Raw genomic sequence first — 57033 nt, 5'->3', positions numbered from 1 at the left:
AAAGAAAGCCAGCGATTAAACCAAGCAGAAGTAATGCAACCGAGGTCGCACCAATTACATCTGCTTCCACTATTGCTTTTATTCTCATCGAGTTTACGCCGTTCCACCCACCGTCAACCCATCGATCCGCAGCGTCGGCTGGCCCACACCGACCGGCACACTCTGCCCTTCCTTGCCGCAGGTCCCTACGCCCGAATCCATCTCCATGTCGTTGCCGATCATGCTCACACGCGTCAGCACCTCGGGCCCGTTGCCGATCAAGGTCGCGCCTTTCACCGGGTAGGTGATCTTGCCGTCCTCGATCATGTAGGCCTCGGCGGCGGAGAAGACGAACTTGCCGCTGGTGATGTCGACCTGGCCGCCGCCGAAGTTGACGGCGTAGAGGCCGTTCTTCACGGAGGCGATGATTTCGTGGGGATTCTTGTCGCCGCCGAGCATGAGAGTGTTGGTCATGCGCGGCATGGTGAGGTGCGCATACGATTCGCGTCGCGCGTTGCCGGTGACCGGCATGCCCATCAATCTCGCGTTCATCATGTCCTGCATGTAGCCGGTGAGGATGCCGTCTTCGATCAACACGGTGCGCTGGGTCGGGTTGCCTTCGTCGTCGACGTTCAAGGAACCGCGGCGTAGCGGGATGGTGCCGTCGTCGATGACCGTGACGCCTGGCGCGGCCACTCTTTCACCAATGCGACCAGAGAACGCCGAGCTGCCCTTGCGGTTGAAGTCGCCTTCCAACCCATGACCGATCGCTTCGTGCAGCAGGATGCCGGGCCAGCCGGCGCCGAGGACGACGGTCATGCTGCCGGCGGGCGCGGGGCGGGCGTCGAGGTTGACCATGGCCTGGTGCACGGCCTGGCGCGCGTATTTTTCGAGGATGTCGTCGGTGAAGTAGCTGTAGTCGAAGCGGCCGCCGCCGCCGCCGGAGCCCTGCTCGCGGCGGCCGTCCTGTTCGGCGATGACCTGCAGCGACAGGCGCACCAGCGGGCGCACGTCGGCGGCCAGATGGCCGTCTGAACGCGCGATGAAGATGACTTCGTATTCGGAGGCGAGGCTCGCCATCACCTGGATGACGCGCGGATCCATGGCGCGCGCCTTCTTCTCCAGCCGCTCCAGCAGTGCGACCTTGTCGGCGTCGGCCAGCGAGACCAGCGGATCGACGGCGTTATACAACACGCGGCCTTCGCCGCGCTGCACCATGCCGAAGCTTCGGTTCTGCCCAGCACGCGCAATCGCACGGGTAGCATCGGCGGCGGCGCCGAGCGCATCGAGGCTGATGTCGTCGGAATAGGCGAACGCGGTCTTCTCGCCCGAGATTGCGCGCACGCCGACGCCCTGGTCGATGTTGAAGCTGCCGGATTTGACCTGGCCTTCTTCCAGGCTCCAGCCTTCGGAACGCGAGTACTGGAAATACAGGTCGGCGTAGTCGACGTCGTGCGTCAGCAGGCGTCCGAATACCGGGGCGAGCTTGTCGGCGTCGAGTCCGTTCGGCGTCAGCAGCGTGGCCTCGGCGGAATGGAACAGCTGCTCGGCGGTCTGGAGGGGTACGAAGGCGTCGGTTGGGTTCATGGCGATGTCCTGAATTATTTGACGGCGGTCTCGCCCCCGGTCGGGGACACGCGCTTGGCCGGCACCCGGCGTTCCACCACATCGACTTCGATTTGCTGACACTGGATGAAGCGGTGTTTGAGCGCGGGCAGGCTCTTGCGCAGACTGGCCTGGTAAGCCGGGTTGAGGTTGGCGATGACGACGCCCGAACCGCGCGGCAGACGGTCGAGCACCACGCCCCACGGGTCGACGATCATGCTGTCGCCGTGGGTTTCACGGCCCGACAGGTGGTAGCCGCCCTGCGCCGGCGCGATCACGTAGGCGAGGTTCTCGATCGCGCGTGCGCGGATCAGGGTCTCGAAGTGCGCGCGGCCGGTGGTGGCGGTGAACGCCGACGGCACCACGATGATGTCGACGTCCGGCATGGCGCGATACAGCTCGGGGAAGCGCAGGTCGTAGCAGACCGACAGGCCGATGCGGCCGAACGGACTGTTGATGACGACGACCTTGTCGCCCGGCTCGATCAGCTTGGCTTCCTGGTAGTGCTCGTTGCCGAGGTCGAGGCCGAACAGGTGGATCTTGTCGTAGCGCGCCACCAGCTTGCCACGCTCGTCGTACACCAGGCAGCTGTTGCGCACCTTGTTCGCCGTGCTGGCCTCCAGCGGCACCGAACCGCCGATCAGCCAGATATGGTGTTTCTTCGCCGTGCGCGCGAGGAATGCCTGGATCGGGCCGTGGCCTTCGACCTCGCGTACCTTCACCACATCGGCGTCCTTCATCCCCATGATGCAGAAAAACTCCGGCAGCACGATCATGCGCGCGCCCGCCTCGACTGCCAGCTCGATGAGACGTTCGGCTTCGGCCAGGTTGGCAGGCACATTCGGGCCCGACGCCATCTGGATGGCCGCCACGCGCACGGTGCCCGCCTGCGGGGCCGGCTTCTTGACTTGCGCCCCACGGGAGCGGGCAACGGCGGTTTTAACGGGTTTTTTTGTTGGCATGGTCGGATTCCACAATCAGGGTTCGGTCACTTGATTATCAGGTTTGGCCTTCGCTTTGGACAGCCGCTGGACATCGGGGGCCTGCCACACGCCGGTCACCATGTATTCCTGGCTGATGACTTCCTCGATCGGATCGCGCAGCAGTTTCTGCGCGGCCAGCGCCCCCACCCCGGCCAATGGTCCGCCGAGCAGGGCACCGGCCACGGCCACGCCTTCGGACAGCTTCGGAATCACTTTCACCCGCAACTGCACGGTTTCCTGGTTGAGGTCGGCCAGGCCGGACATGTTGACCTTGGCGGCCGGCCCGCGCATCTTGAAGTCGTCGCTGTAGACGACGCCGCGCGCAATGCGCAGCGTGGCGCCGATGTCGTCGAAGGCATAGCCTTCATTGAAGATATCACGGAAATCGAAGTTCAGCCGGCGCGGCAGCGATTGCAGGCTCAGCACGCCAAGCAGTTTCCCGGCGCCGGGATCGATCTTGAGGAACTGCCCGCCCTTGGCCTTGAAGTCGAGCTGTCCGGCCAGCGTGGCCAGCGCGAAATCCGCCGGCGAGCCTTCCCAGGTGGCGCTGCCCTGGATCTCCGCGGTCCCGCGTTTGAGCGTATCGGGATAACCGAAGCGCGCCAGCATCTTGCCCGCATCGAACACGTTCAGGCTCAGGTCGGCTCGGGTTTCGCCCGGGCCGCTGTCGCGCCACAGGCCGTTCATGCGGAACACGCTGTCGGGGTGCGTCAGTTGCAGATTGTCGATCACCAGCCCTTGCGGCGTACCGTGCGCCATGGCTTCCAGCCGCCCCAGCGCATGGTCCTGCAAACGGAAATCCTCCACCGTCAGATCCAGCACCGGGAAGTCCGACGCCTTCATGTTGCTGCCGGTTTCCGGCCCGCCAGCCGGTAGCCGGGCCGGAATGGTCAACTGCCTGAACTGCGCCGAGACCCGCGCGGGTTGATTGCCCGCCGGACGGTAGATCAGTACGCCGTTCAGGCCGGCGCCGCTCACCTGGGCGCGCAACAAACCGCCGCGATTGCGCCCCTGCAGGCGGACCTCCTGGTAACGCCGCCCCATCAGGTCGAGCGCGTCGAAACTCAGATCGATCGCCGACAACGACAAGGATTCGCCACTTTCGCCACCGGGCAGCAGATCCATCCAGCCCGAAATATCCAGGCCGCGTCCGCTGCCCGCCAGGCGCAGTCCCGGCTCGCCGGGCATCACGGCACGTCCGCCGAAGCGGATCTCGCCCCGGTCGAATTGTCCTTCGGCGGTGCTGCGCCAGGCCGCCCCCACGATCCTGCCAAGCTGCACCTCGCGCAATTGGCCGCTGGCTTGCGGCTGGCTGGTCACCACCAGCGGCAGCGGTTGCGCAGCCGTTTTTTCCAGCGGCGCCGGCAGGCTGCTGCCCAACCCCGTCAGGTCGGACTCGATGCGAACGCGCTCGCCCGTCGGCTCCAGGTCGATCTGCCCACGCCAGGCTGTCTGCCCCGACACCTGATCCTTCCAGGCCGTGCCCAGCCACGATGTCAGGCCCGCTGCAGTGGCGCGCCCCTGCGCCAGGATCTGGACCTGGCCGGATCGGGTTTGCGTGTCGATGCGCAGCGGGCCGCCGAGAAACTGCGCGGTGATGTTCTTGGCGGCCAGGCTGTCCCCGGTGAAATCGATATCGCCGCGCGTCTGGTCGAGCCGCGGCAGGCCCGGCGGCAACAGCGTATCGCCCAGAAACGACAAACGGCCGACCAGCGTCGTATCGTGGCTGCGGCGGAGCGGCACCTGCAGGCTCAGGGCGAGTTTCATCGGCCCGCTGCCGTCCAGTGCGGCCGTGAAACCGTGCAACCGCCCGCCGACCGGACTGGTATTGGCAAAGCGGATGAAATCCTGGATCGGCCCGCTGGCCTGGCCATCGATGTGCAATTGCTCGTCGTGATGCAGCAGGTCCGGGATCACGGCCTTCACCGGCGCCAGGGCCACGCCGTATATCCGCGCCTGGCTGGAGGTGACCTCCATGGTCCGGCCCTGAAACAGCAACCGCCCCTGGATGCCTTCGATGCGCGGCCAGCCCGGCACGTAATCAATGACCGCATCCTTCACCTGTGCGTCGACCCGGAACACGCCATCGCCCGAGTCGAAGGGGAAATGCGTCAGGTCGCCTTTCAGGTTCAACTGCACGTCATCCGAACGCCCGGCCACGACGCCCCGCTTCACCCATTCGACCGTATGGTCGCCGATGTGCTTTGGCAGGTAGCGGTACACCGCCGTACCGTCTGCACGACTCAGATGCACCGTCAGGTCGACGAGGCCGCGCTGGCCGGGGATCAGTTCGTAGTAGCCCTTCGCCGTCCCCGCCATGTCCGGATTGGCGAAGGCCATGTCGGTCAAGGTCAGGCGGCGGCCGTGTGGCGTCTTTTGCCACTTGCCGCGCGCATGCACGCTGTCGATCGCGAACGAGGGTTCGCGGAAGAGGTCGGGCAGTCCCAACGTCATCTGCTGCGAATCGATCTCGAACACGCCTGCGCGCGCATCGCCCTCGATGCGCCCGCTCAGATTGGACAGGCCCGGCTGGTTGTCGACCGCGGCCACGCCCAGGCCGCTGAAACGGGCCGTCATGCTGAAATTGTCCAGCCCTGGCTGCGCGCCGGTCCAGCCAAACCGCAACAGGTCGAAGCGGCCTTGCGGCTGCAGGGCTTGGAGACGCGCGCGCAGGCCCGCATCCATCGGCAGGCTTGGCAGCAGCGATTGCCAGCCGCCCAGGCTGAACGCCTGGGCCGTGATTTCGTGCGACGTGCCGCCCCACGACAGGCCCGCATTGAACGGCGCACCGAGGACGGCACCCGGGCGTGCCACGCGCAGTTTGTCGAAGGCCACGCGATATCCGTCGGGACCGTGCTGCCACTGGGCTTGGCCGCGCACCTGTGCCAGCCGCACCGGCGGCAGATCATCGCCCAGCTTCGCCTCGATGTCATGCAGTTCGAGTCCGGCCGTCACGCCGGCCAGCGCACCGCGCGCCACTTCGAACTGCATGTTCAGCGCGCCCCGGCCCTGTTGCGGTTGGTACGGCAGCGCCAGCCAGGCGGCAAGGCGCGGAAATGACACGCCCGCCACGTTCGCATCAACAGTGCCGTTCCAGCTCTTGAGATCGTCCACCTGGCGCGCGCGCAGTTTCGCCACGATCTGTACCGGCCGCGCCAGGCTGGCCGGGGGAATGGCGCGCAATTGCAGGCGATGCGCCCAGCGCACATTGGTCAGCGTGAAGTCGACCGCCGTCAGGGTGAGTGGCGGCGCTTCGCGGACCTCGTCGATCCAGGTGAGCGTGGCGCTGCCGGCATGGACCTGTCCCTGCCGCAGCAGCCAGCTGGAAAATCCGCTGTCGGGTGCGGCCGGATTGATCGGGATGCCGCCAACGTAGAAATGGCCGTCGCGTGCACGCCGCACCCCGAGTACAAGACCTTGCAGTTCGATGCGCGTGAAACGCGGCTCCAGGAACAGCAGCGAACGCCAGGCAAATGCGGCTTCGAGTTCAGGCAGGTAGAGCGCCGGATGGCCTTGCCGGTCGTACAGGCGCACACCGTGCAGACGGAATTCCGGGCGTGCCTGCTGCCATACGCCCGACACTTCTTCCAGCGTCACCCGCTGCCCCAGCGCACGCGACATGAGGTCGGCGACCGTATCGCGATGCGCTGCAATATTCGGCAACACCCAGAAGAACATCAAGGCCACTGCCGTTGCAAAGCCCACGGCGGCCAGCGCCGTCAGCGCTGCCAGCCAGCGCGAAGCGCGGCGCAGGAACAGGGACAAGGCGGGGGAAACGGTCATAAAAATACAGTTCTCGGACCCGCTGATTCTATGCGCTTAGCCGTGTTTTGCGGCGGCAACATCCCGGTAAATTCCGGGTTTCATTCGTCCGTGAAACGATGAATCTGCCGCCGGTCGCGCTTGGTGGGCCGTCCCTTGATGGTGGCGGCCGGATTGGTCGCCAGCTTGCGGTCGCTGGCCTGCTGCTGACGGCGCGCCTGGCTGGCGGGGTCCTCCTGGTACAGCGCCTGCGCCACCGGCGCCGGGCCGCGTTGCATGGCCAGCGCCCGAACCGTCAGCGTCCAGTCGATCTCGCCGAGATGGATATCCAGCCGGTCGCCGGGTTTGACGTCGCGTGCGGGCTTGACCCGCTCGCCGTTCAATTTCACCCGCCCGTTGTCGATCGCCTGGGTGGCCAGGCTGCGGGTCTTGAAGAAACGCGCGGCCCACAGCCATTTGTCGAGCCGCATCCTGTCGAGCGGCACCTTCTCAGTCGGCATCGACCACTCCCGCGAATACCTCGGGCTTCGCCAGCGCCCGCATGAACCAGTCGAGCGCCCGCCCGGCCTCGCCGCTGCGCCAGGCCAGATGCAGGGTCTCGCGCGGATTGCCGCCCTCCCACTCGCAACGCACCAGGCGGCCGGCCGCCACCTCGCGCTCGGCCAGCCAGCGCGGCAGCGAGCCCACGCCCAGCCCGGCCTGCTGGGCGGCCAGCTTGCCCGGCAGATCGGCCATGGTCAGACGCGACTGCTGCGCCAGCCAGCCCGCGCTGCGCAGCGGCAGATTGCGCGCGGTGTCGGCGATCACCACCGCGCGATGCGCCGCGATGTCAGTTTGTGTCAACGGTTTTCCGAGGCCCGCAAGCGGATGCTGCGGCGCCACGCAGAACACGAATTCGATGCTGCCCAGCGGACGGCTGCGGATGCCGCTGCCGGCAGGCGCATCGCCGCCCGCGATCGCCAGGTCGGCACAGCCGGATGCCAGCGCATCCCAGCTGCCTGCCAGCACTTCGTGGCGCAGCCTGATCTCGGTCGACCGGCCCTGGCGATAAAACGCATCCAGCACCGGCAGCAGCGGGGCGACGGGGAGAATGCCTTCCACCGCCAGGGTGAACTGCGGCTCCCAGCCGCCCGCCACCTGCCGCGTCTTGTTCTCCAGTGCATGGGCCGCACCCAGCAGCGCCCGGCCTTCTTCCAGCAAGAGGCGTCCCGCCGGCGTGAAGCGCGCGCGATGGCCGGAACGGTCGAACAGCAGCGCATCGAGCTCGGCCTCGATCTGCTGCACGGCATACGTCAGCGAGGACGGCGCCCGTCCCAGTTCCTCGGCCGCGCGTGCGAACGAACCTTTGCGATCGATGGCGTCGAGGATGGACAGCGCCTCCAGGGTCAGCGGCATGTTCGAACCATTCGAATGAGTTGATCGAATTGTGCCGGTTTTACTCGCGGAAAACCACGCCTATAGTCACGCCATCGCCTGAACATCAACCCAACTGACAGGAGCGCGCATCATGCTGACCGTACGCAAATCATCCGAACGCGGCCACGCCAATCATGGCTGGCTCGACAGCTTTCACACCTTCTCGTTTTCGAACTATCGCGATCCCAACTGGATGGGCTTCGGTCCGCTGCGCGTGATCAACGACGACCGCATCGCGCCCGGCGCGGGTTTCCCGACGCACAGCCACCAGGACATGGAAATCGTCACCTGGGTCTTGGCGGGCGCACTCGAACACAAGGACTCGCTCGGCAACGGCGGCGTGATCCGCCCCGGCGAATTGCAGCGCATGCGCGCCGGACACGGCATCGCCCACAGCGAATACAACGCGTCGGCCAGCGAACCGGTGCATCTGCTGCAAATCTGGATCGAGCCGGACGCCTACGGCCTGGAGCCGGGCTACGAACAGATCGCCTTTGCCCCCGAAAGCCTGCAGGGCCAGCTCCGCCTGATCGCCTCGAACGATGGCCGCGACGGCTCGGTGACGATCCATCAGGACGCTGCCCTTCATGCAGGCCGGCTGGCGACGGGCGATCGCGTCACCTTGAATGTGGCGGCGGGGCGGCAAGCCTGGCTGCATATCGCAACCGGTCGGGTCAAGGTGCAGGGTTATCCGCTGGAAGCCGGGGATGCGGTGGCGATCCGCTTCGAATCCGCGGTCGACATCGAGGCGCTGGAACCCAGCGAACTGATCAGCTTCGATCTTCCCTGACCCCCTCGGGGCTTCGACCACCTGGCCGGCCCCGATACAATCACTCACTTTTTGATGCAAGGACATGTCATGCCCAAGATTCTCGCTTTTTCCGGCAGCATCCGCCGCGAGTCCTGGAACCGGAAACTCATCCGGGTTGCGGTGGACGCGACCCGTGCCGCGGGCGGCGACGTCACCCTGATCGACCTGGCCGATTATCCGCTGCCGCTCTATAACGGCGACCTTGAGGAACGCGACGGCCTGCCAGACAATGCACAGCGCTTGAAGGCCTTGTTCAAGGAACACGATGCCCTGCTGATCGCCAGCCCGGAATACAACAGCTCGATGCCGCCGCTGCTGAAAAACACGCTCGACTGGGTGTCGCGCGAATGGCAGGGCGAATCGGGCCTGGTGCCCTACCAGAACAAGGTCGCCGCCATCCTTGCTGCCACGCCCGGCACCTTCGGCGGCATGCGCATGCTGCCGCACCTGCGCCAGGTCCTCAATACACTGGGCGTGCTGGTGCTGCCCGGCCAGTTCTCGCTGGCCCACGCCGACGCCGCATTCGACCCTGAGAACGGGGCGCTGAAATCGCCTGCACGACTGCACACGCTGGTGGTGGAACTGGTGAAGACCACGACGGCGCTCGCGCGCACGGCAGACCGGCCATAAAAAAGCGCCCCGAAGGGCGCTGGCTTCTGCAGAGCAAAGCGTATGGCCCGGTCAGCCTCCGGCGATCGGGCCGGCCGGATGGCCGAGGGCGAGTACGGCGCCGGAACCCCCCGCCTGGAGTGCGTGGATCGGCGCGGCATGGCTGAATCCGGCATAGCATGAGAGGGCGGCCGCCACAGCCAGGCACAGGACGAATCCCGGTGCACTGCCTGTTCGGTAGCAACGGCGATTGTCGGTGGAGCGGACGGGGAACGGGCATTGATGCGACATAGGACCTCCTGGTTCAACACTGCACCTGAATCGGGCAACGCCGCATGCCATCAACTTGAAATCTGGCAGCCCCGCTATCTTGACCCGGATGCAGCCCGAACCAGACCGGAGGCTTTGCGTCCCCGCCTCGCGACGGGTTTGCCCTTGTACGACTTATCTACAGTAACGACGAAATATCGGCAGACTTTAGGACGAGCGCCTAAAATAATTCCCCTATTTATCAGCCGGTTGAGAAAAACAGTCACCCACAGCCTGGCCCATGAACGACGAAGCCCCCTTTCGGGGGCCCGGTAACGGTGCAGTAAACAGCTTTCCGACAGCCTTATTGCGACAGCATCCTGTCTTTTGCCACAAAGTACTTGCGGGCAAAGGCCACGAGTTGGCCATCGCCGGGATGATCGACGGTTTCGACTCCCACAACTTTTTGCACGACGTCATGATCGTGCGCATGGATGTGCTTGATGAGTTCGAGCTTGGCATGCCCCGGCCCGACGATCAGGATTTCCGCGGCGCCGCTCAAGGCCTCCACGACATCGTGGTAGTACTGCTGGTCCTCGGGCTGGCGGCTGCCGCTGACCGAGCCACGCTTGCGCTGCAGATGGCGCGGCGGGTTGACGGGATGGATCACCGATTTCTCGACATCGTCCGGGCTGACGTGCATGACACGCGCCTCGTTGTGATCGAGCCAGACAACTGCATGATAGTGCGACATGACATTCCTTTCAGGTTAATCGAATGGACAAATCCTTAATTAAAAAATAGGCCAAGGCTGTGCGACTGCAACCGGCCGGCCCTGCCGACGCGGTGGCCGGCGCCCGTCTACCTGACCGCTTCCTTCAGCTGATCCAGGATCGCCGGGTTCTCCAGGGTGGAGACGTCCTGGGTGATTTCCTCGCCCTTGGCGATCGCACGCAGCAGGCGGCGCATGATCTTGCCGGAACTGGTCTTGGGCAGGTTGTCGCCGAAGCGGATTTCGTCGGGCTTGGCGATCGGGCCGATTTCCTTGCCCACCCAGTCGCGCAGTTCGGCGGCAATCTTCTTCGCTTCCTCACCGACCGGCCGCGTGCCCTTCAACACCACATACGCCACCACCGCTTCGCCCTTGATGTCGTGCGGGCGCCCCACCACGGCAGCCTCGGCGACGCGCAGATTGGAGACCAGCGCGGATTCGATTTCCATGGTACCGAGACGGTGCCCGGACACGTTCAGCACGTCGTCGATGCGGCCCATGATCCAGAAATAGCCGTTGGCGTCGCGGTGCGCCGAGTCGCCGGCAAGATAGGTCTTGCCGCCGAGTTCCTCCGGGAAATAGGTCTTGACGAAGCGGTCCGGATCGCCCCATAGGGTGCGCAGCTGCGACGGGAAGGGGCGCTGGATCACCAGGTAGCCGCCCTGCCCTTTCCCGACCGGATGGCCGTGTTCGTCGGTGATCGCGGCCATGATGCCGGGCAGCGGCAGGGTGCAGGAACCCGGCTTGGTCGGCACCGCGCCGGGCAACGGCGAAATCATATGGGAGCCGGTCTCGGTCTGCCACCAGGTGTCGACGATGGGGCAGCGGCCGCCGCCGATGACCTGGTGGTACCACATCCAGGCTTCCGGGTTGATCGGCTCGCCAACCGTTCCCAGCAGGCGCAGCGAAGAGAGATCGTACTGTGCCGGCAGGTCGGACCCGAGCTTGATCAGGCTGCGGATCGCGGTGGGCGCGGTGTAGAAAGTGGTGACCTTGTGCTTGGCGACGGTCTCCCAGAAGCGCCCGGCATGCGGGAAGGTGGGAATACCCTCGAAGATCACTTCGGTCATGCCCAGTGCCAGCGGGCCGTAGGCGACGTAGGTGTGGCCGGTGATCCAGCCGACGTCTGCAGTGCACCAGTAGACGTCGTTTTCTGGCTTGGCGTCGAACACCCACAGCATCGACAGGATGCCGCCAAGCAGATAGCCGCCGGTGGAATGCTGCACGCCCTTGGGCTTGCCGGTCGAGCCGGAGGTATAGAGGATGAACAGCGGATGCTCGGCCGACACCCACACCGGCTCGCAGGTCTCGGCCTGGGTCTGGGCCAGTTCATGCCACCACAGGTCGCGCGTGCCCCAGTTGACTGCGCCGCCGGAACGGCGATACACCACCACGCGCTCGACGCAGGAAGTGTCGCCCATCGCCAGCGCCTCGTCGACCGCACGCTTCAGCGGCACGGCCTTGCCGCCGCGCAGCGATTCGTCGGCAGTCACGATCAGCTTGGCCTTGGCGTCCTCGATGCGCTCGAACAGGCTCTTGGCGGAAAAGCCGCCGAACACCACCGAATGGATCGCCCCGATGCGCGCGCACGCCTGCATCGCCACCACCGCTTCGATGCTCATCGGCATGTAGACGATCACACGGTCGCCCTTTTCCACGCCGAGCGACTTCAGGCCGTTGGCGAACTGGCACACACGGGCATGCAGCTCTGTGTAGGTGACCTTCGTCACGCTGCCGTCGTCGGCCTCGAAAATCAACGCAGTCTTGCCGCCTCGGGTCGCCAGATGGCGATCGAGGCAGTTGTAGGACACGTTCAGTTCGCCGTCGTCGAACCATTTGTAGAACGGTGCCTTCGATTCGTCGAGCACGTGGGTGAACGGCGTTTTCCAGGCAATATGCTGGCGCGCCAGATCGGCCCAGAACCCCTCGTAGTCGGTTTCTGCCTGGCGGCACAACGCCTCGTAGGCGGCCATGCCGGATATATTCGCCTGCTTGACGAACGCATCCGCTGGCGGGAAAACACGGGTTTCGGTCAAAATCGACTCGATGGCTGCCATACAGTCTCTCCACTGATAAAGTGTTGCGATAACCCCAGATTCTAATCCAAGCCATGAGCCATCCCGCACTTGAACGCGTTGCCCGCTGTTCACGTTATGGCCGTCGCCTGATGACGGCGCAACCGAACCTGGCAGAAACCGCGGCCGGCCAGCTGGGCCAGGCCTTCGGCCGGGCGGCCATGCAGGCCTTTCTCGCCGAGCCCGCCTGTACCGACGAGGCCGCCCTGCACCAGCGCGTGCGGCAATTGCGCCAGCGGGTATGGCTGATCGTCACCGCGCGCGATCTGGCGGGTCAAGCCGATCTGGCCGAGGTGATGGCCACCTACAGTACGCTGGCCGAGGTTTGCATTGCCGCCGCGCTCAACTTCCATCACGCCGAACTGGCCGCGCGCCACGGCGAGCCGCGCGACGAAAACGGTTCGCCACAGCGGATGGTCGTGGTCGGCATGGGCAAGCTCGGCGGCGGCGAACTCAACGTGTCGTCGGACATCGACCTCATCTACCTCTATCCCGAGGAAGGCGAGACGGCGGCCGACGATCCGTCCGCCTCGATCCGTCCGCTTTCCAACCACGAATTCTTCATCCGCCTGGGGCGCAAGCTCGCCGCTGCGCTGGGGGAGAACACCGCTGACGGCTACGTCTTCCGCGTCGACCTGCGGCTGCGCCCGTGGGGTGAATCCGGCCCCTTCGCGATGGGGTACGCGATGCTGGAGGACTATCTGGTCGCGCAGGGACGGCCGTGGGAACGCTACGCCTGGATCAAGGCGCGTCCGCTCACCGGGACCCGACACGGCGAACTGATGCAGATCGTGCGCCCCTTCGTGTTCCGCAAATATCTCGATTTCGGCGCCTTCGCCGCGATCCGCGACCTGCACGTGCAGATCCGCCGCGAAGTCGCGCGCCGCGAGATGGCGCACAACGTCAAGCTGGGGCCAGGCGGCATCCGCGAGATCGAATTCACCGCGCAGGTGTTCCAGCTCATCCGCGGCGGCCAGATCGCCGCCCTGCAGCAGCAACCGACATTGGTGGTGCTGGACGCGCTGGTGAAAACCGGCCTCATGACTGCCGACGCGCAGCAGGAACTCGCCGCCGCCTACGATTTCCTGCGCCGGCTGGAACACCGCATCCAGTACCTGGACGACGCGCAGACCCAGCTGTTGCCGGACGACGCCGAATCGCAGGCGATGCTCGCCGAAGCGATGGGTTTTGTCGATTACGCAGCCCTGCTGACAGCGCTCGACCGCCATCGGAATAAAGTCACGCGCCATTTCGAGCAGGTGTTCGCCGCGCCGCAGACCGACCAGAACAGCCATCCACTGACCGCCGTGTGCTGTGGAACCGCAGACGCCGACGCCACCCAGGCGCTGCTGGAAAACGCCGGCTATGACGACCCGCCGCGCGTACTGGCGACGCTCGACGCCTTGCGTCAGCATGGCGCACGCCTCCCCGAATCGACGCAGCTCCGGCTCAACGCACTGCTGCCGCCTGCGCTCGAAGTCATCGGCGGCCAGACCGACCCGGCGGTCACGCTGGAGCGCTTCGCCGCGCTCATCCAGTCCGTTTCCCGGCGCGCCACCTATCTCGCGCTGCTGGCCGAATATCCCGCAGCGCTGCGCCAACTGGTACGCCTGCTGGCGGCAAGCCCATGGGCCGCGCAGATGATCACACGGCAGCCGCAACTGCTGGACGAACTGATCGCGCCGCAACACCTGATGAGTACGCCCGACTGGACGCAGCTCGCCGCCCAGCTGCACGAGGAACTGGATGCCCACCCTGGCGACACCGAGGCGCAGATGGATGCGCTGCGCCGCTTCAAGCAGGTGCAGACGCTGCACTTGCTTGCGCAGGATGTGGCGGGACGGTTGACGCTGGAAGCCCTGTCCGACCACCTCTCCTATCTTGCCGACACACTGTTGAACGAAACCCTGGCACGCTGCTGGGCCGGCCTGAAGACGCGCCACCGCGACACGCCGCGCTTCGCCATCGTCGGCTACGGCAAGCTCGGCGGCAAGGAACTCGGCTACGCCTCCGACCTCGACCTGGTGTTCCTCTATGACGACGCCGACGAACGCGCGCAGGAAATCTACGCGCGGCTGGCGCAACGCATCAACACCTGGCTCGGCACGCTCACTTCGACCGGGATGCTGTATGAAACCGACCTGCGCCTGCGCCCGGACGGCGCCTCCGGCCTGCTGGTCAGCTCGACCGAGGCCTTCCGCGACTACCAGTTGCACCACGCCTGGGTGTGGGAACACCAGGCGCTGACGCGCGCCCGTTTCGTGTGCGGCGACGCGGCGATCGGCGCAAGCTTCGAGGCCCTGCGCCGCGAAGTGCTGAGCGCCCCGCGCGATGCCGCCAAACTGCGCGAGGACGTGCTGTCCATGCGCGAGAAAATGCGCGCCGGCCACGTCAACGACACCGACCTGTTCGACCTCAAGCACGACCGCGGCGGCATCGTCGACGTCGAATTCTGCGTGCAGTATCTGGTGCTGCGGCATTGCGCCGGCCACCCCGAGCTCGCCGACAACGTCGGCAATATCGCGTTGCTGCAGCGTGCGGGAACGGCCGGCCTGCTCCCCTCCGACCTTGCCCAGGCCGCCGCCGACGCCTACCGTGAATTGCGCCGCCAGCAGCATGTGATCAAGCTCAGCGGGGCGGAATACGCCCGCGTGCCGCCCCAGGCACTGGAAAGCGTACGCAATGCGGTCAACGCCTTATGGACGCAGGTCATGGATACGGCCGCCTGACATTCCTGCCATGATTATCATTTTTCCGTACCCGGAGATCGTATCTTGAACCCCAACGCCCTCGCCGCCAGGGAAGCCCTGCGCCAGTTCCGCGTGATTTTCGGCGCCGTGCGCCAGCATTTCCAGGCGGTTGAAAAAGCCTGCGGCGTCAGCGGAGCACAGATATGGGCCATGGCCGCGCTGCGCCAGACGCCCGGCATGAAGGTGTCCGAACTGGCGCAGACCTTGTCGATCCATGCTTCTACTGCCAGCAATCTGCTCGACAAGATCGAGAAATCAGGATTGATCCGGCGCGAACGCAATAGTGTGGACCAGCGCGTAGTGCGCCTGTATCTCACCGATGCCGGGGAAAAAGCGCTGGGGAAGGCGCCGCAGCCGCTGACCGGCATCCTGACGCACGCCCTGGGACAGTTGCCGGATGAAGCCTTGTCCCGCCTCAATCAGGATCTGGCAACGCTGATCGCGCACATGGGCGAAGTCAACACGCAATACGCGCAAAAGCCCTTGTCGGAACTCTGAGCCCTGGATTACGGGCTGACGTACAACCAGCCACGCCGCACCAGCGCCTTCTCGATCTCCACTCCGACGAACACCACCGATGACAGGGCCAGGCACGCGGCCAGCTCGCCCAGGCCCAGCGGCTCGGTCTTGAAGATGGGATTGAGCCAGGGCACATAGAGCACGGCCATCTGCAGGGCGAGCGTCAGCAGCAGGGCACCGGTCAGCGCCGCGTTGGACAGGACGCCTTGGGTAAACAGCGATTCGCGCTCGGACCGGATCGCCAGCACATGGCCCAACTGCGACAGCGTGAGCACGGTGAACACCATGCTCTGCCAGTGCGCCGTGCCGACATGGATCGCCCACGCCTGTGTCAGCAGCGACACACCGCCCATCAGCAGGCCCACCCACAGGATGTGCTGCCACATGCCATGCGCGAAGATGCTTTCCTTCGGCGGGCGCGGCGGCCGTTGCATGACGTTGCGCTCGGCGCGCTCGTTGGCGAGCGCCAGCCCCGGCAGGCCGTCGGTGACGAGGTTGATCCACAGGATGTGGATCGGCAGCAGCGGAATCGGCAGGCCGAGGAAGGGCGCGAGGAAGATGGTCCAGATCTCGCCCGAGTTGCTCGTCATGGTGTATTTGACGAACTTGCGGATGTTGTCGAAGATGCGACGCCCTTCGCTCACCGCATGGACGATGGTGGCGAAGTTGTCGTCCAGCAGCGTCATGTGGGCCGCCTCGCGCGCCACGTCGGTGCCGCCCTTGCCCATGGCGACGCCGATGTCGGCCTGCTTGAGCGCCGGTGCGTCATTGACGCCATCGCCGGTCATGGCGACGAACTCGCCCTTGTCCTGCAACGCCTGCACGATCTTGATCTTCTGTTCCGGATTGATGCGCGCGTAGACCCGCACCGATTCCACCTCGCGCTCGAATTCCGCCAGCGACAACTGCGCCAGCTTGCTGCCGGTGAGCACCTTGCCACCGTCGCCGACGATGCCGAGCCTGCTTGCAATGGCGCGTGCGGTGGCCGGATGGTCGCCGGTGATCATCACCGGGATGATGCCCGCGGCCTTGCAGGCGGCCACCGCATCGGCCGCTTCCGGTCGCGGCGGGTCGATCAGGCCGGCCAGTCCGATGAAAGTGAGATCGGTTTCCAGCGTGGCCGCGTCGAGCGCATCCGGCACGCGCGGCAGCCGTTTCAGGGCGAAGGCCAGTACGCGCAGGCCCTGCGCAGCCAGTTGTTCGGCTTCGTTGTGCAGCGCGATCCGATCAAGGGCCGTCGTTCCGTTTCCGCCCAGCTGATCGCCGCACAGCGCCAGCACGCGCTCGGGCGCGCCCTTCACCAGCATGAGTACGGTATCGCCCTCGCGATGCAGCGTGCTCATGCGCGCGCGCTCGGAATCGAAGGGAAGCTCGGCCAGTCGCGGCCAGGTTCTCTGCAACTCGCCAGGGTTGAATCCAGCCGCCTGCGCGGCTTCGAGCAGCGCTGTCTCGGTGGGGTCGCCGCTCAGCTTTCCGTCGGCATCGTCCACGGCATCGTTGCACAGGGCCATCGCAAGGCCCAGTTCGCGCCAGGGTGCAGCGTCGTCACCTAGCAGGCCAGGACGGGTTTCATCGGCGGCCCATATGCAATCGACCTGCATACGGTTCTGCGTCAGCGTGCCGGTCTTGTCGGAGCAGATGTAGGTGACCGAGCCGAGCGTCTCCACCGCGGGAAGCCGGCGGATCAGCGCGTTCTGCCGGACCATGCGCGCCGCCCCCAGCGCGAGCGAAATGGTGACCACAGCCGGCAGCGCCTCCGGAATGGCGGCAACCGCCAGGCTGACGGCTGTGAGCAGCATCGTCAGCGGCGCTTCGCCGCGCAGCCAGCCGGCCACGAAGATGATGGCGCAGATCGCCAGCACCACCCATGCCAGATGCTGGCCGAAACGTGCCAGGCGTTTTTGCAGCGGCGTCTTGCCGGATTCGCCAGACAACAACGCGGCGATTTTCCCCAGTTCGGTCTGCATGCCGGTGGCCACCACCAGACCGCGGGCGCGGCCGTAGGTGGCGATCGTGCCCTTGTACCCCAGATTGAGGCGATCGCCGAGCGGCAGCCCGGTTTCATGCAGCGGTACGAGTCGTTTGTCGACCGGCTGCGACTCGCCGGTGAGCGCGGACTCGTCGACCTTGAACGAGGCCAATTCGGTCAGGCGCAGGTCGGCAGGCAGGATGTTGCCGGCCTCCAGTTCCACCAGATCGCCGGGCACCAGTTCCGTCGCATCAATCAGCGCAGGGCGCCCATCGCGGATCACGCGAGCCTGCGGACTGGCCATTTTCTTCAGCGCTGCCATGGCACGTTCGGCGCGGTATTCCTGGACGAAGCCGATGATGCCGTTGAGGAACACGATGACTACGATAGCGATAGCATCCTGCGGCTCGCCGATGACGCCGGCGATGACCGCGGCGGCAATCAGCACCAAAATCATGAAATCGGTGAACTGCGACGCCAGCATGGCAAGCGGATGGCGGCGGCCGGTCTCGTGCAGGGTGTTGGGGCCTACCAGGCCAAGCCGCGATGCGGCGGCTTCGGGAGTCAATCCTGTGTCAAGGTCGCTGTCGAGATGTGCGGCGACAGCCTTGCTGTCGAGGCAATGCCAGTGCCGGACCGGTTTGCTGCGATCAGTCGCCATGCAAATAGAGGAAGAGCGTGTTCAACAGATAAATGGCCAGCAACAGCAGGCTGATCCAGCTGACCGCGTGGAACACGCGCGAGGCGGGCCGCAACACCAGCCCGACCCCGGCCAGTCCGCTCACCATCATGGCGGAGAAGGCCGAGGCGGCGTGGGTGAGGGATACATCGGCCAGCAGCGAGCCTGGCAGGCAGGCCAGATCGATCGCACCGATGCGTAACGCAGCGACCGCGACCACGACCTCGGGCGCGGAGGTGATGACCGCAACGAACAGCGTCCCCACGAAACGCTGTTCCCAGGCCATGGCCGCAGCCAGATCCTTCGCGATGAACGGCAGCCAGATGCCTGCTGCCACCGCCGCAACCGAAGACAGGCCGGTCACCAGTTTCGGCAGCGAAGTGACCGTGGCCAGCTGGGTCAGGCCCACCCAGCCGCGGCTGAGCCCGCTCTGCTCGGCGATGATGTCGCCATAGCGCGAAAGCCAGACGCCCGCCACGTCGATCACGGCGAGACAGGCGAACAGCGAAGCCCAGATGAATGCGATTTTCTGCATAGCGTTTTTGATGCAGCCTCGAGTCTGGCGACACCTCGAAACGAATACTCCGATTGCCTAGCGGTAACGGGCCGTGGCAATACCGGATATCCCGTGCCGCAACATACCTGCTACCGAATCGGCAGGACATAGGACGCTTACAGCCGAAGGGTAACATGCAGGTTACCTGCCATCGTCGATACATCGGGCATCGCCCGACACACCGCGCAATATGGGCTACCATTGCCGGAAGCGAAGGAAGGATTCACGCTTGCGGAACGGCTTGCCTCGAAGATCATACGACCGGCCCCGATACCTTGCTTGCACGGCCTGCATTGCTTCCATCACAAACCGTTTCCTACCAAGGAGTCGCCATGACCCAGGCCCGTACCCTGCTGGCCCCACCGACTTTTCCGCCCCCGCACGCCATGCGCTGGAACGTGCCGCACAGCTTGTGCAAACGCATCCCGGTGCCGGTCTCATCCTCGCGCATATCGTCAACGGATCGGCGCTCGACGCGCTGCGCCGAATGCTGCCCGGCGAAGCCGTCACCCTCGAAACGCAGCTGTTCGCCCAGGCGGGGAAAACCCTGGACGAACTGGCAACCCATCTGGCGGCGCACCCTGCCTGCAGCATCGACACCGTCGTGGCACAGGGTTCCGCGCCCGCCGCCCTGGTCGACCTCGTCGAGACGCGCCAGGCCGACCTGCTGGTGATGGGCGCACGGGGCACACATTTCGTGGTGGAGATGCTGCTCGGCTCCACTACCGAACGCGTCCTGCGCAAATCCCGCCACCCGTTGCTGGCAGTCAAGCGGCGCCCGCTGGCGCCTTATCGGCGCATCCTTGCGCCTGTCGATTTTTCCGATCACGCTGCCGCTGCCATCCATGTCGCCCACGCCTGGCTGCCCGACGCCGACATCGTGCTGCTGCATGCGTTCGAGGCGGAATGGGAGAGCACATTCCAGTTCGCCGGAATCGATGACCAGCAGATTCATGAATACCGGATTCAGGCGCGCGACACCGCGCAGAAAGCGATGGAGGCTTTCATCGGTACGCTGCGGGTGCCAGCCCGGCAGCTGACACGTCAATTCGTGCACGGCACCGCCACGCTACGCATTCTGGAACACGAGCAGACGATGGATGCCGACCTGATCGTGATGGGCAAACATGGGCAATCGGTGATGGAGGAACTGCTGCTCGGCAATGTCACCAAACACGTGCTGGCGCATTCCAGCAGCGACGTGCTGATTGCAGGCCATACCGGCTAGGCAAAACCACACGGCGGCCCGTTTCGCCTCAGGACGTTGCCTCCGACACTTCCTGCAGCAGACGCAGCGGCGGCGCACTGCCGTCCTTGTTCTGTCCGGCATACACGGTGAGATGCGGGAAAGGAATCTCGACACCCGCAGCGTCGAACGCCTTTTTCAGCCGGTACAGGAATTCGCGCCGCACGCCCCACTGCTCCAGCGGCATCACCTTGAAGCGGCAGCGGATCACGACGGCCGAATCCCCCCATTGGTCGACACCGGCAATTTCAAGGTCGTCGACAATCTTGCCGCCCAGTATCGGATCGGCGCGCAAGCCGGCCGCCACCTTGCGCATCAGGTCATAAACCTCGTCGACATTCTCGCGGTAGGCGACGCCGACGTCGATAACGGCATAGGCGAACCCGCGGCTGCGGTTGGTCACGGTATCGACGTGGCCATTCGGGATGTAGTGCACGCTGCCCTCGTAATCGCGCAGGCGGATGTAGCGCAGGGTCATCTCCTCGACCAGCCCGCCCTTGCCGGCCACTTCCACCACGTCGCCCTGGCGTATCTGGTTTTCCAGCAGCAGGAACAGGCCGGTGAAATAATCCTTGACCAGGCTTTGCGCGCCAAAGCCGATGGCGATGCCCAGCACGCCGGCGGCGGCCAGGATGGGCGCGATCGAGATGCCGACCTCGCTCAGGACCAGCATGGCGGCGACCAGGGTGACGACCACCAGGATGATGTAGCGAAACACCTGCTCCAGCGTATTGAGCCGCTTGATCCGCTCGGGGTCGTCGACATCGTGCTGCATGTGCCGTCGCAACCGCGCCACGGCCTTGCGCGCAACGCACAAGACCAGCCATGACAGCCCCAGGATAAGGAGGACATGCAGGGCGGTCACGACCAGTTCGCGCCATTCCCCGAGATAGCCTACTGCCGTACTCAGATAATCCGTGGGCATGAAATTCAGTTCTTTCCTACTGCGCGCGCCAACGGCCGAAACTGCAGATGGCGGAACAGTTGCAGATAGCGGCTGACTTCCCCGCGTTCCAGATTGCTGACGAATTTCCAGAAACCGTAGATGCGCGACAGCGTCATCATGCGTTCGGCGTACAACTGCCAGGTGTAGCGGGCGGCCACGCGCGCCAGGGAACCGGTTGAAATACGCTGCCAGCGCGTCGGATCGGCCGCACATTGCTGCAGAAAATCGGCGATCGCCTCCGCAGCGGCCGCGCCCTCGTTGGGGTCGATATGGAAACCCGACACGCCGTGCTGGATGATCTCGAGCGGCCCGCCGTAGCGCGTGGCGAATACTGGCAGGCCGGAGGCCATCGCCTCGATCAGGGTGAGGCCGAAGGCTTCGAACAATGCGGGCTGGACGAATACGCCGCGCCGGTCGGCGACATGGCGATAGAGTTCGCCAGCCAGGTTCTTGTCGAGGCGGGTGCCCAGCCAGCGCATCCGGCCATCCAGCCGGTACTGGTCCATCAGCGCATGCATGCGCGCGATCTCGGCCTTCTCCTCCTCGTCGGTCGAGGCTGCCGCATCGATGTAGCCGCCGACCACCACCAGATTGGCGGCTTCGGCCAGGCGCTCGCAGGCGCCGAACCACTCGGTCAGCCCGGTCAGGTTCTTGATGCGATCGAGCCGCGCCATGGTGAAGATCAGGGGCTTGTCGGGGTCGGCGAACTGGCCACGATACGGCACCCCGGGGTCGGATGCATAGAGCAGGCGCTCGATCTCGGGCATCAGCGAATGCAGGCGCCGCGACGTGTCGGTGTAAGGGAAATAGATGTCGGCATCGGCACCCGGCGACACGATGTTGAACTTGGGATCAAACAGGTCGATGCCGTTGACCACGCGGTACAGCCCCGGCAGGGTATACGCGCGATAGCTTTCGTACTGCCCGATGCTGTGCGCCGTGCCGGCAATTTCCTGGTAGGTGCTGGTGATGATGAAGTCGGCGTGATTCATGCCGATCAGGTCCGCCGTGTACTGGCAGGCAAAGTGATAGGCCGCGTCGTTGGCTTCCCAGTACAGCGCCGAGTGCAGGTACTTGGTCTGTTCCAGCGCATGGGCGATATTGCATTGGGTCACGCCGAGGCGCTCCGACAGCAGGCTGGCGACCAGGTTGCCGTCGGAGTAGTTGCCGATGATGAGATCCGGGCGTCCGCCGAGCTGCGCGAGCGCTTCGCGTTCGACATGGATCGAAAAGGCTTCCAGGTACGGCCAGATTTCGAAGCGCGACACCCATTGCCGCACGATCTCGCCGTTGGGATGATGGAACGGTACCCGCACGATCCAGGCATGGTCCGTGCCCTGGATCTTTTCCAGCGGCATGTTGCAGGTGGTGCCGTCCGATTCGGGAATCAGACGGGTCACGACGACGATCTTCGGATCGACCTGCACGCCCTGGATCGCCATGCGGTCGCGCATCTCGTGTTCGAGCGCGCGCACCTGGTCGAGGATGTAGACCACCTGGCCGCCGGTGTCGGGGCGTCCCAGCACGTTGTCCTGGCCAAAGTAGCCATGCGGCGACAGGATCAGCAGACGCGAGATCATCGGGATGCGCGCCAGAAATGCTTCCAGCGCGGTGGGCGATGGGGCCTCCAGAATGTCGACCAGCAGGCCCATGGTTTCGCTCGTCCGCGCCGCCGTGGCGCCCCAGCCCGGTTCGAATCCCAGACGGCCGAGCACGGCCGCCAGATCGGTCCACGGCGTGTCGGGGTCGCGCGCTTCGAGCTGTTGCAAGGCAGCACGCAAGGCAGCACGCAAGGCAGCCACGTCGCCGAGGTGGGGCGCCAGCATCAGCTGCTGGCCGTCGATCGAGTGCATGCGCAGGAAATTCAGCATCCGGGCGTGCCCCACTTCGGGCCGGGTGAACATCGCGCTCGCCAGATGCCGGTTGAGATGCAGCACGCCCTGCCCGATCGAACGCGTTTCCTGCAGCCGCGGCACATGGCGGCCAAAGGGTTCAAAATCGATTTCCAGCACGCTGTCGCCGTCGTTCGGCGGTTTCACGAACAGTTCCTTGGACGCGAGGAATTCGCTCACCGACACGCTTTCCGGCACCAGCTGTTCCTGATGCATGCGCAGGTAACGCCAGCGCCCGGCCCCTTCGCGCAAGGCAAAATAGGCCCAGGGATGCTGGAACACGCCTTCCTGGAAATGGCGCACGGCCTGTTGCAGCGGCGTGCCGTCGAGCGAACTGGCGGATTCCGTCGCCAGGGTGTCGAGCACGTGGCACAGGTCGCTTTGCAGCAGCAGGACGCGGTTCTCGGCAAAGCAGCGGCGCAGGAAGGCATCCACCGGATCGCGGTGATCCGTCGTCCAGGTTTTCAATGCGTCGATCATGCCGCCTCCTGCTGTAAAGTCGGCGCCGGGTTGCAGGCAAACCCGTAATGCGCCATGCCTTCGAGAATGCCGGATGCACTGGGCGTTTCGGCGAAATAGATCTGTTCCAGCCCGCGCAGCTTTTCCAGTTCGGAACTGTGGTTGGACACCACCACGGCCTGCGTGTCCCCGACCAGCATTTCCAGATCGTTGCCGGAGTCGCCCGCCACCAGGAAGGCGCGCAGCGGCAATCCCCATTTATAGGCCAGATAGCGGATAGCCTGCCCCTTGGATGCGCGGACCGGCAACACGTCGAGGAAGACGTCGTGCGAATGGATCAGGTTGGCATGCAGCCCTGCCTGGCGTAGCAGCGCCTTGAGTTCGCGCAATGTCGGTGCCGTGTCCGGGTCGGCGTTGAAGCTCAGTTTGAAATCGCTTTGCTGATCGTCGGATTGCAGTGTCAGCCCAGGCAGGCCCGTGAACAGCGAAGCCACGGCATCGCGCCGCCACAGATGCTGGATGTGGCGGCGCCAGCCGCTATCGGGGCGGATCTCGGGACCGTAATGGATTTCGCTGCCGACCGCGGTGATCAGCACATCGGGCAGCGGGACACGCGACTGCCGCAATACCTCGACCGCGCTCGACAGGTGACGCCCGGTCGCCACGCCGAAACCAAAGCCGCGCGGCTGTGTGCGGAGTATGCGAATCAGGGCGTCGAGGCCGGCACGGTCGCCCAGCAATGTGTTATCGATGTCGCTCACCAGCATGCGCCGCACGTAGGGCATGAGCCGGGCCGACGGACGGTGAACTGCGCGTTCGCGCCGCACCTGTTTGCGGCTGCGGCGGATCACCCGGTCGACCGCCTTGAGGTATTTCTCGACATGGGCATCCCAGGTGTAGTGACGGGCCACGCCGCTGATGCCACGCCGCGCATAGCGCTGCCAGGTACGGGTATCCGACACCATTTCGAGCAGGCCGCGCGCGATGTCCGTACTGTCGAGGGGATCGACCAGCACGCCGTTTTCGCAATGCGCAATGATGTCGGACGGGCCGCCGTCTCGGGTGGCGACCACCGGCAGGCCACTCGCTGCCGCTTCGATCAGGGTCAGGCCGAAGGGCTCGGTCAACGCCGGGTTGACGAACACACCCCGGCGTTGTGCCGCCAACCGGTAAAGCGCGGGGATATCGTCCGGCTGATGCCGCTTGGGCAACGCCACGCAGCCCCAAAGATCGTAGCGGTCGACGTCGAGCAGCAAATCCTGCAACACGTCCGCCTGGGCCTCGTCCAGGCTGCGGATGTCGTCACGGTTGCCGGCCACGATGGCGAGATTGGCACGGGCGCGCAACTCGGGCGATTCGCCATAAGCCGCTACCAGCCGCTGCAGGTTCTTGCGCATTTCGGGCCGGCAGATGGCGAGGATGAGCGGTTTCTTCGGCTGCGTGAAGAAACGGTCGACCAGCGCCGGCACATGCGAGGGAATCGGCTCGCGGCCGGGCGGTGCGAAACGCGACGTATCGGTGCCGGGCGGAATCACTGCCATCCGTGCCGGCTGGTGGTTTTCATACAACCCATACTGCTCGCCGCTTTCCTGCGTAGTACTGGTGACCACCAGGGCGGCGTGTTCGAGCACCTCCTCTTCCGCAGTGATGCGGCGGCTGAAGTTGAACTGACGGTCGATCGCTTGCGCCTTGCGGCCATGGTCGAGCAGGCGCTGGCGCTTGCAGCGCCCGAGCGAGTGTCCGGTATGCACCAGCGGGACGCCCAGCAACTGCGACAGATGCACGCCGACGTAGCCGGCGTCGGCGTAATGGCTGTGGATGACGTCGGGCAGTCGCGGTTGCTGGCGCAGATAGCTGAGGGTGCGGTCGACGAGCTGATCGAGGTGGTTCCACAGGCTTTCCTTGCGCAGATAGCGTCTCGGGCCGCAGGGCAGTCGCACCAGCCGCGCACGCTCTCCCAGAGCTTCATCCGGCGTGGCATAGTCCGGCGACACCGCAGCATCGTCGACCAGGCGCGTGACCACGTCGACCTGTTCGATCCGGGGATGGCGCCCCAGCGCCCGCGCCAGCTCGATCACGTACAGGGTCTGGCCGCCGGTATCGGCGTCGCGCCCCAGTTCCAGGTCATGCCCGCGCATCAACCCATGCACGCTCAGCATCAGGACATACAGATCACGCACGCATCACCTCCGTTTGAATTTTCCAGTCGCGTATGAACGGACGGTAGAAATCCTGCGAGGCCGGCACCGCGCCACGTATGCCGCACAAGGCGCGGGCGAAGGCATCGGCGCGCGCCAGCTGGTCGGCCAGTGACCAACCCCGCAGCATGCCCAACATGAGCACGGCGGAAAATCCATCACCCGCCCCGACGGTGTCGACGATCTGATCCAGCGGCATCCCGTCCACCGATTCGATGCGCCCGGCCGCGTCGAGCGTCCAAGCGCCCGCCGAACCGCGCGTCACCACCACCCGCTGCAGGTCGAAGCCCGACAGCAGTACGGCGGCCCGGGCCTGCGGCGTGGCGCCGTCGAGCGCGAAGAGATCGCCGATGCGATCCAACTCGTCCTCGTTGAGTTTGGCCACACGGGCGTGCTGCAGCGACCAGCGCAAGATATCGGCGTCTACCCAGGGATCGCGCAGATTGACGTCCAGAAATGCGCACGCGTCCACCGTGTCGAGCAATTCGCGCAACGCGCGACGCGAATCGCCTCGCTGCGATAGTGTGCCGAAGTAGACCATCTGCGGATGTAAGGACAGTCCTACCATCCGTGCCGGACGGGCATGGATGTGGTCGTAGGCCTGGTCGGACAGAATGTCGAACGCATGGCCGCGAGCAGTTTCGGTCACCTTGACGCGTCCGGTCGGACGCGATGGATCGCGCTGCACGCCGCGCAGATCGAGGCCGCGTTCGCTCATCGCCTGCAACAGCTGGTCGCCCAGCGCGTCCTTGCCGGCTCGCGTCACCAGAACCGGATGCGCGCCCAGCGCGCCGAGATGACACGCCACGTTGAATGGCGCGCCGCCCAGCACGTTTCGGTCGCGAAACTGGTCGACCAGGGTTTCGCCAAAGGCAATCACAGTCTGGTTGTCCGACTGGACCGCGGCGTGGGGCGCAATCGCATCATTCGGCGTCGTCATGTTGAACACCCATATAAAACATATTGCACAATAGTTTTTGTTGGCGCTCACGCCAACCGGAGACTCTTCAGGCTAGATCGTGTAATCCAGTTTGAAAAGCAAGACCGTATCGCCCAAGGTGGTGGACGTGAACAGGCGGCCTGCCACCACAATTTTCCAGTCGTGTTTCAACGTATTCTTTTCCCAGGCCAAATCGATGAATTCAGCCATATCGGCAGAGAACACTCGAACCGGATAACTGCAAGGAAGATCGGGGGCGCGGCTGTCGGCAAACCGGGCTGGGCTGCAGGATGATGCGCGTGTCGCCTGACGCCCGTGGCCAGAAACCGGGCAGCAGGCAACTGTCTTTTTATATTTCCACAAAATTATTTACATGTGCAAGCCCAATTCACCCTTCACCTGCCATGCACGTTAAGATAAATGTGCTGCGCGTCGCCCTGCGTCCCCACAACAACAAACCTGGCGCCAGTTGTAACCCTTAGCCGACAGGATATCCCCATGGAACTCCACCAATTCTTCCTATATCTCGCCGTCATCCTGATCGCCGCGCGGCTGTTTTCCGAGATCGCAGGACGCCACGGCATCCCGTCGGTGATCGGAGAACTGCTGGCCGGTCTGTTGATTGGTCCATCGCTGCTGGGCTGGATCTCGCCCGACGACACCATGAAGCTGTTGGCAGAGATCGGCATCATCCTGTTGCTGTTCGAGGTCGGCATGGATACCGACCTGTTCCGCCTGGCCAAGTCCGGCATCAAGCCCATCGTGGTGGCGATCATCGGCTTCGTCCTGCCCTTCGCGCTCGGCTATGCCGTCTGCCGCTGGGGCTTCGGTCTCGACAATCTGGTGGCACTCTTCATCGGCGGCACCCTTACCGCAACCAGCATCGGCATTACCGTGCGGGTGCTCGACGACCTCGGCAAACGCCATTCGGACGAGGCGCAGATCGTCATCGGTGCGGCGGTGCTGGACGATATTCTCGGCGTGCTGGCGCTGGCCTTCCTCTACCAGTTCGCGGTGCAGCAGGAAGTCTCGCTCGCCGCCACCGGCACCGTCGCGCTCTACATCGTGCTGTTCATGCTGCTCTCTCCGCTGGTCGCCAAGCTGGCGGGCGGCCTCATCGACCACTACGACCGGTGCGCCGCCACGCCGGGACTACTCATCACCATGGCGCTGGCGCTGATCCTGCTGTTTTCCTGGCTGGCACACGCGGTCGGCGCGCCGCTCATCATGGGCGGCTTCGCCGCGGGCATCGCGCTGTCGCAACACTTCCGTTTCGACGTGATGAGCCGCTTCGGCCTGCCCGCGCTCGACCGCTGGTTCACCCCCAGCCCGCAACTGGCTCACCGGCTGGAAGAACAGATGCGGCCGCTGATCCACACCTTCGCCCCGCTGTTTTTCGTGATGGTCGGCGTATCGCTCAACCTCAACACGGTGGACTGGAGCTCGCCCCGCGTCTGGCAACTGGGCGGCGCGCTGATCGTAGTGGCGTTCCTCGGCAAGCTTGCCGCCGGGTTCTTCATCCGCGAATCGCGCTTTCGCCAGATCGCCATCGGCCTGGCCATGATCCCGCGCGGCGAAGTCGGCCTGATCTTCGCGCAACTGGGCCTGAACCAGGGCATCCTCGACGCCGAGACCTACGCCGCCCTGCTGATCGTCATCGCGCTCACCACCGTCGCCCCGCCCTTCCTCCTGAAGGCTTATTATTCCCGCCCTGCCCGTATCTGACCTTGCCATGCCGCTGCTGAACATTCCCGTCGAATTCTTCCTGTTCGCCTTCACCCTGCTGGGGGTGGCAATCTTTCACACGCGCAACCTCGAGGTCGCAGTGGCCGGCCTCGTCGCCATCACGCTCTACAAGGGGCTGGTGGCGCAGGACATGGACCTGATCGCCCACTTCCTGCACGAGGAAAGGCTGGTGCTGAACCTGCTGGGGCTGCTGCTGGGCTTCGCCATCCTGGCACGGCATTTCGAGCTGTCCCGGGTGCCGGACTGGCTGCCGCGCTTCCTGCCGGACGACTGGAAGGGCGGCTTCGTGCTGCTGGTGCTCGTGGCGGTCATTTCTACCTTCCTCGACAACATCGCAGCGGCCATCATCGGCGGCGTGGTGGCGGGGCATGTCTACAAGCACAAGGTCAGCGTCGGCTATCTGGCGGGCATCGTCGCCGCCAGCAACGCCGGCGGCGCCGGCTCAGTAGTCGGCGACACCACTACGACCATGATGTGGATCGCGGGCGTGCCGGCGATCCATGTGGCGGACGCCTTCATCGCGTCCATCGTGGCCGTGACCTTCTCAGGTATCGTCGCGGCCAAGGCGCAGCAGCGCTACCACCCCGTCATGAAGAATCCGCCCACGGACCTGCAGCTGGACTGGGGCCAGCTGGTGATCGTCGCGCTCATCATCGGCGGTGCGATCGCCGCCAATATCGGGCTGGATTTCCCTGCCGCCGGCGTGTGGGCGGCGATCGTACTTGGCGGCTTCATCCGCCCGACGCCCTGGGGCGAAGTAAGCAAGTCGGTGAAGGGTGCGCTGTTCCTGATTGCGCTGGTGTTGTCTGCCAGCCTGATGCCGGTGAAGGCGCTACCGCTGCCGTCGGCGCACACGACCTTCGGCCTCGGCTTCGTCTCCGCCGTATTCGACAATATTCCGCTCACCGCGCTGGCCCTGTACCAGGGCGGCTATGACTGGGGGCTGCTGGCCTTCGCGGTCGGCTTCGGCGGCTCCATGATCTGGTTCGGATCCAGCGCGGGCGTAGCGATGTCGAATCTGTATCCCGAGGCAAAAAACACGCTCACCTGGCTGCGCGAGGGCTGGCATGTGCCCGTGGCCTATGTGCTGGGATTTGCCGCGCTGTATCTCCTACTGGGCTGGCATCCCGACGCGGTTCCCGTGACATAGCCCGTAATAAATCCTACCCGCCTCTTCAATCCGCGGCTGTGCGACGCCGGCCCGCACCAACGACTTTCAGGATTACGTCTACAGTGGGGTGATGAACCCGCTTCACACTCTGATGCGCTTCGCGCTGTGTATATTTCTAGTTCTGCTGCCTTTTACCGCCAATGCCACCAGCGTGCAGGTGTTGACGATACAGGGTGCGATCAGCCCGGCCAGCGCGGACTACCTGGTGCGCGGCCTGGACAAGGCGATCAAAGACCAGGTTCAACTGGTCGTGATCGAACTGGACACGCCGGGCGGGCTGGACACCTCGATGCGCGACATCATCAAGGCCATCCTCGCCTCGCCGGTGCCCGTGGCTACCTATGTCTCGCCCCAGGGGGCACGCGCCGCCAGCGCAGGCACCTATATCCTCTATGCCAGCCACATCGCGGCGATGGCGCCCGGCACCAACCTGGGTGCCGCGACCCCGCTCGAGCTGGCGCCGGCCGGCAACGAACCCGCCACATCCGACAAACCCGGCGCACCGCCGGGCGATGCCAGGATGCGCAAGGTGGTGCATGATGCCGCGGCCTACATCCGCAGCCTCGCCGAGTTGCGCGGGCGCAATGCCGAGTGGGCCGAGCGCGCCGTGCGCGAAGCGGTCAGCCTGTCTGCGTCGGAAGCGCTGAAGCTGAAGGTAGTCGACGTGGTGGCAACGGATCTGGACGACCTGCTGCGGCAACTAAACGGACGCAGCATCAAGCTGAACGACCGGACAGTCACCCTAGACACCATGCACGCCACGATCGAGCGCGTCATGCCCGACTGGCGCAGCCGCCTGCTGGCCGTGATCGGCGACCCCGGTATTGCCTACATCCTGATGCTGCTCGGCATCTACGGGCTGATCTACGAATTCGCCAGCCCCGGCATGCTGTTCCCCGGCGTGGTCGGCGGCATCTGTCTGCTGCTCGGGCTGTTTGCAATGCAGGTCATGCCGATCAGCTATGCGGGGCTGGCGCTGATGCTGCTGGGCATCGTGCTGATGATTTCGGAGGCGTTCGTGCCCAGCTTCGGCGCACTCGGACTGGGCGGCATCGCTGCCTTCATCATTGGTTCGGTCATGCTGATCGACACCGACCTGCCCGGTTATGGACTGCCATGGATGCTGATCGTTCCGGTGGCGGGGGCCAGCGCACTGTTCAGCTTCTTCGTGGCAAGCCTGGCTCTGCGCGCGCGCCGGCGACCGGTGGTGACCGGCGCCGAGGAACTGGTAGGCGCGACGGGGGTCGCCCTGGAGGACTTCGAACACGAAGGCTGGGCGCGCATACACAGCGAGCGCTGGCGTGTACGCAGCAAGACCCCCATCCCGCGCGGCAGCACGATTCGGGTGCGCGCACGCCACGACCTGGTACTCGATGTCGAACCCTGGCAAGGAGAAGAGCATGTTTGAAATCAGCGGCCTCACCCTCGTAATTGCCGTCGTAGTGCTGTTGATCGCCAGCCTGCGCATCCTGCGCGAATACGAGCGCGGCGTGGTGTTCATGCTTGGGCGCTTCTGGAAGGTAAAAGGGCCGGGGCTGGTGGTCATCCTCCCCGGCATCCAGCAGATGGTGCGGGTGGACCTGCGCACCGTCGTGTTCGACGTGCCCAGCCAGGACGTGATCTCGCGCGACAACGTCTCGGTCAAGGTCAATGCGGTGGTGTATTTCCGCGTCATCGATCCGGCCAGGGCCATTCTGCAAGTGGAGGATTTCCTCAACGCCACCAGCCAACTGGCGCAGACCACGCTGCGCGCGGTGCTGGGCAAGCACGAGCTCGACGAGATGCTGGCCGAGCGCGAACGCCTCAACCAGGATCTCCAGCAGCTGCTGGACGCTCAGACCGACGCCTGGGGCATCAAGGTGTCCAACGTCGAGATCAAGCATGTCGACATCGACGAGTCGATGGTGCGCGCGATCGCCAAGCAGGCCGAGGCCGAGCGCGAGCGGCGCGCCAAGGTGATCCATGCCGAAGGCGAATTGCAGGCCTCGGAAAAGCTGCTGGCCGCCGCCGAGATCCTCGCCGGCAAGCCGCAGGCGATGCAGCTGCGTTATCTTCAGACGCTCGCCAACATCGCCGGCGACAGGACCAATACCATCGTCTTCCCGATGCCGGTCGAGTTGATGAATCTGCTTCAACGCCCTGCGAAACCGGGCGAATGACGCCTTTTGAAGCCCTGCCCGCTCGCATATGGGTGGTCACCCGTCCCGCATCGCGGTATGCTGCACCCAAGTCCCGGCCGTCCATGGGAACTCGTACCGCCTGATCGACTCAGAGTGAGTACATTGTTTCGAAATACGTAGAGGAGCTTAGATGAACCCGCAAGTCACTACCCTGGATCGCAGCCAGTCTGCTGCAGTATCGGCCACCAGCAAGGTCGTCAAGAACACCTACATGCTGCTGGCGATGACGCTGGCGTTTTCCGCGGCAACCGCAGGCGCGGCGATGGCGCTGAACCTGCCGCATCCCGGCATCATCCTCACGTTGGTCGGCTACTACGGCCTGCTGTTCCTCACCACCAAGTTCCGCGACAGCGGACTCGGCATCGCCTTCGTGTTCGGCCTTACCGGCTTCATGGGTTACACGCTCGGCCCCATCCTCAGCGCCTATCTGGCCATGCCGAACGGCGCGCAGGTCGTGATGATGGCGATGGGCGGCACCGCGGCGATCTTCCTTGCCCTGTCAGCCTACGTGATGACCACCCGCAAGGACTTCAGCTTCATGGGCGGCTTCCTCATGGTCGGCATCCTGGTTGCCTTCCTCGCCGGCCTGGGGGCGATCTTCTTCCACCTGCCCGGTCTGTCGCTGGCGGTATCCGCAATGTTCGTGCTGCTGATGTCCGGTCTCATCCTGTACGAGACCAGCAACATCATCCATGGCGGCGAAACCAACTACATCATGGCAACCGTCACGCTGTTCGTCGCCATCTTCAACCTCTTCACCAGCCTGCTGAGCCTGCTGGGCTTCGCCAACAACGACTGAACGTGAACGGCTTCGCAAAAACGGCACCTGTTACGGTGCCGTTTTTCATTGACACCCATTGCCATCTCGATGCGGCCGAATTCGACGCCGATCGCGACGCCGAGTATGCGCGCGCCGTTGCTGCCGGGGTCGGCATCCAGGTCGTTCCGGCCGTCAGCCGCGACAACTTCGCCGCGGTGGACGCCGTCAGCGCGCGCTATCCTGGCTGCCTGCCGGCATGGGGGCTGCATCCCATGTACATCGGCGTCCACCGCCCGGAACACCTGGCCGATCTGCGTACGCAAATCGAGGCGCGGCGCCCGGTGGCAATCGGCGAAATCGGGCTCGATTTATTTGTCAGGGGCCTCGACTATGCGACGCAGGAGTTCTTCTATATCGAACAGCTGAAAATCGCACGTGACTACGACCTGCCCGTGCTGCTGCACTGCCGCAAGGCCAACGACGAACTGCTGAAGCACTTGCGCAGGATCAAAGTACGCGGCGGCATCGCACACGCCTTCAATGGCAGCCCGCAGCAGGCGGACGAATTCATCAAGCTGGGGTTCAAGCTCGGCTTCGGCGGCGCCTTCACCTGGCCTCGCGCCAACAACCTGCGGCGACTGGCGGTCAACCTGCCGCTCGACGCCATCGTGCTGGAAACCGACAGTCCCGACATCCCGCCGGCATGGATCGGACGCGGACGCAATGCGCCTGGCGAGCTGCCGCGCATCGCGCAAACCCTGGCCGAACTGCGCGGGCTGGATATCGAGACGGTAGCCCGAGCCACCACCCGCAACGCGCGGACGCTCTTCGGCCTGGAGGAAGACCCGGTTTAGGCCCGCCGGGCAGCCAGCCTGATTTCGCTCGACAGCGTAGTCAGCACGATCTGGTTCTTGCCGTCCTTCTTGGCCGCATACATATTGAGGTCGGCCTCGTGAAGGATCCGTTCGGCGCCCAGGCGATCCGCATCCAGGCCGCTCGCCACCACCATCCCGACGGAGGCGGTCACATGGACCGGATTGCCGTCGACCGTCTCGATGGAGGCGATGGATTGCCGGATTCTCTCCGCGACCCTGCGGGCCCGCTTGCCGGAATCATGGACCCGCAGCAGTACGACGAATTCATCCCCGCCCAGGCGGGCCAGAACGTCCTCGCCCCGCAGCACGGCGTTCGCGCAGTTGGCCGCTTCCTTGAGCAGCATGTCGCCCTGCGCATGCCCGAGCCTGTCGTTGACCTGCTTGAACCCGTCCAGATCGAAGTAGAGCACGGCGATGGCCGAGCCCGTACGCCGGGCGTGGGCGCTTGCCTTCTCGAATTCATCGAACAGTGCTGCACGGTTGGGCAAGCCGGTCAGGCCATCCTTCAGGGCCATCCTCTCCATGTGATCGGCGTATTGGGCAAGCCTGGCCTGGCCGTCGTGAAAACCGCGGATCAGACTCGCCACATAGGCCGGGATCGCCGCATTGAGCAATACCAGGCTGATGATCCAGATGGGGCGCTGGCTCCAGTAGTCCGACACCACGCTCAGGACGATCAGGCCGGTGGTGGCGAGAGTGGCGGACAAGGCCATCCATTTCACGCCGAAGCGGATTCCGTTGCCCAGGGATATCCAGAGATTCAAGAAGACGATGACCGTCCCCAGTTCCCGGGTAAGCAACATTCCGATGAAGCAGCCCAGCTGGTCCATCACGATCGCCGCGACCCGGCGCTGGGGATAGATGCCTGGATAGCGTTTCACGTGGGCCCAATGCGCCAGCGCGAAGGCGTAGAACACGCACAAGCCTGCCAAGCCGGTATTGGCCTCAGTACTGCGTGCCTGCATATACCAGAACAGGTACCAGCCGATCAGGATGGGGAGCGCGACGAATACCCGGATGTGGCATTGCGCCAATTCGAGGTGGGCGGATGGTGAAGCGTCGTCGACCTTATTCATACCGGCGGGCCTGGGTATGCCTTGGGCCCGTTGTAGCCCAAACAATCGGTTGTTCGTCTGGCCGGAACATCATCTGGAAAGCGTCACGCGCATATGCAGTTCATATTGAGACAACGGTATCGGTCCGGGACACGCAAACTTTAAGTGACGGGCCCGGCGCTGGCCAGGGTGTTTCCTGCCGGTCTCCGCAACCTGACGCCGCAGGCCCGCGGAAAACCGTTAGCTGGCGTAGCCGAATTCGCCGACCCACTGGCCCCGCCGGTAGTCGATCGCCAGCCAGTTGGGCACGTAGGGACGCGGATTTTCGAGCGGGAACCGCTCGGATGGAGGCGCCGCGCCGCCTTCGGCCACGCTGCAGCGCCGGGTCATGATGGGCTTGAATCGCACCGAGAGGCGATCGTTGACAGGGGTAGACTGCTCCGGCGATTCGCCAAAGTACACACGCTTGCGCAGCAGACAGGAAAACAGCAGTTCCATCTCGGCCACCAGCGGCCGGTCGCGCCGTGCGAGCGCCTTTTGCGCCGCCGCGGTGAGACGGATCTCCAGCGATTTGTCATGCAGGGTAATGTTCATGGCAAGACTCCTGTGGGCATGGTCCGTACCGATCGTTAACGGCCATGCCCGGGTCTTGCTGTAGTCCGGGCGGCAGGCCCGGCTCGGCAGATCAGAAGTCGCGCTCGACCTTGAAGCCGTTGATGAGGATGTCGCCCGCCACCATGCGTGCCCCATGGTTCGCCGCATCCAGGATATCGCTGTCGGACCAGCCGGCGTCGCGCGCGGCCTGCAGGTCGGCAGACGTCACGCTGCTGGAATCGCGCGTCATTTTCAGCACCAGGCCCAGCAGCGTCTTCTCCGCGGCACTCAGCGGGCTGTCGTTGAAGTCGGCACGCGTGGCCGCGACCTGGTCCGGCGTCCAGCCGGCCACATTGATCAGCATGCCGGCATTCATGTCGATGCAATAGGTGCAATGGCCGGCCTGCGACACCAGCATCCGGATACAGGCTGTCAGCGGCATGGACAACGTGGGATGCTGCATGACGTTGCCGTAATACTCCCACTGGTGCTTCAGCAGGAAGGGGTTGGCACTGAACACCTGGATGGCGGTGGGAACATGCCCCCACGCGTTCTGGATCTGGGCATAGATTTCGGCGACTTCGCCGGTTGCGGATTCGGGTGTGACGGTGCTCAGAATACTCATGACAGACTCCTGGTGCGGTTAGATCCAACGCCTGACGCGGGTTGTGTAGTCCCGGTAGACATCGCCGAATTTCGCTTCGAGATGGGCTTCTTCGTGCCGGATCACGCCGAAGCGAATCGTGATCCAGATCAGGGGCGCGAACACGAGCGGCCAGACCGTGCCCAGCAGAAGCGACACGCCGGCCAGGATGAACCAGTCGCCCAGATAGATCGGATTGCGGCTGTAACGGAACGGCCCGCCCATGCACAAGGCCGATGCCCCGCCATAGGGGTTGACCGTGGTGCGGTGCCGCGCAAAGGTCCAAAGCGTCCACACGAACAATGCCAGCCCCAGGCCGACCGCAAGCCAGCCCAGCGGGCGCGTTGCGGCGCCCAGGTCCAGTGGCAGCGAAAGTTGGTTGCGATCCAGCCACCAGCCGCCCAGCACGGCGACCGCATAGGGTGCGGGCGGCAGGATCAGGGTACGCGGGCGCAATGCGGGGTTCCGACTGGCCATCAGGTAGGTGTAGCCGCTATGGGTGGCGCCCATTTCAGGTCGAATTTCATCGTCTAGTCCTCACCAAGATTTTGTACCCGGGCGTCAGCATTTCAGCGTATCCAGATAGCGGCCGAGCTGCGCGAGGCAACCGCGAAACGCCGTGACGGATTGCGTGTTCTTGCTCATGCCGATGCATCCCTCCAACGCCGAGACGATGAAGAAGGCCGTGGCTTCGGGGTCCACATCGTGCCGCACCTCGCCTGCCGCCTTGCCGCGCTCCAGCGCCGCCACCACCACCCCGATCCAGTCCCGGAACACGGCATTCAGTTGCAGGCGAAAGCCCTCGTCCACCGGACTCATCTCCTGCATCAGGTTGTTGAGCGGGCACCCCAGCGTCACCACCATCGGGTCGTCCTCGGCCGCCTTGGTCGCCAGCAGCGCCTGCAGGGCGGCCAGCGGCTGCCGTGTGTCTGCCAGCGGGGCGAACATCACCGCAGCCAGTCCGGGCCGGACGACTTCTTCGATGACCGCCAGACCGAGCGCTTTCTTGTCGGGGAAATGGTGATACAAGGCGCCCTTGGTGAGCCCGGTATCGGCCAGGATCTGTGTGAGAGACGCAGCCTGGAAACCGTTGCGATGAATTTCGGCAAATGCAGCCTCCAGCAGTTTTTGCCGGGTGAGGTCGGGGGCTTTGGTATGCACGTTCATGGCCGCATCATACATACCGGTTGGTATGTGTCAAGCCTGAATCAATAATCGGCACGGTGGGGATGCCAGCTTATGGCATTCGCCGATCTTGCCCTCGGCACGACGCGCCATTGCATCCAGCACTCGTCCGTGCGCAGCGGGCGACACCCCCGTGCCCCGCGTTCGATACGATAAACGGCACCAGACCAGCCAGCCGATTCTGCACGACAGAGGCTCAAAACAGCGGCGCCGTCGCCCCGCCATCGTTCAACGCAACTCCCGCTGCGCAACGGCGCGCAGGAACTCGTTGCGTTCCTGGTCGCTGTGGCGGAAGCTGCCGCTGAAGGCCTGCGTGACGACGCGCTCATCGCCGCGCCGGTCTTCGCCCAGCAACAGACACAGCTGCTCGGCCTCGACGATGCACGCCGCGCCCTGGGCCCGGCCATGCGTCACCAGCGCTTCGGCGATGTCGCGCGTCATCCATTCCTGATAGGTGAAGCGATGGCCGATGGCGTCGACCATGCGTGCAATGCGGCCGAAGCCGTGCAGCCGTCCGCCCGGGATATAGGCCACGTGCGCAACCCCGCGAAACGGCACCAGATGATGCGGACATACGCCGTGCACCGCGATGCCGCGCACCACCACCATGTCGTCGCCTTCGTCGGCAAAGCCCTCGCCCAGCGCCTCGGCGGGCGAAATCGCGTAACCGCCCAGCAGGCGTTTCTGCCACAGTTCGCGTACCCGTTCGGCAGTGCGTCCGGTGTGCACCGAATCCGGCGCCACGCCGCAGGCGACGAGCATGTCGTTCACCGCACGCTCGAACGCCGCGGGGTCGAATGCCCCAACCTGCGGAATGCCGAGGCTGCCGCTGGCATGGGGCGCGTGGCAGTCCTCGTGGTCGCAGGCGTCAGTCATTGTTGAGGGTGGCCCGCAGGAACTCAAGCGTCCGCGTCCAGGAATCCTTGTCCGCCGCCGGATCGTATTTCAACGGCAGGCCGAACTGCGCGGCATAGCTGTCTGCCTCGCGGTTGGTGAAGGTATGCTTGGCACCCGGATAGCTCACCACCATGTAGTCGGCCTTGGCGTTGTCCATTTCCGCCCTGAACGCCTCGACCTGCTCGGGCGGTACGAGAGGATCGGCCTCGCCGGTGAAGATGCGCAGTTTGGTCTTGATGCTGCCCGGCTTCACCGATACGTCGGTCGCCAGGATGCCGTGATAGGTGATCGCCGCTTTCAGGGGTTCGCCGACCCGCACCATGTTGAGTACCACGCCTCCGCCGAAGCAGTAGCCCAGCGCGGCGATCTCGCCTTTCTTCACATTGGGCTGCTTGGCGAGGAAGTGTTCCGCCGCCTGGAAACGGCTCAGGGCCAGCGGCGGATTCTTGTTGACGTTACCGGCCAGCGCACCGGCATCCTGTGGATTGTCGGCAACCTGGCCATTGCCATACATGTCGACGACCAGCGCCACATACCCTTCGGTCGCAAGCATGCGCGCCCGCTTGCGCGCGTAATCGTTTGCACCCCACCATTCCGGCACCACCAGCACGCCGGCACGCTTGGCCTTGACGGCATCGTCATACGCCAGGAAGCCTTTCATGACGGTGTCGCCCGCCTTGTAGCTGACATCCTTGCCGATCACGGCAGCAAGGGCGGATGAAGTGAAAAACAACAATGACAGGGCAAGTGCGGTTTTCATCGGGCGTCTCCAGTTTGATCGATCGCGCTAGGCAACCGGGTTGTGCGGCCCAAAAGCATACCCTGCACAGCGCGGCAATAACAACCGCGCCGGGGTAGATGCCTTGTGCCGGCTGTCGAAGGCGCAGACATGGCGGTAAACTCGCGTCCTCTCTCCGACCCTGCCGCCATGACCGACTCCATCCGCCTCGCCAAACGTGTCGCCGAACTGCGCGGCTGCTCGCGCCGCGAAGCCGAACTCTTCATTACCGGCGGCTGGGTGCGGGTGGACGGCGTGGTGGTCGAGGAACCGCAGTTCCGCGTCGCCGAACAGCGCATCGAGATCGATCCCAGGGCCGATCTCACGCAGGCCGAACCCGTCACGCTGCTGCTGCACCAACCGTCCGGCCATCACGCGGCGGCAGGCGACCCGCCCGCGGCGCACCTGCTCACGCCCACCACCTTGTGGGCCGAGGATACCTCCGGTATCCGGCCGCTGAAAAAACATTTCGCCCAACTGACCCTGTGCGCTCCACTGGAGACGGACGCCAGCGGCCTCGTCGTCTTCACGCAGGACTGGCGCATCGTACGCAAGCTGACCGCCGACGCCGCCAGCGTGGAGCACGAAGTCATCGTCGAAGTCGCCGGCGAGCTGGCCCCCGACGGGCTCAAGCGGTTGAACCGGGGCATCCCCTTCAACGGCCGCGCGCCCTCCGCGATCAAGGTCAGCTGGCAAAGCGAAACCCGCTTGCGGGTAGCACTGAAAGGCGCCCTGCCGGGGCAGATTGCCCATATGTGCGAAACCGCCGGTCTCAAGGTGCTGTCGATGAAACGCATCCGCCTCGGCCGCATCCCGTTGGGAAAGCTGCCGCCCGGGCAATGGCGTTATTTACGGGACGATGAACGGTTCTGAACAGCGAAGGCATGGCCTGCCTCCTCAGAGACAGGCATGGCAGCCGTATTCCGGCCGTTGCCCGGACGTTACCGGCGGGCCCGAAAAGCGACCGGGATGCCTTGGAGGAATGCAAGTCGGCCCGGGTAGGCTAATCTCATTGATAGTGCAGTCACAAACGTGCCACAAGACAGTTCTCAGAAGGTTCGACGCATGGCACTGAGCAAAGACGTAGACGTCCCTGATACCCCCCATGCCGGCCTCCGCCTCTCCAATCAGGACGACGCGGAGGCCTTGATCCGCTTCCAGGGTTCCATTCTCGAGGAAGTGGCGCTTGGGGTCGACGACGGGGAGATTTGCAACCGGATTTGTCGCCTGGGCGAAGGCATGGTGCCGGGTTCCATTGCCACCATCATGCTGCTTGACGAGAAAGGGGTGCTCAATGTCCATGCCGCGCCCAGTGCGACTCCGCAAATTGCTGCCCGTCTCGACGGCCTGCGCCCCGGCCCTGAATCCGGTTCCTGCGGCAATGCCATCTATCGGCAGGAACCCGTCTACGTGGAAGACACGCTAAGCGATCCGAGATGGAAAGGGCTGAAACCGCTGGCCGAGGAATTCAATCTGCAATCCTGCTGGTCGATCCCGATTTTTTCCAAGGGGAGACAAGCCGTGGGCACCTTCGCTCTGAGTGGCTTCGAAACCCGGATGCCCACCCCATTCCAGCAGCGGCTGATGGAAATTGCCGCATCCATCGTCGGCATCGTGCTCGAACGCAGGCAGCAGACCGATGCCTTGAAACGAAGCGAGGAGCAATTCCGGCTTCTGTTCGAAGCGGGAACAGACTCCAAGATGCTGCTATCCAAAGGCGGCCGGATCCTCGACCTCAACCACATCGCGCACCGGCGCCTGGGGTATGCCAAGGAGGACATGCTGGGGCGGCGGGCGGCCGAATTCGTCACCCCGGAACACGCAGACCAGATCGCGCAACGACTGGCGCGCGTGAAGCGCGAAGGGCATGCCACATATGAGTCGGCCCAGGTGCACAAGAACGGTTCGATCATCCACGTGGAGATCAGCACGATCATCATCGAACTGGATGGCAAGGAGACTTATTACAGCATCCTGCGTGACATCACCGAACGCAAACGGGCGGTGCAGGCACTGCATGAAAGCGAAGAACGATTCCGCGACCTGGTGGAAACCACTGTGGACTGGATATGGGAAACCGACGCCAATTTTCACTACACCTATGTCAGCCCCAGGGTCCGCGAGCTTTTTGGCTACAGCCCGGAGGAACTGATCGGAAAAACGCCGTTCGACCTGATGCCCATGGAAGAGGTGCAGAGTCAGAGCGAGCGCATCTTGTCATTTGCCGGACTGCGCGCGCCGCTCGATCAGGTCGAGACCCAGCGGGTCCATCGCGACGGGCATATCGTGATTGTCGAGACGAGTGCGCTGCCTCTCACGGATGCGTCCGGAAACCTGGTCGGTTATCGCGGCGTGTCGCGCGACATCACCCGGCGAAAGGAGATGGAGCGCGCGCTGAGGGAAAACGAGGCGCACATCCGGGACATCCTGGAACACGCCCCCATAGGTCTGGCAACCGTCTCCCTGGAAGGGCATTTCCTGGAGGTCAATCAATCGCTTTGCAAGATTGTCGGCTATGAAAAGGATGAGCTCGAAAAGCTGACGTTCCAGGAAATCACCCACCCGGACGACATCGGGCCCGACCTCGACAATGCGAGGCGACTGCTTGCAGGCGACATTCCGTTCTACAAGATGGAAAAACGCTACATCAGGAAGAACGGCGACAGCGTGTGGGTCCAGCTCACGGGCTCGCTGCTGCATGATGCCGAAGGCGAGCCCCTGCATTTCATCGCGCAAGTCGAGGACATCTCGGAACGCAAGCAATCCGAGCAACGCCTGAGACAGGCGCTGGAACTGACCGACGGCGTCATTCATGCCATTCCGGACCTGTTGTTTGAAGTCGATCAGGACGGCCGCTACCTCAACATATGGGCGCAAACGCCGGAACTGCTCGCTGCTCCCAAGGAGGTGCTGCTTGGCAAGACGCTCACCGAGCTGCTCCCGCCCGATTCGGCCAGGGTGGCAATGGACTCGATTCGGGAAGCGGATGACAGGGGCCGTTCTTTCGGCAAGGTCATGCCGCTCGATCTGCCGCAAGGCATGAAATGGTTCGAGCTTTCCGTCGCGAAAAAGCAGGGCGGCAGCCCTGCCGACCGGCGCTTCATCGTCTTGTCCCGGGACATCTCCGAGCGCATGAGGATCCAGGAGCAACTGCAACAGCTGGCCTATTACGACACGCTGACGGATCTTCCCAACCGCCGGTTTCTGCTCGAGAAACTCGACTGGGCGCTCATCCAGGCGAAACGCTACGGCAGATCGCTTGCGGTGATGTTCCTGGATCTCGACCGGTTCAAGCAGGTCAACGACAACCTGGGGCACGACATTGGGGATCAGTTGCTCAAGGTGGTGGCCGCAAGGCTGAGCAACTGCGTGCGGAAAGGAGATATCGTATCGCGTCAGGGTGGAGATGAATTCATCATCGTCCTGACCGAAATCCACCACCCCGAAGACGCCACCCGGGTGGCCGAGAAGATCATCGAATCCTTTCGCATCCCGGCCGAAATCGGCGCCCACCGGATCGCCATCGAGACGAGCATCGGCATCGCCATCCATCCTGTCAACGGCGAAGACAACGCCCGCGACCTGATGAAACGCGCCGACACGGCGATGTACGCGGTCAAGGAATCCGGCCGCAACGGTTATCAACTCGCCAGCGCCTGACCCACAGGGGAAAGCCCGCCGCTACGCCGCCAGAAACAACGCCAGCAAATCGTTCAGGAACCTTTGCCCCTGCAAGGTCGGCTTGAGACGGCTTGCATCGGTTTCCAGCAACCCGCGGCCCCGCGCATGTTCGAGAGCTGCCGCACAGACGATCAGCGGCAGCCCGGTACGCGCCTCGAACAATGCGGCGGGCACGCCCTCGTTGAGGCGCAGTGCGTTCATCATGAACTCGAACGGCAGGTCATCGCGCGTAAGCGTGCGAGCGTCGGCGATATGGGTGCCCGCCTTGATGGCGTTCAGGTATTGCTGCGGATACTTGGTACGCATCTGGCGAATGATGCGGTCGTGGAACGACAGCTTGCTGTGCGCACCGGCCCCGATACCCAGGTAATCACCGAACTGCCAGTAGTTCAGGTTATGACGACTGGCATGATGCGGCCGCGCATAAGCCGAGGTTTCGTAATGTTGCATGCCGGCTTCATTCAGCCTGGATTCGATAGCCATCTGCATGTCGGCGGCGAGATCGTCGTCCGGCAGATTGGGCGGTGCGGCATGGCCGAACGGCGTGTTGGGTTCGAGTGTGAGGTGGTAGGCCGACAGGTGCGGCGGCTCGAAACTGAGCGCGGTATCGATGTCGGCCAGCGCCTCGGCCAGCGTCTGCCCCGGCAGGGCGAACATCAGGTCGAGATTGAAGGTGTCGAAATGCGTGGCGGCGAGTTCGGCCGCGCGGCGCGCTTCGCTGTCGTCGTGAATGCGCCCGAGCGCCTGCAGATGACGCGGGTTGAAGCTCTGGATGCCGAGCGAGACGCGCGTCACGCCCGCTTCGCGGAAACCGGCGAACTTGTCGGCCTCCACCGTGCCGGGGTTGGCTTCCAGGGTGGTTTCCGCACCGGGCATCAATTGCGTCAGAGCGCGCACGCCGGTGAGGATACGGTCGATCCCGTCCGCAGAAAACAGACTGGGGGTGCCGCCGCCGAAGAACACCGTGTGGATTTTTCGCCCCCAGATGTCGGGCAGAGCGCGTTCGAGGTCGAGCAGCAACGCGTCGATGTAGGCGGCTTCCGGAAGGGTCTGCGCGGCGTGCGAGTTGAAGTCGCAATACGGGCACTTCTTCACGCACCACGGCAGGTGGATGTAGAGCGACAGCGGCGGCTGGGTTGTCAGGCCGCCGTTGAATAAGCGGATGACGGTTTCAGCCAAGCCGCTTCAGCTTGTCGGCCAGTTCGCGCAAGGCCTGGCCGCGATGCGAAATGGCGTTTTTCTCGTCTTCGCCGAGTTCGGCACCGGTTTTCCCAAACTGGGGCAGCAGGAAATACGGGTCGTAGCCGAAGCCATTCTCGCCACGCGGCGTGTCGATGATCTCGCCGTGCCAGCGCCCCTCGGCAATGAGCGGCTCGGGGTCGTCAGCATAACGCACCAGCACCATCACGCAATAGTAGTGGGCGCAGCGGTTGGGCTGCCCCTGCAGGGCGGCGATGAGCTTTTCGTTGTTGCGCGCATCGGACTTCGGCTCGCCGGCATAGCGTGCGGAATACACGCCGGGGGCACCGTTCAGCGCCTCGACACAGATGCCCGAATCGTCCGCCAGCGCCGGCAGGCCGGTGTGTGCGCTGGCATGGCGCGCCTTGGCCAGGCAGTTTTCAATAAACGTGACGTGCGGCTCAGGGCATTCGGGGACGCCAAAATCGGACTGCGGCGCCGCTTCGATTGCGAGCGGTTCGAGGATACGCGCAATTTCGCGCAGCTTGCCCGGATTGCCCGAGGCGATGACCAGTTTCCTCATGATGCCAACGCCTTCTGCTGGGCTACGGTGATCTGGCCAATGCCCGCGGTGGCGAGATCGAGCAATGCCTCCAGCGTGGCGCGGGAGAACGGCGCGCCCTCGGCCGTGCCCTGCACCTCGACGATGCCGCCGCTGCCGGTCATCACTACGTTCATGTCGGTGTCACAGTCGGAGTCTTCGAGATAATCCAGATCGAGCACCGGTTGGCTCCGGTAGACGCCGACCGAGACGGCGGCGATGCTGTCGGTCAGCGGAGTCTCGGCCAGTTTGCCGTCAGCGAGCAGGCCGGCGATAGCGTCGGCCACCGCCACATAGGCGCCGCAAATGCTGGCGCAGCGGGTACCACCGTCGGCCTGCAGCACGTCGCAGTCGATGTGCAGGGTGCGCTCGCCGAGTTTTTTCAGGTCGACCACCGCACGCAGACTGCGTCCGATCAGGCGCTGGATTTCCTGGGTGCGGCCGGACTGTTTGCCCCGTGCAGCCTCGCGGTCGCTGCGGGTGTGGGTGGAACGCGGCAGCATGCCATATTCGGCCGTCACCCAGCCTTCGCCGCAGCCCTTCTTGTGCGGCGGAATCTTGTCGAGCACACTGGCAGTGCACAGCACGCGGGTATCGCCCATGGCGACCAGCACCGAGCCTTCGGCGTGCTTGGTGAACTTGCGGGTGAACGAAAGCGTGCGCAGCGCATCGGGCGCGCGTCCGCTGGGACGGGTCGGATCGGACATGGTGGTCAGTTCAAAATGGAAAACGCGATTTTACCGCGCCAAGCCTGCCGGGCGTGTTGCCGGTGCCGGCCCGCCGCCGCAGTGACCACTTATTTGGCGGAGATTTTCTGGATGGCCTGCTGGATTTCGGCGATGGCACGCTCGATCTCGTCGTCCGACACGGCCGGCGTGCCATGCAGCGGACGCATCGCGTTGATCTGGGTGGTGACACCGCCGTCCGGCAGCGCCAGGGTGGAAATGGAATCCTTGCTCGGCATGCGCGCCTCGCCCCAGGTCATGGCGATGAGACTGAGATTGTCGCCGTGCTCGCCGCCGCGAAATTCGGCGTGATCCATCAGGTGGCGCACCGCGTCTTCCAGCGTGTAGGCATGCAGCAGCGCTGACACTTCCGGGATGTTGATCATGCCCCAGATGCCGTCGGTGCACAGCAGCATGGTGTCGGCGTCGTGCAGCGGGATCGGCGCGCTGCATTCCACTTGCGGCGTCATGTAGCCACCCAGGCAATTGGACACCTTGTTGCGCTCCGGGTGATGGCCCGCCTCTTCCTCGCTGATGATGCCGTCGCGCACCAGCTGGGCGACGGCCGTGTGGTCCTCGGTGCGCGCGATCAGGCTGCCGTCGCTGAACAGATACAGGCGCGAATCGCCCACGTGCGCCCAATAGGCCATGTTGTCCTGCACCACGGCGGCGACGACCGTGGTGTGGGGAATTTCCAGCAGATCCTGCTCGACCGCGTAATCGTTGATGGCGAAATGCGCACGCGTCGTGGTGTCGGCCAGGAACGCCATCGGATCGTCCAGGCGCGGCTTGGCCATTTTCTGGAACTGATCGGTTAGCGTCTGCACTGCGATCTGCGCGGCGATCTCGCCGTGCATGTGGCCGCCCATGCCGTCGGCCACCACCATCAGCAGGGCCTCGCGGCTGTAGGAATACGCCACCCGATCCTGGTTGTTCTTGCGCCCGCCCTGACGCGACGCCTGGTAAATGGTGAATTTCATGGCGATACTTTAGAACAATTCGCGGTTCAGTGAACGCTTGATGCTGGAAAGCAACGAAGACCGCGGCGGCGTCATGGCGCTGCGGTCCATCAGCACTTTCTGCAGGCTGAACACGCTTTGCGGGCGCTCCATGTAGTTGAGCTTGAGGCACTGATCGACGGTTTCCAGCAACTGGTCGGAATAGGCGCCGCGCCAGTTCACCGTCGCCGGCACCAGCTTGTCGTTGAGCAGCCGCGCCTCGGCTGCCTGCGGCGGATAGCCGGCCAGGCATGCATACAGGCTGGCGCCGACGCTGTAGATATCGGTCCACGGCCCCAGCCGCTCGCGGTTGTGGTACTGCTCGGGGGCGGCGAAGCCCGGCGTGTACATCGGCTGCAGCTTGCTCTCCTCCTGGGTCAGCGTCTGTCGCGCCGCGCCGAAGTCGATCAACACCGGCGAGCCGTCCAGACGGATGTAGAGATTGGAGGGTTTGATGTCGAGATGCAGCAATTTATGCGTATGCACCTCGCGCAGGCCGTTCAGCAACTGCGCGAACACGCGGCGGATGAAGCTTTCGCGGATGGAACCGCGATTGGCCTGGATGTGCTGCTGCAAGGTCTTGCCGCGCTCGAAGCGCATCACCATGTATACGGTGTCGTTGGCACGGAAGAAGTTGATCACGCGCACGACATTGGGGTGATCGATCAGCGCCAGCGCCCGGCCTTCCTCGAAGAAGCACTTCATGCCGTGGCGGAAGATGTTGTTGTTTTCGGTCGAGTTGGCCTGGACGATGACCGACCCTTCGGTACGCAGCACCAGCGCGCCCGGCAGGTATTCCTTGATCGCCACCGACTGGTTGGCGTCATCGCGCGCCAGATAGACCATACTGAAGCCCCCACCGCCGATCTTGCGCACGATGGTGTATTCGTTGAGCCGGTATCCGTTGGGAAGCGCCTGATTGGGTTGAGTCGCCATAATCGAACGTCTATTATCTTTTCTATTTCTAGCTGGCAAAGCCGGCAAAATCCACTACCGGCTGCATGCCGGCACCATTCTCAATCACCCAATAACTTATTTGACCATCCTTCATGACCACCAGCATGACCGGGTTCGCCGCCCACAGCCTCAATCTCGACCACGCCAGCGTCAATATCGACCTGCGCAGCGTCAACCAGCGCTACCTGGAACTGCATTTTCGCCTGGCCGACGAATTCCGTGCCCTGGAACCGCAACTGCGCGAACTGATCCAGCAGCGTATGGCGCGTGGCAAGGTGGAGTGCCGCATCGGCCTCGCCATACTTCCCGCCGCCTCGCTGGATAACGGCCTAAACCCGGACATTCTTGAGCGACTGGCGCACTGGCAGACGGACGTCCTGCAGCGCCTGCCCGGCAGCGCGCCGCTTTCCGTCAACGAGATCCTGCGCTGGCCTGGCGCCATGCAATCCGGCGCCCTGTCCCAGGAAGCGCTGAACGAAGCGGCACTGGCGGGGATGCGTGCCACATTGGACGAACTGGTGGAGAGCCGCCAGCGCGAAGGCGCCAAGCTGAAACAGCACATTCTCGACCGCCTGGCTTCCGCCGAAGCGCAGGTGGCCGGCCTGCAGCCTCTGCTACCCGCGCTGGCGGCCGCCCAGCGCGACAAGCTGGCGGAACGCCTGCGCGAGGCGCTGGGCGAGGCCGGCCACGAACGGCTGGCGCAGGAAGTCGCGCTGGCGGCGCAGAAAGCCGATATCGACGAGGAATGCTCGCGCCTCACCACCCACTTTACCGAGGTTCGCCGCGTGCTGAATCAGGCCGGTGCGGTCGGCAAGCGGCTCGATTTCCTGATGCAGGAACTGCATCGTGAAGCCAATACCCTGGGATCGAAATCGGTCGCGGTGGAAACCTCGCGCGTATCGCTCGAGCTCAAGGTGCTGATCGAACAGATGCGCGAGCAGATCCAGAACATTGAATGACAACCGGAAAACAGCCATGACCCCTCTCTCCAGCGAAGGCGTGCTTTACATCGTCAGCGCCCCGTCAGGTGCCGGCAAGACCAGTCTGGTCAAGGCACTGCTGAAAACCGACCCCGGCATCCGCCTGTCGGTGTCCTACACGACCCGGCCCCCGCGACCGGGCGAAACCGACGGCCGCGACTACCACTTCGTGAACCATGAACGCTTCGAAATCATGCTGGCCGAAGGCGAGTTTCTCGAACACGCCGAGGTATACGGCAATTTCTATGGCACCTCGAAAGGCAGCATCGGCCGCGATCTCAACGCCGGCCGCGACGTTCTGCTGGAGATCGACTGGCAGGGCGCCGAGCAGGTGCGGCAGCATTTCCCGCAATCCGCGTCGATTTTCATCCTGCCGCCGTCGTTCAATGCGCTGCGCACCCGTCTGGCCGGGCGCGGCCAGGACAGCGACGAGGTGATCGAACGCCGCTTGGCCGCCGCCGCCCACGACGTCGCTCATGCCGATGCGTTCGACTATATAATCGTGAACGATGACTTCGACCATGCCCTGCAGGACCTGGTCGCGATCACCCGCAGCATTCGCCTCGAAGCGGCGCGACAGCTCAAGCGGCATACCGCGCTGTTCGAGGAATTCCGACGTATCTGAGTACCACCCCTGAAGCTGGAGTATCCATATGGCCCGCATTACCGTTGATGACTGCATCGAGATGTTCCCCAACCGCTTCGAGTTGACCCTCGCCGTGACCTATCGCGCACGCCAGCTGGCGCAGGGCTCGCAACCGATGGTCGAGTCGAAGGACAAACCCATCGTCACCGCATTGCGCGAAATCGCTGCGAGCAAGGTCGGTCGTGAGATCCTCAACCGGGGCCGCGCCTGATCCCTCACCAGAACGATCGACGGCGCACGCACGCCTCGCGCCGTCGATGACGCACGAGTTCGAATCACTGCGCCCGGCCCTGGCCTACCTGCCGGCGGACGAAGTCGGCACCATTGAAGACGCCTACGAATTCAGCCGCCGCGCCCACGAAGGCCAATTCCGCAAGAGCGGCGAACCCTACATCTCCCATCCGCTTGCCGTCGCCGGCATCCTCGCCGGCTGGCATCTCGACGCGCAGACCCTGTGCGCCGCGCTACTCCACGACGTGGTCGAAGACACACCGGCCACGGCAAGCGAAATCGAGGCGCGCTTCGGCAAGCCGGTCGCGTTGCTGGTCGAGGGGGTCTCCAAGCTCGACAAGCTCGCATTCGCCTCCGAGCAGCACGCGCAGGCGGAGAACTTCCGCAAGATGCTGCTGGCGATGGCGCAGGACGTGCGGGTCATCCTGGTCAAGTTGGCCGACCGCCTGCACAACATGCACACCATGGGCGCGATGCCGGCCGAAAAGCGCCGCCGCATCGCTACCGAAACGCTGGAGATCTACGCGCCGATCGCCAACCGGCTGGGGCTGCACTCGGTCTACCAGGAACTGGAAGACCTCGGCTTCCGCTACAGCCACCCCAACCGCTACCAGGTGCTGTCCAAGGCAGTGAAGGCGGCACGCGGCAACCGCCGCGAACTGGTCGACAAGGTCAAGATCGCGCTGCAGGACAAGCTCGAGCAGTGCAAGATCGAGGCCACCATCACCGGCCGCGAGAAACACCTCTACAGCATCTACCGCAAGATGCAGGAAAAGAACCTGGCTTTCTCCGAGGTGTTCGACATCTACGGCTTTCGCGTGGTGGTGCGCGACCAGCCCACCTGCTACCTGGCGCTGGGCGCCCTGCATTCGCTGTACAAACCGATCCCCGGCAAGTTCAAGGACTACATCGCGATCCCCAAGGCCAACGGCTACCAGTCGCTGCATTCCATCCTGTTCGGCCCCAACGGCACCCCGATCGAAATCCAGATCCGCACCACCGACATGAACCGTCTGGCCGAGTCCGGCGTCGCCTCGCACTGGATGTACAAGTCGGCTGATGCCGCGCTGAACGACGTGCAGACGCGTACCCATCGCTGGTTGCAGTCGCTGCTCGACATCCAGGCGGATCACGGCGATTCGCCCGAATTTCTCGAACACATCAAGGTCGATTTGTTTCCGGACGAAGTCTATGTGTTCACCCCCAAGGGCAAGATCATGGCGCTGCCGCGTGGCGCCACGGCGGTGGACTTCGCCTTTGCCGTGCATACCGACGTCGGCCGACACTGCATCGCGGTGAAGATCAATTACGAGCTGATGCCCCTGCGGACCCAGCTCAGGAACGGCGACCACGTCGAGATTCTCACATCGGCCAACGCCAGCCCCAATGCGGCCTGGCTCAATTTCGTCGTCACCGGCAAGGCGCGCTCGCACATCCGCAACTACCTGCGCAACACGCGCGTGGAAGAGGCGGCAGCACTGGGCGAGCGTCTGCTCAACCACGCCATCGCCGCGCTCAACCCGGAGGCGACTGCGCCCGATCCGGCGGTGTGGGAGCGTGTGGTCAAGGACTACGGCCTGCAAAACCGGCAGGAACTGTTCGCCGGGATCGGGCTGGGCAGAAAACTGCCACTGGTGGTCGCCCACCAGCTGCTGCACGTGCAGGGCGAAAAAACCGGCGAGCCGGCGCATCCTCACGCCATCAGCATTCGCGGCACCGAAGGTATCGCAGTCGAACTGGCGCAATGCTGCCACCCGATTCCCGGCGACCCCATTCTCGGCTTCATCCACAAGGAACGCGGTCTCATCATCCATACCCACGACTGCCCGTCAATCCGCGCCTTTCGCACCGACCCCGACAAATGGCTGGATGTCGAATGGGAAGCCGAACCCGGCCACATGTTCGACGTCTCGATCAAGGTCGTCGTCGGCAACCAGCGCGGCGTGCTGGCCAAGGTCGCGGCCGCGATCGCCGAACACGGCTCCAACATCGGCAACGTCGCGATGGAGGAAGAGGACGGCAGCCCCTATACCGTGCTGTTCTTCACCGTGCAGGTGGAAAACCGCATGCACCTCGCACGCGTCATGCGCGGCCTGCGCGTGCTGCCCGACGTGGTGCGGATTTTCCGCATCAAGGGCAAGAAGGACGGCCGCGCAGCGCAATCTCAATAATCAGGCTCCAGGAATCCAGTATGAACAAACGCATCATCCAGACCGCCGACGCGCCGGCCGCGATCGGAACCTACTCGCAGGCCGTACGGATCGACCACACCGTATACATGTCCGGCCAGATCGGCCTCGACCCCCACTCGATGCAGCTGGTCGACGGCATCGAGGCGCAAATCCACCAGGTGTTCAAGAATCTGGCCGCCGTTGCAACTGCGGCAGGCGGTTCGCTGGCCGACGTGGTGAAGCTGAACGTCTTCCTTACCGACCTCGGCCACTTCCCCAAGGTCAACGAGATCATGGCCGGCTACTTCAGTCAGCCCTACCCGGCGCGTGCCGCGGTCGGCGTGGCCGCGCTGCCGCGTGGTGCGCTGGTCGAGGCCGACGCCGTGATGGCCCTGGACTAGGCATTTGAAGACGGCGTCGCCGTTTTCCTTCCCGGTCAGTCCGGCACTCGCAGCCAAACTCGCCAAACTGGGCCTCACCCGCGACGCCGACCTGGTACTGCACCTGCCGTTGCGCTGGGAAGACGAAACCCGCATCACGCCGATCCGCGACCTGCTACCGGGCGAAACGGCGCAGGTGCAGGCAGTGGTGCGCGAGGCCAGCGTCGCCTACCGGCCGCGCCGCATGCTGACGGTGACCGTGGAGGACGCCGGCGGCGTGCTCGGCATCCGCTTCCTGAACTTCTATCCCAGCCACCTCAAGCTGTTTCAACCGGGCGCAAGCTTCCGGTTCAACGGCGAGGTGCGCGGCGGGTTTCTAGGGCTGGAGATGGTGCATCCGCGCTTTGCCAAGGCCGACGACGACACGCCCCTGCCGACGCAACTGACGCCTGTCTATCCCACCACCGCCGGCCTCGGGCAGGCCACGCTGCGCAAGCTGGTCGAGCGGGCACTGGCGGCACCGATCGCGGACACCCTCCCCGCCGACTGGCTGGCAAAGCTTGATCTGCCGGAACTGGAAGCCAGCATCCGCCTGCTGCACCAGCCGCCGCTCGAATGTGCGGTGAGCGATCTGGAATCGCGCCGCCATCCGGCCTGGCAACGGCTCGCCTTCGACGAACTGCTGGCGCAGCAGCTGTCGCTGGCCACCGCGCGTCAGCAACGCACCTCGCGCCCGACCCAACCGTTGCCTGCGCGTCAGCACCTGACGAGCGCGTTCACCCGCGCATTACCGTTTGCACTGACCGCGGCGCAGGCACGTACCTGGCAGGAGATCAGCACCGACCTGGCGCAACCGCACCCGATGCGGCGCCTGCTGCAGGGCGACGTCGGCAGCGGCAAGACGGTGGTGGCGGCGCTCGCCTGCCTGCAGGCGATCGAAAACGGCTTTCAGGCCGCTTTCATGGCACCGACCGAAATCCTCGCCGAACAGCATTACCGCAAGCTGGCGCCACTTCTGTCAGCACTGGACGTGCGCTGCGCGTGGGTCTCGGGCAGCCAGCGCAAGGCCGAACGCAATGCCGCCTGGCAGGCGATCGCTGCGGGCGAAGCCGACCTTGCATTCGGCACTCACGCGCTGTTCCAGGAAGCCGGCAGCTTCCAGCGACTGGGTGTGGCAGTAGTCGACGAACAGCACCGTTTCGGCGTCGGTCAGCGTCTGGCGCTGATGCAGAAGGGTGCGGAACCGCATCAGTTAATGATGAGCGCGACGCCAATCCCGCGCACACTGGCAATGAGCTTTTTTGCCGATCTCGACGTCTCGGTGATCGACGAACTGCCACCGGGCCGCACGCCTATCGTCACAAAATTAGTGGGTGCCGCGCGCCGCGACGACGTCTTGGCGCGCGTGCGCGAAGCCTGTCTCGCCGGCGGCCAGGCCTATTGGGTGTGCCCGCTGATCGAGGAGTCGGAAAAGCTGCAATTGCAGACTGCGCAGGATACCTATGCAACATTAACGGAACAGTTGCCGGAACTGCGCATCGGCCTGGTACACGGGCGGCTGAAGCCGGACGAAAAACAGGCGGTGATGGCCGCTTTCCAGGCACACGCCATCGATCTGCTGGTGGCGACCACCGTCATCGAGGTCGGCGTCGACGTGTCCAATGCCGCGCTAATGGTGATCGAGCACGCCGAACGCATGGGGCTCGCGCAGCTGCACCAGCTGCGCGGGCGCGTCGGACGCGGCAGCCGCGAGTCGGTGTGCGTGCTGCTCTACGAGACACCGCTGTCGGAACTGGCACGGGCACGGCTCAAGGTGATCTTCGAGCTCACCGACGGCTTCGAAATCGCACGCCAGGACCTGCTGCTGCGCGGGCCAGGCGAGTTGCTCGGACACCGCCAGAGCGGCCTGCCGATGCTGCGCTTCGCCGATCTGGAACGCGACATCGCGCTGCTGGAAGCCGCGCGCAACCTGGCACAACGCTGTCTCGCCCACCACCCCGACATCGCTGCGCGCCACATGGAGCGATGGATCGGCCAGCGGCAGGCACTGACGTCGATCTAGATGCCGTCGCTGCGGCATAATGCCGACTTTCCACATGATGAACGGTTCGCCGTGCTCGATTCCCGGCAGGGCTGGCTTGCCCACCCATTTTCGCTCCCGCGCTCGCTACGCTTCTGGCTCAGCGACCACGGTTCGCTGACCCGGCGCCTGAAATCACGCTGTACATCGTTTCGCGTGGTGCCGCTCGAGACCAGGCTGGCGCGCGCCAACGCGGACGAATACGCACTTCTGGGCGTAACGCCTGGCACCCGCGTCTATGTGCGCGAAGTCCTGTTGCTGTGCAATGACGTGCCAGTGGTGTTTGCCCACAGCGTGCTGCCGTCCGCCGGCCTGCGCGGCGGCTGGAACGGCATCACTCGACTCGGTAGCCGTTCGCTTGGCGAAGCCCTGTTCAGCGACCATCGCATCGAACGCCAACCCCTGGCCTATCGCCGCGTGCGGAACGACCACCCGCTCTATCGCGCTGCGGCCAAGCAGCAGGCAGTGACCAGCAGCTTGTGGGCACGCCGTTCCGTTTTCTGCCTCAACCGCCATCCGCTCCTGGTAACCGAAGTCTTTCTGCCGGCCATCGACACGCCATGACCCTGACCGAACGCCTGTCCCATTACGAAAAATTGATGCGGCTCGACAAGCCGATCGGCATCCTGCTGCTGATGTGGCCCACCCTGTGGGCGCAATGGCTTGCCAGCAACGGCAGCCCAAGTTGGCTGATCCTGTGGATTTTCGTCATGGGCGTCGTGCTGATGCGTTCGGCCGGCTGCGTCATGAACGACTATGCCGACCGCGATTTCGACCCTCACGTGGCGCGTACCCGTGAACGTCCATTGGCGGCCGGCAAGGTATCGCCCAAAGAAGCCCTGCTGTTGGCGGCCGGCCTGTCGCTGCTGGCTTTCCTTCTGATCCTGCCGCTCAACACGCTGGTGTTGAAACTGTCCGTGGTCGCACTCTTTCTGGCGGCCAGCTACCCCTTCACCAAACGCTTCTTCGCGATTCCGCAGGCCTATCTCGGCATCGCGTTCGGCTTCGGCATCCCGATGAGCTACGCCGCGCTGTGGGGCGAGGTTCCGCGCGAGGCCTGGATCCTGCTGGGCGCCAACGTTTTTTGGGCGATTGCCTACGACACCGAATATGCGCTGGTCGACCGCGAAGACGATCTCAAGATCGGCATCAAAACGTCGGCCATCACCTTCGGCCGATACGATCTTGCCGCCATCGCGCTGTGCTATGTTGCGACGCTGGGCCTGCTCGGCTGGGTCGGCTGGCAGCGGGGGATGGGCATGGCGTTCTACGGCGGGCTGGCCGTGGCTGCAGCGATCGCGCTTTACCACATGAAACTGATCCGGCTGCGCGAACCGAAGCAATGCTTCCGCGCCTTCCTGCACAACACCTGGTTCGGTGCCGCGGTGTTCGGCGGCATCGCGCTCCACTTCCTGCTGCGGGGCTCATGACGGGCAGGCCACGCGGGACTGCCGGCTGTTCGGGTAGGCCTGCTTGATTCCGCTCAGGCTCTTCAGCGTATCCGGGTCTTCGCTACGGATCACAAAGTAGAAGTCCGTTCCCTGGCGCGGCAGCACCTCGACACGGGTTCCAAGTACGCCCTTGCCTTCCACTTCAAGGATGCGCCGTTGCGCCGCATCGGCGTCGGCATACAGACCGAGCGAAATGGCATTGCGCCAATCGCCATCCTTGACCACAAATGCGTCCGTCAATCCTGCAGCTGTCAGCTCGCTCAATTTGGCCGCGGCCGATTCCGCACTGGGCAAGGGCGGAAAGATCACCCACTGCCGTGTATTCAGCGGCACTTCGGTGAACGACATCACGCGTTCGCCCGCCAACGATTTGAGCTGCTGGCGTACTTGGACGAACTCCCCGCGATTCAACCCCCGCCATTCCATGCATAACGCGGTAGGCGTAGCGGCTGCAGGCGATGCATCGTCCCCGGGTACAGGCGCTGACTGACTACGCAGACTGAGATGATTCACGTTCAGCGACGCTGTCTGACCGGCATCCGCCTGCGTCCAGTTTTCGCTTCCGATAAAGAACCCGGCCACCGCGAGATTGACGACCAATAATGTCCAGACTATCCATTTCATGAAGCGGCAGTTCCTCGGGCGACGCAGTCGATTCCCTCCAACACCAGTTCAGGTACATGCTCAGCCGATATTCTCAGGTGTGACAATACCTTCTCGGCATCGCCTCCAGTAAGCAGACAGCGTGGCACCATGCCGGCAACTTCGGCCAGACGTGCATGCTGTTGCGCAATGGCGCCGCACAACGCTGCCACGATCCCGCTTTGCACAGCGGGAGCGGTGGCATTGGGAAAAGCCTGCCAGGCCCCCACCACCTCATCGATCCGTGAGGTACCTTGTCGCAATGCCTGCTGCATCAAATGGACGCCGGGCACGATCACCCCGCCCAGGAATGTTCCGTCGACCGACAACGCATCCACGGTCATTGCCGTGCCGACCGACACCACCAGTACCGCCTCATCTGTGCGCTGGCGAGCCGCGATCAATCCCATCCAGCGATCCGCACCCAACTGGTGCGGATTCGAATAGGTATTTTTCACATCCCCGAAACGGGTCTCGGCTCTCAACCAGGCCGGAGTGAGCCCGGCCACTTCCAGAAGCGCGGCGAGTTGCCGTTCGTGTTCAAGGCTTGCCACGCTGGCGACAAAACAATGGGTGTCCGCTTTCAGTTGGGCCGTCAAAGCAGACCAGTCGGAATAATCGCTCCGGCCGGTCGCATGCCAATGTCCATCCTCCACCACCGCCCATTTGAGGCGTGTGTTTCCGGCATCAAGCAAGATGCGGCGTCCACTCATCGCGCACCATCCAGACGCAGGCTGATTTCGCCGCCGCTGTATGGGCTCAAGTTCGATTGCGCATCACGCAACAGAAAGGCGCCGGTTTCGTCGACCCCGCATGCCACCCCCTGAACACTGCGCGAATCCGGTAACGTCAGCGCGACCGCCCTACCGGCATAGGCATCCAAAGCCTGCCAATCCTCGCGCAAGGCCGCAAAGCCATGTTGGCGAAATACGCTCGACGCCGCGTGCAGTTCCAGCAGACAGTCAGCCAGCAGTTGATTGCGTCCCACCGTCACCTCCATTTCAGCCAGATCGACCACGGCCTGATCGACCGCGTCGCGTTGTGTCTCGTTAAGCCTGACGTTCAAGCCGACACCCACCACGGCGAAAGCGGCGCCGTGCATGTCACCCTGTACTTCGACCAGTATCCCAGCCAGTTTGCGATAGTCCACCAGGATATCGTTGGGCCATTTCAATCGGGCCATGTGGCGACTATGGCGGTTCACTGCGCGTGCGATGGCGAGTCCCACGACCAAGCTCAGGCCTGCCAGCGACTGCAAGCCCGACTCGAAACGCCACAACACCGAAAATGTGAGGCTGCCCCCTACGACCGAATGCCACAGGCGGCCACGCCGTCCTCTGCCGGTATATTGATGCTCCGCACAGAACAACGTTCCATCTGCAGCGCCATCCAGGGCAGCGACCATCAAGGCCGTGTTGGTCGAGTCGACACTATCCAGCACATGTATCGAATAGTGACTGGCCGCTGTGCCCATGTGACGCACGACAACCGTGTCATCCAGCCATTCCACGGGTTCGGGCATGCGATATCCGCGTCCGCGGACCGCATGAATGCTCAGCCCCATGGACTCGGCCTGCGCGAGGATGTTGAAGATGCTGGAGCGGGACAGTCCGAATTCATCCGCCAACGCCTGACCCGAATGAAAACGGCCATCGGACAGGCAGCGCAGGAGCCGGAACAGTGCTTTGTGAGGTCGGGTATGCACCTTCGCAATTTTACATGGCTTGCCTGCGCAATTTTCCGTGCAATAAAAAACCCCCTCAAGAGTTGAGGGGGTTTTGTTGTATCCCTCGGCTGAGGGATACGGATAAGGAGTCTGACGATGACCTACTTTCACAGGCGAGGTGCCTACTATCATTGGCGCGGGAGCGTTTCACCGTCCTGTTCGGGATGGGAAGGGGTGGTTCCACTCTGCTATGGTCGTCAGACAAAGGGGGGGGGATCAAGGTTTGGGTCTTGACCCCGCATTCGGATTGTCTGGGTGCCGTCGATCTTGCGATCTTGGGCCGACT

Annotated in this window: 51 protein-coding genes, 1 rRNA gene and 1 riboswitch; of the genes, 21 read left to right on the top strand and 31 right to left on the bottom strand. The window is 64.1% G+C overall.

What is annotated here, in order from left to right; translation table 11 throughout:
- Window positions 1-93: 93 nt before the first annotated feature.
- The 5 genes from tldD to B058_RS0110820 form a co-directional block, all read right to left on the bottom strand.
- Window positions 94-1566 carry a metalloprotease TldD gene (tldD, locus tag B058_RS0110840; RefSeq protein WP_018508509.1) on the bottom strand — a complete coding sequence of 491 codons (1473 nt, stop codon included), beginning with the start codon at window positions 1564-1566 and terminating at the stop codon, window positions 94-96.
- 14 nt (window positions 1567-1580) lie between these two features.
- Window positions 1581-2546 (bottom strand): carbon-nitrogen hydrolase family protein, encoded by a 966-nt coding sequence (locus B058_RS0110835; protein ID WP_026240848.1) that lies wholly within the window; start codon window positions 2544-2546, stop codon window positions 1581-1583.
- Window positions 2547-2561: 15 nt separating this feature from the next.
- On the bottom strand, window positions 2562-6350 hold the full coding sequence (locus B058_RS0110830; RefSeq protein WP_018508507.1) for a YhdP family protein: 3789 nt from the start codon (window positions 6348-6350) through the stop codon (window positions 2562-2564).
- A gap of 80 nt (window positions 6351-6430) precedes the next feature.
- Window positions 6431-6829 carry an RNA-binding S4 domain-containing protein gene (locus tag B058_RS0110825; RefSeq protein WP_018508506.1) on the bottom strand — a complete coding sequence of 133 codons (399 nt, stop codon included), beginning with the start codon at window positions 6827-6829 and terminating at the stop codon, window positions 6431-6433.
- Window positions 6819-7724, bottom strand: a complete 906-nt coding sequence (locus B058_RS0110820; RefSeq protein ID WP_018508505.1) for a LysR family transcriptional regulator — start codon at window positions 7722-7724, stop codon at window positions 6819-6821. The genes B058_RS0110825 and B058_RS0110820 overlap by 11 nt, the downstream gene beginning before the upstream one ends.
- Window positions 7725-7836: 112 nt before the next feature.
- Here B058_RS0110820 and B058_RS0110815 point away from each other — a divergent pair, with 112 nt between their 5' ends.
- Together B058_RS0110815 and B058_RS0110810 are read left to right on the top strand one after the other, a co-directional pair.
- Window positions 7837-8535 (top strand): pirin family protein, encoded by a 699-nt coding sequence (locus tag B058_RS0110815; RefSeq protein ID WP_018508504.1) that lies wholly within the window; start codon window positions 7837-7839, stop codon window positions 8533-8535.
- A 69-nt stretch (window positions 8536-8604) separates the two neighbouring features.
- Window positions 8605-9186, top strand: coding sequence for an NADPH-dependent FMN reductase (locus tag B058_RS0110810; RefSeq protein WP_018508503.1), 582 nt, complete (start codon window positions 8605-8607; stop codon window positions 9184-9186).
- Between the two features lie 51 nt (window positions 9187-9237).
- Here B058_RS0110810 and B058_RS0110805 read toward each other — a convergent pair whose 3' ends face one another.
- From B058_RS0110805 to acs, 3 genes are all read right to left on the bottom strand, one after another.
- Window positions 9238-9456, bottom strand: a complete 219-nt coding sequence (locus B058_RS0110805) for a hypothetical protein (protein ID WP_018508502.1) — start codon at window positions 9454-9456, stop codon at window positions 9238-9240.
- Window positions 9457-9517: 61 nt separating this feature from the next.
- Window positions 9518-9609, bottom strand: a riboswitch (cyclic di-GMP riboswitch).
- A 169-nt stretch (window positions 9610-9778) separates the two neighbouring features.
- Window positions 9779-10168, bottom strand: coding sequence for a hypothetical protein (locus B058_RS0110800; protein WP_018508501.1), 390 nt, complete (start codon window positions 10166-10168; stop codon window positions 9779-9781).
- Between the two features lie 107 nt (window positions 10169-10275).
- Complete coding sequence (acs, locus tag B058_RS0110795; RefSeq protein WP_018508500.1) at window positions 10276-12243, bottom strand: acetate--CoA ligase; 1968 nt, start codon at window positions 12241-12243, stop codon at window positions 10276-10278.
- 53 nt (window positions 12244-12296) lie between these two features.
- Between acs and glnE the strand changes: the two genes are divergently transcribed.
- Window positions 12297-14990: a bifunctional [glutamate--ammonia ligase]-adenylyl-L-tyrosine phosphorylase/[glutamate--ammonia-ligase] adenylyltransferase gene (gene glnE / locus B058_RS0110790; RefSeq protein ID WP_026240847.1), complete on the top strand. Its 2694-nt coding sequence runs from the start codon at window positions 12297-12299 to the stop codon at window positions 14988-14990.
- A 45-nt stretch (window positions 14991-15035) separates the two neighbouring features.
- A complete protein-coding gene (locus tag B058_RS0110785; protein ID WP_018508498.1) occupies window positions 15036-15509 on the top strand; it encodes a MarR family winged helix-turn-helix transcriptional regulator in 474 nt (157 codons plus the stop codon).
- A gap of 8 nt (window positions 15510-15517) precedes the next feature.
- On the opposite strand, the gene B058_RS0110780 is transcribed toward B058_RS0110785, so the two are convergent.
- Window positions 15518-18160: a cation-translocating P-type ATPase gene (locus tag B058_RS0110780; RefSeq protein ID WP_018508497.1), complete on the bottom strand. Its 2643-nt coding sequence runs from the start codon at window positions 18158-18160 to the stop codon at window positions 15518-15520.
- Entirely contained in the window at window positions 18150-18713 is a 564-nt protein-coding gene (locus tag B058_RS0110775; protein ID WP_018508496.1) for a hypothetical protein, read from the bottom strand. Before B058_RS0110775 ends, B058_RS0110780 begins: the two co-directional genes overlap by 11 nt.
- Window positions 18714-19146: 433 nt before the next feature.
- Between B058_RS0110775 and B058_RS16865 the strand changes: the two genes are divergently transcribed.
- Window positions 19147-19962: a universal stress protein gene (locus B058_RS16865; RefSeq protein ID WP_018508495.1), complete on the top strand. Its 816-nt coding sequence runs from the start codon at window positions 19147-19149 to the stop codon at window positions 19960-19962.
- A gap of 28 nt (window positions 19963-19990) precedes the next feature.
- Here the strand turns inward: B058_RS16865 and B058_RS0110765 are convergent, their stop codons facing one another.
- From B058_RS0110765 to B058_RS18040, 5 genes are all read right to left on the bottom strand, one after another.
- The gene (locus tag B058_RS0110765; RefSeq protein ID WP_018508494.1) at window positions 19991-20905 is read right to left on the bottom strand and encodes a mechanosensitive ion channel family protein; all 915 of its coding nucleotides are present in this window, start codon (window positions 20903-20905) and stop codon (window positions 19991-19993) included.
- A 5-nt stretch (window positions 20906-20910) separates the two neighbouring features.
- Window positions 20911-23298, bottom strand: coding sequence for a sucrose synthase (locus B058_RS0110760; RefSeq protein WP_018508493.1), 2388 nt, complete (start codon window positions 23296-23298; stop codon window positions 20911-20913).
- A complete protein-coding gene (locus B058_RS0110755) occupies window positions 23295-25457 on the bottom strand; it encodes an HAD-IIB family hydrolase (protein ID WP_018508492.1) in 2163 nt (720 codons plus the stop codon). The genes B058_RS0110760 and B058_RS0110755 overlap by 4 nt, the downstream gene beginning before the upstream one ends.
- On the bottom strand, window positions 25450-26415 hold the full coding sequence (locus B058_RS0110750; RefSeq protein WP_051082100.1) for a carbohydrate kinase family protein: 966 nt from the start codon (window positions 26413-26415) through the stop codon (window positions 25450-25452). Before B058_RS0110750 ends, B058_RS0110755 begins: the two co-directional genes overlap by 8 nt.
- 72 nt (window positions 26416-26487) lie before the next feature.
- Complete coding sequence (locus B058_RS18040) at window positions 26488-26625, bottom strand: hypothetical protein (RefSeq protein WP_018508490.1); 138 nt, start codon at window positions 26623-26625, stop codon at window positions 26488-26490.
- A 288-nt stretch (window positions 26626-26913) separates the two neighbouring features.
- Here B058_RS18040 and B058_RS0110740 point away from each other — a divergent pair, with 288 nt between their 5' ends.
- The 6 genes from B058_RS0110740 to B058_RS0110715 all read left to right on the top strand — a co-directional run bounded on the left by B058_RS0110740 (window position 26914) and on the right by B058_RS0110715 (window position 33126).
- The gene (locus B058_RS0110740; protein ID WP_018508489.1) at window positions 26914-28140 is read left to right on the top strand and encodes a cation:proton antiporter; all 1227 of its coding nucleotides are present in this window, start codon (window positions 26914-26916) and stop codon (window positions 28138-28140) included.
- A gap of 7 nt (window positions 28141-28147) precedes the next feature.
- Window positions 28148-29311, top strand: a complete 1164-nt coding sequence (locus B058_RS0110735; RefSeq protein ID WP_018508488.1) for a hypothetical protein — start codon at window positions 28148-28150, stop codon at window positions 29309-29311.
- A gap of 91 nt (window positions 29312-29402) precedes the next feature.
- Entirely contained in the window at window positions 29403-30740 is a 1338-nt protein-coding gene (locus B058_RS0110730; RefSeq protein ID WP_018508487.1) for an NfeD family protein, read from the top strand.
- Window positions 30733-31491, top strand: coding sequence for a slipin family protein (locus B058_RS0110725; protein WP_018508486.1), 759 nt, complete (start codon window positions 30733-30735; stop codon window positions 31489-31491). The genes B058_RS0110730 and B058_RS0110725 overlap by 8 nt, the downstream gene beginning before the upstream one ends.
- Window positions 31492-31642: 151 nt before the next feature.
- Window positions 31643-32311 carry a Bax inhibitor-1/YccA family protein gene (locus tag B058_RS0110720; RefSeq protein ID WP_018508485.1) on the top strand — a complete coding sequence of 223 codons (669 nt, stop codon included), beginning with the start codon at window positions 31643-31645 and terminating at the stop codon, window positions 32309-32311.
- Between the two features lie 35 nt (window positions 32312-32346).
- On the top strand, window positions 32347-33126 hold the full coding sequence (locus B058_RS0110715) for a TatD family hydrolase (RefSeq protein WP_018508484.1): 780 nt from the start codon (window positions 32347-32349) through the stop codon (window positions 33124-33126).
- Here the strand turns inward: B058_RS0110715 and B058_RS0110710 are convergent.
- From B058_RS0110710 to B058_RS0110680, 7 genes are all read right to left on the bottom strand, one after another.
- Window positions 33123-34223, bottom strand: coding sequence for a GGDEF domain-containing protein (locus B058_RS0110710; protein ID WP_018508483.1), 1101 nt, complete (start codon window positions 34221-34223; stop codon window positions 33123-33125). The genes B058_RS0110715 and B058_RS0110710 overlap by 4 nt on opposite strands.
- A 219-nt stretch (window positions 34224-34442) precedes the next feature.
- Window positions 34443-34796, bottom strand: a complete 354-nt coding sequence (locus B058_RS0110705; protein ID WP_018508482.1) for a hypothetical protein — start codon at window positions 34794-34796, stop codon at window positions 34443-34445.
- A 91-nt stretch (window positions 34797-34887) separates the two neighbouring features.
- Complete coding sequence (locus B058_RS0110700; protein WP_018508481.1) at window positions 34888-35421, bottom strand: carboxymuconolactone decarboxylase family protein; 534 nt, start codon at window positions 35419-35421, stop codon at window positions 34888-34890.
- A gap of 18 nt (window positions 35422-35439) precedes the next feature.
- Window positions 35440-35949 carry a methyltransferase family protein gene (locus B058_RS0110695; protein ID WP_018508480.1) on the bottom strand — a complete coding sequence of 170 codons (510 nt, stop codon included), beginning with the start codon at window positions 35947-35949 and terminating at the stop codon, window positions 35440-35442.
- A 51-nt stretch (window positions 35950-36000) separates the two neighbouring features.
- Complete coding sequence (locus tag B058_RS0110690) at window positions 36001-36606, bottom strand: TetR/AcrR family transcriptional regulator (protein ID WP_245539294.1); 606 nt, start codon at window positions 36604-36606, stop codon at window positions 36001-36003.
- Between the two features lie 246 nt (window positions 36607-36852).
- Window positions 36853-37500 carry a GTP cyclohydrolase I FolE gene (folE, locus tag B058_RS0110685; RefSeq protein WP_018508478.1) on the bottom strand — a complete coding sequence of 216 codons (648 nt, stop codon included), beginning with the start codon at window positions 37498-37500 and terminating at the stop codon, window positions 36853-36855.
- Complete coding sequence (locus tag B058_RS0110680; protein ID WP_018508477.1) at window positions 37493-38281, bottom strand: dienelactone hydrolase family protein; 789 nt, start codon at window positions 38279-38281, stop codon at window positions 37493-37495. Before B058_RS0110680 ends, folE begins: the two co-directional genes overlap by 8 nt.
- Window positions 38282-38449: 168 nt before the next feature.
- Here B058_RS0110680 and B058_RS0110675 point away from each other — a divergent pair, with 168 nt between their 5' ends.
- The gene (locus B058_RS0110675; protein WP_018508476.1) at window positions 38450-39172 is read left to right on the top strand and encodes an rRNA pseudouridine synthase; all 723 of its coding nucleotides are present in this window, start codon (window positions 38450-38452) and stop codon (window positions 39170-39172) included.
- A 192-nt stretch (window positions 39173-39364) separates the two neighbouring features.
- Window positions 39365-41959: a PAS domain S-box protein gene (locus tag B058_RS17295; RefSeq protein ID WP_018508475.1), complete on the top strand. Its 2595-nt coding sequence runs from the start codon at window positions 39365-39367 to the stop codon at window positions 41957-41959.
- 21 nt (window positions 41960-41980) lie between these two features.
- Here B058_RS17295 and hemW read toward each other — a convergent pair whose 3' ends face one another.
- The 5 genes from hemW to B058_RS0110645 all read right to left on the bottom strand — a co-directional run bounded on the left by hemW (window position 41981) and on the right by B058_RS0110645 (window position 46419).
- The gene (gene hemW, locus B058_RS0110665) at window positions 41981-43159 is read right to left on the bottom strand and encodes a radical SAM family heme chaperone HemW (RefSeq protein WP_018508474.1); all 1179 of its coding nucleotides are present in this window, start codon (window positions 43157-43159) and stop codon (window positions 41981-41983) included.
- Window positions 43152-43742, bottom strand: a complete 591-nt coding sequence (rdgB, locus tag B058_RS0110660) for an RdgB/HAM1 family non-canonical purine NTP pyrophosphatase (RefSeq protein ID WP_018508473.1) — start codon at window positions 43740-43742, stop codon at window positions 43152-43154. Before rdgB ends, hemW begins: the two co-directional genes overlap by 8 nt.
- The gene (gene rph, locus B058_RS0110655; protein WP_018508472.1) at window positions 43739-44467 is read right to left on the bottom strand and encodes a ribonuclease PH; all 729 of its coding nucleotides are present in this window, start codon (window positions 44465-44467) and stop codon (window positions 43739-43741) included. The genes rdgB and rph overlap by 4 nt, the downstream gene beginning before the upstream one ends.
- 89 nt (window positions 44468-44556) lie before the next feature.
- Complete coding sequence (locus B058_RS0110650) at window positions 44557-45465, bottom strand: PP2C family protein-serine/threonine phosphatase (protein ID WP_018508471.1); 909 nt, start codon at window positions 45463-45465, stop codon at window positions 44557-44559.
- A 9-nt stretch (window positions 45466-45474) separates the two neighbouring features.
- Window positions 45475-46419 carry a serine/threonine protein kinase gene (locus B058_RS0110645; RefSeq protein WP_018508470.1) on the bottom strand — a complete coding sequence of 315 codons (945 nt, stop codon included), beginning with the start codon at window positions 46417-46419 and terminating at the stop codon, window positions 45475-45477.
- Between the two features lie 113 nt (window positions 46420-46532).
- Here B058_RS0110645 and B058_RS0110640 point away from each other — a divergent pair, with 113 nt between their 5' ends.
- From B058_RS0110640 to ubiA, 8 genes are read left to right on the top strand one after another with little or no spacing between them, the layout of a single operon-like run.
- Complete coding sequence (locus B058_RS0110640; protein ID WP_026240843.1) at window positions 46533-47399, top strand: YicC/YloC family endoribonuclease; 867 nt, start codon at window positions 46533-46535, stop codon at window positions 47397-47399.
- 16 nt (window positions 47400-47415) lie between these two features.
- A complete protein-coding gene (gene gmk, locus B058_RS0110635; protein WP_018508467.1) occupies window positions 47416-48045 on the top strand; it encodes a guanylate kinase in 630 nt (209 codons plus the stop codon).
- A 28-nt stretch (window positions 48046-48073) separates the two neighbouring features.
- Window positions 48074-48277, top strand: coding sequence for a DNA-directed RNA polymerase subunit omega (gene rpoZ / locus B058_RS0110630; RefSeq protein WP_018508466.1), 204 nt, complete (start codon window positions 48074-48076; stop codon window positions 48275-48277).
- A 46-nt stretch (window positions 48278-48323) separates the two neighbouring features.
- The gene (locus B058_RS0110625; RefSeq protein WP_018508465.1) at window positions 48324-50468 is read left to right on the top strand and encodes a RelA/SpoT family protein; all 2145 of its coding nucleotides are present in this window, start codon (window positions 48324-48326) and stop codon (window positions 50466-50468) included.
- 20 nt (window positions 50469-50488) lie between these two features.
- Window positions 50489-50869, top strand: a complete 381-nt coding sequence (locus B058_RS0110620) for a RidA family protein (protein ID WP_018508464.1) — start codon at window positions 50489-50491, stop codon at window positions 50867-50869.
- 4 nt (window positions 50870-50873) lie between these two features.
- Complete coding sequence (gene recG / locus B058_RS0110615) at window positions 50874-52910, top strand: ATP-dependent DNA helicase RecG (RefSeq protein ID WP_018508463.1); 2037 nt, start codon at window positions 50874-50876, stop codon at window positions 52908-52910.
- A 51-nt stretch (window positions 52911-52961) separates the two neighbouring features.
- The gene (locus tag B058_RS0110610; protein WP_026240842.1) at window positions 52962-53492 is read left to right on the top strand and encodes a chorismate--pyruvate lyase family protein; all 531 of its coding nucleotides are present in this window, start codon (window positions 52962-52964) and stop codon (window positions 53490-53492) included.
- Window positions 53489-54358, top strand: coding sequence for a 4-hydroxybenzoate octaprenyltransferase (gene ubiA / locus B058_RS0110605; protein ID WP_018508461.1), 870 nt, complete (start codon window positions 53489-53491; stop codon window positions 54356-54358). The genes B058_RS0110610 and ubiA overlap by 4 nt, the downstream gene beginning before the upstream one ends.
- Here ubiA and B058_RS0110600 read toward each other — a convergent pair.
- The 4 genes from B058_RS0110600 to rrf form a co-directional block, all read right to left on the bottom strand.
- A complete protein-coding gene (locus B058_RS0110600) occupies window positions 54353-55003 on the bottom strand; it encodes a hypothetical protein (protein ID WP_026240841.1) in 651 nt (216 codons plus the stop codon). The two genes, ubiA and B058_RS0110600, sit on opposite strands and share 6 nt — an antisense overlap.
- The gene (locus B058_RS0110595) at window positions 55000-55734 is read right to left on the bottom strand and encodes a type III pantothenate kinase (protein ID WP_018508459.1); all 735 of its coding nucleotides are present in this window, start codon (window positions 55732-55734) and stop codon (window positions 55000-55002) included. The genes B058_RS0110600 and B058_RS0110595 overlap by 4 nt, the downstream gene beginning before the upstream one ends.
- Complete coding sequence (locus tag B058_RS0110590) at window positions 55731-56726, bottom strand: biotin--[acetyl-CoA-carboxylase] ligase (protein ID WP_018508458.1); 996 nt, start codon at window positions 56724-56726, stop codon at window positions 55731-55733. Before B058_RS0110590 ends, B058_RS0110595 begins: the two co-directional genes overlap by 4 nt.
- Window positions 56727-56835: 109 nt before the next feature.
- Window positions 56836-56949: ribosomal RNA gene (rrf, locus tag B058_RS0110585) — 5S ribosomal RNA — on the bottom strand.
- Window positions 56950-57033: the final 84 nt, after the last annotated feature.

Origin of the sequence: Thiobacillus thioparus DSM 505, assembly GCF_000373385.1 — a bacterium.
GTDB lineage: Bacteria > Pseudomonadota > Gammaproteobacteria > Burkholderiales > Thiobacillaceae > Thiobacillus > Thiobacillus thioparus.
This window is presented reverse-complemented; position numbering and strand designations above follow the sequence as displayed.

What these genes read in the sequence shown, in the direction of transcription:
- B058_RS0110780 (WP_018508497.1), bottom strand. Translation starts at nt 18,160, where the DNA reads ATGGCGACTGATCGCAGCAAACCGGTCCGGCACTGGCATTGCCTCGAC.
- B058_RS0110730 (WP_018508487.1), top strand. Translation starts at nt 29,403, where the DNA reads ATGAACCCGCTTCACACTCTGATGCGCTTCGCGCTGTGTATATTTCTA.
- ubiA (WP_018508461.1), top strand. Translation starts at nt 53,489, where the DNA reads ATGACCCTGACCGAACGCCTGTCCCATTACGAAAAATTGATGCGGCTC.
- B058_RS0110830 (WP_018508507.1), bottom strand. Translation starts at nt 6,350, where the DNA reads ATGACCGTTTCCCCCGCCTTGTCCCTGTTCCTGCGCCGCGCTTCGCGC.
- B058_RS0110600 (WP_026240841.1), bottom strand. Translation starts at nt 55,003, where the DNA reads ATGAAATGGATAGTCTGGACATTATTGGTCGTCAATCTCGCGGTGGCC.
- B058_RS0110800 (WP_018508501.1), bottom strand. Translation starts at nt 10,168, where the DNA reads ATGTCGCACTATCATGCAGTTGTCTGGCTCGATCACAACGAGGCGCGT.
- B058_RS0110740 (WP_018508489.1), top strand. Translation starts at nt 26,914, where the DNA reads ATGGAACTCCACCAATTCTTCCTATATCTCGCCGTCATCCTGATCGCC.
- tldD (WP_018508509.1), bottom strand. Translation starts at nt 1,566, where the DNA reads ATGAACCCAACCGACGCCTTCGTACCCCTCCAGACCGCCGAGCAGCTG.
- B058_RS0110750 (WP_051082100.1), bottom strand. Translation starts at nt 26,415, where the DNA reads ATGACGACGCCGAATGATGCGATTGCGCCCCACGCCGCGGTCCAGTCG.
- B058_RS0110695 (WP_018508480.1), bottom strand. Translation starts at nt 35,949, where the DNA reads ATGGGCGCCACCCATAGCGGCTACACCTACCTGATGGCCAGTCGGAAC.
- B058_RS0110710 (WP_018508483.1), bottom strand. Translation starts at nt 34,223, where the DNA reads ATGAATAAGGTCGACGACGCTTCACCATCCGCCCACCTCGAATTGGCG.
- B058_RS0110680 (WP_018508477.1), bottom strand. Translation starts at nt 38,281, where the DNA reads ATGAAAACCGCACTTGCCCTGTCATTGTTGTTTTTCACTTCATCCGCC.
- B058_RS0110820 (WP_018508505.1), bottom strand. Translation starts at nt 7,724, where the DNA reads ATGCCGCTGACCCTGGAGGCGCTGTCCATCCTCGACGCCATCGATCGC.
- B058_RS18040 (WP_018508490.1), bottom strand. Translation starts at nt 26,625, where the DNA reads ATGGCTGAATTCATCGATTTGGCCTGGGAAAAGAATACGTTGAAACAC.
- B058_RS17295 (WP_018508475.1), top strand. Translation starts at nt 39,365, where the DNA reads ATGGCACTGAGCAAAGACGTAGACGTCCCTGATACCCCCCATGCCGGC.
- B058_RS0110700 (WP_018508481.1), bottom strand. Translation starts at nt 35,421, where the DNA reads ATGAGTATTCTGAGCACCGTCACACCCGAATCCGCAACCGGCGAAGTC.
- B058_RS0110620 (WP_018508464.1), top strand. Translation starts at nt 50,489, where the DNA reads ATGAACAAACGCATCATCCAGACCGCCGACGCGCCGGCCGCGATCGGA.
- B058_RS0110775 (WP_018508496.1), bottom strand. Translation starts at nt 18,713, where the DNA reads ATGCAGAAAATCGCATTCATCTGGGCTTCGCTGTTCGCCTGTCTCGCC.
- folE (WP_018508478.1), bottom strand. Translation starts at nt 37,500, where the DNA reads ATGACTGACGCCTGCGACCACGAGGACTGCCACGCGCCCCATGCCAGC.
- B058_RS0110645 (WP_018508470.1), bottom strand. Translation starts at nt 46,419, where the DNA reads ATGGCGACTCAACCCAATCAGGCGCTTCCCAACGGATACCGGCTCAAC.
- B058_RS0110650 (WP_018508471.1), bottom strand. Translation starts at nt 45,465, where the DNA reads ATGAAATTCACCATTTACCAGGCGTCGCGTCAGGGCGGGCGCAAGAAC.
- B058_RS0110640 (WP_026240843.1), top strand. Translation starts at nt 46,533, where the DNA reads ATGACCACCAGCATGACCGGGTTCGCCGCCCACAGCCTCAATCTCGAC.
- B058_RS0110760 (WP_018508493.1), bottom strand. Translation starts at nt 23,298, where the DNA reads ATGATCGACGCATTGAAAACCTGGACGACGGATCACCGCGATCCGGTG.
- B058_RS0110690 (WP_245539294.1), bottom strand. Translation starts at nt 36,606, where the DNA reads ATGAACGTGCATACCAAAGCCCCCGACCTCACCCGGCAAAAACTGCTG.
- B058_RS0110825 (WP_018508506.1), bottom strand. Translation starts at nt 6,829, where the DNA reads ATGCCGACTGAGAAGGTGCCGCTCGACAGGATGCGGCTCGACAAATGG.
- B058_RS0110595 (WP_018508459.1), bottom strand. Translation starts at nt 55,734, where the DNA reads ATGAGTGGACGCCGCATCTTGCTTGATGCCGGAAACACACGCCTCAAA.
- B058_RS0110735 (WP_018508488.1), top strand. Translation starts at nt 28,148, where the DNA reads ATGCCGCTGCTGAACATTCCCGTCGAATTCTTCCTGTTCGCCTTCACC.
- B058_RS0110675 (WP_018508476.1), top strand. Translation starts at nt 38,450, where the DNA reads ATGACCGACTCCATCCGCCTCGCCAAACGTGTCGCCGAACTGCGCGGC.
- B058_RS0110765 (WP_018508494.1), bottom strand. Translation starts at nt 20,905, where the DNA reads ATGCCCACGGATTATCTGAGTACGGCAGTAGGCTATCTCGGGGAATGG.
- B058_RS0110720 (WP_018508485.1), top strand. Translation starts at nt 31,643, where the DNA reads ATGAACCCGCAAGTCACTACCCTGGATCGCAGCCAGTCTGCTGCAGTA.
- B058_RS0110705 (WP_018508482.1), bottom strand. Translation starts at nt 34,796, where the DNA reads ATGAACATTACCCTGCATGACAAATCGCTGGAGATCCGTCTCACCGCG.
- B058_RS0110805 (WP_018508502.1), bottom strand. Translation starts at nt 9,456, where the DNA reads ATGTCGCATCAATGCCCGTTCCCCGTCCGCTCCACCGACAATCGCCGT.
- glnE (WP_026240847.1), top strand. Translation starts at nt 12,297, where the DNA reads ATGAGCCATCCCGCACTTGAACGCGTTGCCCGCTGTTCACGTTATGGC.
- B058_RS0110835 (WP_026240848.1), bottom strand. Translation starts at nt 2,546, where the DNA reads ATGCCAACAAAAAAACCCGTTAAAACCGCCGTTGCCCGCTCCCGTGGG.
- rdgB (WP_018508473.1), bottom strand. Translation starts at nt 43,742, where the DNA reads ATGAGGAAACTGGTCATCGCCTCGGGCAATCCGGGCAAGCTGCGCGAA.
- gmk (WP_018508467.1), top strand. Translation starts at nt 47,416, where the DNA reads ATGACCCCTCTCTCCAGCGAAGGCGTGCTTTACATCGTCAGCGCCCCG.
- B058_RS0110625 (WP_018508465.1), top strand. Translation starts at nt 48,324, where the DNA reads ATGACGCACGAGTTCGAATCACTGCGCCCGGCCCTGGCCTACCTGCCG.
- B058_RS0110815 (WP_018508504.1), top strand. Translation starts at nt 7,837, where the DNA reads ATGCTGACCGTACGCAAATCATCCGAACGCGGCCACGCCAATCATGGC.
- rpoZ (WP_018508466.1), top strand. Translation starts at nt 48,074, where the DNA reads ATGGCCCGCATTACCGTTGATGACTGCATCGAGATGTTCCCCAACCGC.
- B058_RS0110725 (WP_018508486.1), top strand. Translation starts at nt 30,733, where the DNA reads ATGTTTGAAATCAGCGGCCTCACCCTCGTAATTGCCGTCGTAGTGCTG.
- rph (WP_018508472.1), bottom strand. Translation starts at nt 44,467, where the DNA reads ATGTCCGATCCGACCCGTCCCAGCGGACGCGCGCCCGATGCGCTGCGC.
- B058_RS0110810 (WP_018508503.1), top strand. Translation starts at nt 8,605, where the DNA reads ATGCCCAAGATTCTCGCTTTTTCCGGCAGCATCCGCCGCGAGTCCTGG.
- acs (WP_018508500.1), bottom strand. Translation starts at nt 12,243, where the DNA reads ATGGCAGCCATCGAGTCGATTTTGACCGAAACCCGTGTTTTCCCGCCA.